Genomic DNA, 57,074 nt, shown 5'->3' on the forward strand with positions numbered 1-57,074 from the left:
AGAGGATGTCGACGCCGACCGCGTTGGTGAACGTCCGCATGGGGACGTTCAGGGAGGCGGCGGCGTTGGCGATCCGGGAGCCGTCCAGGTGCACCTTCATGCCGTGCGCGTGGGCGTGCTCGCAGATCGCGCGGATCTCCTCGGGCGTGTAGAGCGTGCCCAGCTCCGTGGACTGGGTGATCGAGACGACCTGCGGCATGGCGCGGTGCTCGTCCTCGAAGCCCCAGGCCTGCCGGTCTATCAGCTCGGGCGTGAGCTTGCCGTCCGGCGTGGGCACGGTGAGCAGCTTGAGGCCGCCCATGCGCTCGGGGGCGCCGCCCTCGTCCACGTTGATGTGCGCGCTCTCGGCGCAGATCACCGCGCCCCAGCGGTCGGTGACCGCCTGGAGCGCGACGACGTTCGCGCCGGTGCCGTTGAAGACCGGGAACGCCTCCGCAGTGGCCCCGAAGTGGCTGCGGATGATCCCCTGGAGGTTCTCGGTGTAGTCGTCCTCGCCGTACGCCACCTGATGGCCGCCGTTGGCCAGGGCCAGGGCGGCCATCACCTCCGGATGCGCCCCGGCGTAGTTGTCACTGGCGAAACCGCGGACCGTCGGGTCGTGATGGCGACGCGCGTCGGTCTTGGGGGGGTTCACGGCTTCTCGGTCAGCCACAGACGGTTTCCGTTCACTTCGGCGGCGGGCTCGCTCCAGACGCCCACGATGGCCTCGGCCAGGTCCTTGACGTCCGTGAAACCCGCGAACTTCGCGTTGGGGCGTTCGGCGCGCATCGCGTCGTGCACCAGCGCCTTCACGATCAGGATCGCAGCAGCCGCGCGCGGCCCCTCCTCGCCCCCCTCCTTGCGCAGGCCGTCGGCCATGGCCAGCGTCCAGGCCTCGGCGGCCGCCTTGGCGGCGGAGTACGCGGCGTTGCCCGCGGTGGGCTTCGACGCGCCGGCGGCGCTGATCAGCAGGTAGCGGCCGTTGCCGCTGCGCTGCAGGGCGTCGTGGAAGGCCAGGGAGGTGTGCTGCACGGTGCGGATGAGCAGCTTCTCCAGCAGGTCCCAGTCGGCGAGGTCGGTCTCGCCGAAGTTCGCGCTGCCGCGCCAGCCGCCGACCAGGTGGACCAGGCCGTCGACGCGGCCGTACTCCTTCTCGATGTGCTCGGCCCAGGCTCGGGTCGAGTCGAGGTCGAGCAGGTCCACCGTCTCGCCGGTGACCGTGGCGCCGCCGTTGGCGTAGCGGGCCGCGTCCACGGCCTCGGCGAGGCGGCCGGGGTCGTTGTCCGCGCCGACGACGGTCGCGCCCGCCTCGGCGAGCCGGATCAGGGCCGCGCGCCCCGCGGGACCACCCGCGCCGGCGACCGCGACGACCGCACCACTGAGAACCCCGTTCCCCATGTCGTTCCCCTCTTCAGCAGTGTTCTGGACGCGGTCGCTCATGCGGCGAGCCGCTCGGCGCTGTCCGCCGTGATGCCCTTGGTGGAGGCGATCACGTTCTTCAGCTTCTTGGACAGGGCCTCAAAGAACATGCTCAGCGGAAACTCGTCCGGAAGCACGTCGTCCACCAGCTTGCGCGGCGGCTGGGTCAGGTCCAGGGCGTCGGGGCCCTTGGCCCACTTGGAACCGGGGTGCGGGGCGAGGTAGGTGGAGACCAGCTCGTAGCCGGCGAACCAGTGCACGAGCTTCGGGCGGTCGATGCCGTCCCGGTACAGCTTCTCGATCTCGGCGCACAGCTGGTTGGTGACCTGCGGGGCGCGCTCCCAGTCGATGGAGAGCTTGTTGTCGGTCCAGCGGATGACGTCGTGCTTGTGCAGGTAGGCGAAGAGCAGCTGGCCGCCGAGGCCGTCGTAGTTGCGGTTGCGGTCGCCGGTGACCGGGAAGCGGAACATGCGGTCGAAGAGCACCGCGTACTGCACGTCACGGGCCTGCGGGACGCCGTCCGCCTGGAGCTTGACGGCCTCCTTGAAGGCGGTCAGGTCGCAGCGCAGCTCCTCCAGGCCGTACATCCAGAACGGCTGGCGCTGCTTGATCATGAACGGGTCGAACGGCAGGTCGCCGTGGCTGTGGGTGCGGTCGTGGACCATGTCCCAGAGCACGAAGGCCTCTTCGCAGCGCTTCTGGTCGTGGACCAGCGCGGCGATGTCCTCGGGCAGCTCCAGGCCCAGGATCTCGACGGCGGCGTCGGTGACCCGGCGGAAGCGGGCGGCCTCGCGGTCGCAGAAGATGCCACCCCAGGAGAATCGTTCCGGCGCCTCGCGCACGGCGATGGTCTCCGGGAAGAGGACGGCGGAGTTGGTGTCGTAACCGGCCGTGAAGTCCTCGAACGTGATGCCGCAGAACAGCGGGTTGTCGTAGCGGGTGCGCTCCAGCTCGGCCAGCCACTCCGGCCACACCATGCGCAGCACGACCGCCTCGAGGTTGCGGTCCGGGTTGCCGTTCTGCGTGTACATCGGGAAGACGACCAGGTGCTGCAGGCCGTCCGTGCGGCCCGCCGCGGGCTGGAAGGCCAGCAGGGAGTCGAGGAAGTCCGGCACCTCGAAGCCGCCTTCGGCCCAGCGGCGCAGATCCCGCACGAGGGCCTCGTGGTAGGCGGCGTCGTGCGGCAGCAGCGGGGAGAGCTGCTCGACGGCCTCGACGACACGGCGTACGGCCGCCTCGGCGTCCGCCCGCTCCGGGGCGCCCTCGGCCTCGAAATCGATCGATCCGTCCTTCGACTGCCATGGCCGGATCTGCTCCACGGCATTCTTGAGCGCCGGCCAGGCCGGGTGCTCAACCACCCTGGTCAGCGAAGGAACCTGCTCCTTCGTAGCCGCCTGCACAAGAATTTCCGTCATGTCCCATCCTCCACGGGAGAACCTCGCGTATGGACACCGTATGCATACCCGGTTCTGCCCAGCAAGAGGGGAATCCGAAAAAAATTCTGCGGAACCGCATGGTCACCGACATTTTTCCTGCGGTAAACCGTGACGGCGCTCACTTCCGCCGCACACAAGGACGTCACGCCGGGAGAAAACCCACCGATCGGATCCGGCCGGTCAATGCCGGGAGGACTCGCCCACGCCTGGGTGACGGCGGAGCGGGCAGGAGCCAGGTGCCGCGCGCGCCGCACCGCGTTCCCCCGCGCAGGTGCGGGTTCATCGCGGGACCTGGCCATTAGGCTGCGACCTTGCCGCGCGGACGACGACGCCCGTCGGGTCCGCGGGTGCCGAGCCGCCGTCGACGGAAGCGAGTTGAACCTTGAACTTCCTTACCATCGGTCACCGCGGGGTCATGGGTGTCGAGCCCGAGAACACCCTTCGTTCCTTCGTCGCCGCGCAGCAGGCCGGCCTCGACCTCATCGAACTCGATCTGCACCTGAGCAAGGACGGCGCGCTGGTCGTCATGCACGACGCGGAGGTGGACCGCACGACCGACGGCACCGGGCCGATCGCCGAGAAGACCCTCGCCGAACTGCGCGCCCTGGACGCGGGCCGCGGGGAGCGGGTGCCGGTGTTCGAGGAGGTCCTGGACGCGGTGAAGGCGCCCCTGCAGGCCGAGATCAAGGACGTCGCGGCCGCCAGGGCGCTGGCGGAGGTCATGCACCGGCGGGACCTGGTCTACCGGGTCGAGGTGATCTCGTTCCACGACGAGGCGATCGCCGAGATCGCCCGGCTGGTGCCGGGCGTGCGCACCGGGCTGGTCGCGAGCCGCTACGGCACGGACGTCGTGGAGCGCGCGACCAAGGTGGGCGCCACGACGCTCGTGCTCAACATTCGCCGGCTGACCCTGGAGATCGTCGAGCAGGCGCGCAAGGCCGGGCTCAGGGTCATCGGCTGGGTGGTCAACACGCAGGACGATCTGCGGCTGGTCCGCGCGCTTCAGTTGGACGGCGCGACGACCGACTACCCGGAGATCAAACGGACCGCCCGCTTCACGGCGTGAAGTCGGCCGCGTGGCGTGACGGTCGGCTCCACGGCCTGATCGTCAGCTGCACGGCCTGATCGTCAGCTGCATGGCGCGGTGTCAGGCGAGTTCCTTGACCAGCAGCTCGAACTGCAGGTCGTCGCGCTGCGGGATGCCGAAGCGCTCGTCGCCGTACGGGAACGGTGTCATCCTGCCCGTACGGCGATAGCCGCGGCGCTCGTACCAGGCGATCAGGTCGTCCCGGACCGAGATCACCGTCATGTGCATCTCGGTGACGCCCCAGGTCTCCCTGGCCTGCCGCTCCGCCTCCGCTATGACGATCTTGCCGAGGCCCGCGCCCTGGAGGGCCGGACTGACCGCGAACATGCCGAAGTAGGCGTGGCTGCCGCGGTGTTCGAGCTGGCAGCAGGCGACGATCCTGCCGTCCTGCTCGACGGTCAGCAGCCGGCTGTCGGGCGACTTGACGACCTCCAGCACGCCCTCGGGGTCGGTGCGCTGCCCCTCCAGGATGTCCGCCTCGGTGGTCCACCCGGCCCGGCTGGCGTCTCCCCGGTACGCGGACTCGACGAGCGCGACGAGGGCGTCGACGTCGGCGGCGGTGGCGTCTCGGAACGTCGGGCGGGCGGCGGTGCTGTCCATGGAGGCGGTCTCCGATCTCGGGCGCTGCTGAGCCAGGGTCGAGGGTAACTGTGTCAGACCCCGCGTCTGCGACAGGATCCGCCGGACAGGCCTTAGGCTCCGGACGCATGGTGCACGTTCTCGGCAGCCGGACACTGCTGCGCCCCACGGATCCGGAACGCTCTCGTGTCTTCTACGGGGAGCGGTTGGGCCTGGCCGTCTATCGCGAGTTCGGCACGGGCCCGGAGCGCGGGACCGTGTACTTCCTCGGCGGCGGTTTCCTGGAGGTCTCCGGGCGCTCCGAGACCCCGCCGTCGCCCGGGGTGCGGCTGTGGCTGCAGGTCGAGGACGTGGCCGCCGCGCACGAGGAGCTGCGGGCGAACGGCGTCGAGATCGCTCGGCCGCCGGTGAAGGAGCCGTGGGGCCTGGTCGAGATGTGGATCGCCGATCCGGACGGCATCCCGATCGTGCTGGTGGAGGTGCCGGCGGACCATCCGCTGCGCTACCGGCCCGGCGTCTGACACGCCTCCGGATGGCCGCTGTCAGTGGTGGGGGCTAGCGTGCGAAGAGGGATCCGCCCGCGCGCGGATGCCCGTTGCCGGCTCACCGCTACCCGCTCTGCCGTATCCGGAGGGAACCGTCATGAAGTTCGACAAGCCCGTGCTCGGTGGCCCCTGCTGGACCGAACTGGGGACCAGCGATCTGGAGGGGGCCAAGCGGTTCTACGCCGAGCTGTTCGGCTGGCGGCCCGAGACGGATCCCCGCCCGGAGGCGGGCGGTTACACCATGGCGCACCTGGGGGACGCCGCGGTCGCCGCGCTCACCCCGCTCTACCAGGACTCCCAACCGGTCGCCTGGAACGTGTCGTTCGCGGTGGCGGACGCCGACGAGGCGGCACGGCAGGTGGAGGAGGCCGGCGGGACCGTGGTCGTCGGCCCGATGGACGTCTTCGACGTGGGGCGCTTCGCGGTGGCCCTGGACCCGACCGGCGCCGCCTTCCAGCTGTGGCAGGCACGCTCCTTCCCCGGCGCGGGGCTGTTCAACGCGCCCGGCACGCTCGGCTGGGTGGAGCTCGCCACCCGTGACACCGACCGGGCCCGGGACTTCTACACCACGGTCTTCGGCTGGACCGTCAACGCCTCGCCCGAGTACACGCAGTGGGGCCTGGCCGGGGAGGACTTCGGCGGGATGTCCGACATGGCCGCCCGGTTCCCGCCCGAGGTGCCGCCGCACTGGATGCCGTACTTCGCGGTGGACGACGTGGCCACGACGGTGGAGGTCGCCGATCGGGCGGGCGGCAGCGTCGTCCTGGCACCCGTGTGGATCGGGGACGTCCGCCGTATCGCGGTGCTGCGGGACCCGCAGGGCGCCGTGTTCGGTGTGCACAACGCGAGCGAGGAGGGCTGACCTCACGCGTGCGAGGGCCGGGGGCCGACTTCGGGTGGGCGGGGGCGAGGAGGGCCGGGCGTCTCAGGTGCGCAGCGCGCCCATCCGGCCCTCCAGTCCGCTGAGCAGGCCGCCGAGCAGGGCGGCCAGTTCACTCTGGCTCTCGGGCGCGAGAGCGGACAGCACGGCCGTCTCGTAGGCGAGTTGCTCGGGGAGGATGCCGTCCACGAGGTCGCGGCCCGCGTCGGTGAGGCGCAGGTGGGCGACGCGGCGGTCGCGGGTGTCGCCACGCCGCTCGACCAGTCCGCGCTCGGTGAGGTGCTTGAGCCGCTTGGTGACGGCGGCCCCGGAGGAGAAGGTCTCCCGGGCCAGCTCCCCCGGAGTCAGCTCGTGGCCGGTACGGCGCAGCGCGCCGAGCAGGTCGAACTCCGGGCGGCTGAGCTCGGCCCGGCGCAGCGGGGCGTCCTCGGCCTGCTGGAGGAGGGCGGCGCAACGGTTGATCCGGCCGATGACCTCCATGGGCGCGGTGTCCAGCCCGGGGTGGACGGCCTGCCATTGCCGGACCACGGTGGCGACGGTGTCGCCCTGCGCGCCGGGCCGCCCGGCCGTCGGCCCCTCCTCGCCCTCCGCTTCGCCGCCGGCGGCGGGCTGCCCCGTCGTCTCCGCCCCGTGCTGCTCGGCCTCTTCGGCCGCATCGGAACCTTGGATCTCATCGACACCTTCGGTCCCCGGCCGCTCCCCTGTCGCATGGCCCCCGGCCCCGGCTCCCGGCCGCCCGTTCGTCGCCGTCATGGCCGTATGTCCTCCGTCGTCCTGCCCGCGTCCTGTGCCAGGGGTGCGAGGCCCTGGCGTCGTACCGTCGCCGCGAGCGTACGGTGTCCGGACTGTTCGGCGAGGACGACCCGCTCCGTGGGCAGGGCACGCTGCCACCACTCGCCGGACGCGGCGTCGGCCGTGACGCGCAGATCGACCAGCGCGGCGGCGAGGGCGCGGCGGGCGGCCTCCAGGGCGCGGGACGACGGACAGGGCGCGGCGAGGAGCCGTGCGGCGTGTTCGCGGGCACGCTCGACGGCGGTCAGCGCGTGCTCGATACGGTCGCCCGCGCGCCGGTTGGTGACGGCGACGGCGGCGACGAAGCCGACCAGTGCGCCGATCAGGGTGTCCGCGACCCGCTCGGTGATCAGCCGGCCGGGGTCCTGGGTGCGGGCGAACTCGGTGATGAGCAGAGCCATCGGCGTGACGCAGACGCTGCCGAGCCAGTAGTTGCGGCCGATCAGCGCCTCGGCGCCGAAGTTGAGGGCGACGCAGCACAGCACCAGGGCGGCAGGGTGGAGATGGGCGAACGGGGCGACCGCGGCGAAGACGAGGACGCCGAGGAGATTGCCGACGACGCGCTGGATGCTCCGGCTCCACGTCAGGGTGACGTTCGCCTGGTACAGGGAGGCCGCAGTGACGAGGGCCCAGTAGGGGCGGCCGACACCGAGGGCCAGGGAGGCGTAACCGGCGAGGGCGCAGCCGGTCGCGGTACGCACGGCGATGGGGGCGAGCGGGGCGAGCCGGTGGCGCAGCGGACGGCGCGGGAGCGCGAGTTCCGCGTCCACACCGAGCAGTTCGTCGGACGTGTCCTGCGGCGGGCCGGCCTCCGGGACGCGGCCGGTGCCACGCAGTGCGCGGGCCCAGCCGCGCAGCCGCTCGGGGTCGGTGTCGGCGGGTGCCGCGAGGGCCACCTCGGCGCGGACGAGGAGCCGTTCGAGGGCGCGTCGGGTGGGGTCGGGGCGGGTGCCCTCGGGGCGAGGCCGGTCAGGACGGGTGCCGTGCGGGCCGGTATTGCGGGGCTGGGCGCCGTAAGGGCGGATGCTGCCGGGCCGGGTGCTTCGGGGCCGGGTGCTGTGGGGTCGGGGCTCGGCGGCGAGCAGGGACTGCCACGCGGTGTGCACGGCGGCGGCCGTGGCGGCTCGGGCCCGGGCGTGGCCCTCGCCGGTGCCGCGCGTCTCCGCGTACGCGGCGGCCGCGTTCAGGGCCTGGGCGGTGGCGCGGCGCTCGGGGCCATGCGGACGCAGCAGTCCGGGCGCCATGCCGATCAGCCACGCCCAGGCGCCCGCCGCCAGGGCCAGGCCGATGTGGCCGGGCACCTGGTCCAGGGTCTGCGGCACGAACAGCGAGGCGGTGCTGATGAAGGCGAGCACCACGTGTCCGGGCGGCCCGATGCGGGTGGCGTCGCACACCGTCTTCTGCACGGCCGCCATGAGGGCGCCGACGGTGACCAGTACGACGGCGTCGGACGTGAGTGACGCCGTGAGCAGGGCTACGGCCAGGCCGCCGACCATGCCGAGCACCAGCCAGGCGAGGGCGCGGGCCCGGGCGGCGTAGGGCCGGTTGTGGGCGTAGAGCGCGCACAGGGACCCGGCCATCGTGTACATGGCCAGGTCGAGGTGGCCCAGGGCCAGCAGCGTGAGGTTGGGCGGGGCGACCGCGGCGAGCACGCTGAGCGCGGGCTTGAACCAGATGTCGGAGGGCCGGCCGAGGCGGAGCGTCCCGGCGAGGGGAAGCCGATGGGGGGTCGCACTGCTCATACCATCAATTTAGCAGGTGTTTTACTTATAAAGCACTTTCTTCGACACCGACACCTTCCCTGCTCACGGGCCGTGCTCCGGCGAATGCTCCCCGTGTACACCCTTGCGCTCGCGTGCGCGCCACGTGTTGCGGGCATCGCATCTCTCGACCGACCGTCGAACGGGAGGTGGTGCGCGTGCCGGGACCGGTTTCGGCGGCGTGGCTGCTGGTCGCGCTGTGCGCGGCGACCGGCGCCTACTGTCTGCTGCGGATGCGCAGCGGTGTCGAGGAGCAGCGCCGGGCCGCGGGTGGCGAGGCGCTCATGGGTTTCGGCATGGCCGTGATGGCCGTGCCCGCCACGGTGCTCGCGCCGCCGCGCTGGGCGTGGCCGGTGTACGCCGCCGTGTTCGCCGCCGCGGCGTTGCGTGCGCTGTGGGCGCTGTGGGCGGCGCGCGCCGGCGGCCATCATCTGCACCATCTGATCGGGACCGCGGCGATGGTCTACATGGCCCTCGTCATGGCCGCCTCCCCCGCCGGGCACCATCACGCGCACACCGGTGCCGGTGTGCCGCTGGTGACCGGGGCGCTGCTGCTGTACTTCACCGCCTATGTGCTGCTGTCCGGCGCCCGCCTGGTACCCGCCGCGGTCGCGACGGGCGGAGCGGGCGGAACGGGCGGCACAGCCGGCCCGGGGGCGTCGGGCTGGGGCGACCGTCCGGAACTGGCGCGGGCGTGCCGGCTGTCGATGGGGATCGGCATGGTCGCGATGCTGCTGACGATGTGACGACGAGGTGAGAAATGGTGGGCTCGCCCCCTGGGTCTTACCCGTGCACGGAACGAACCGGCCTGCCCCGCCCTGCCCTGTTACTGTCCCGGCGCATGACCGCAGTGTTGTTCGACTTCTCGGGAACCCTGTTCCGCATCGAGTCCGCCGAGTCCTGGCTGCGTGCCGCCCTCAAGGAGACCGGCTCATCCCTGTCCGAGCCCGAACTCGCATTGGCCGCGAGCGCCTTGGAGGCTGCCGGGGCGCTGCCGGGCGGAGCCGGGCCGGTCGAGATCCCGGAGGAACTCGCCGCGTTGTGGGCGGTACGGGACCAGAGCGCCGAGTCGCACCGGGCCGCCTTCACCGCGCTGTCCCGGCGCGTACCGCTGCCCGATCCGGATCTGCACGACGCGCTGTACGAGCGGCACATGTCCCCCTCCGCGTGGACCCCCTATCCGGACGCGGCCGAGGTGCTGCGGACGCTGCGCGAGCGCGGGATCGGGGTCGGCGTGGTCAGCAACATCGGCTGGGACCTGCGCCCGGTCTTCCGTGAGCACGGTCTCGACGCCTGCGTGGACGCGTACGTGCTGTCGTACGAGCACGGCGTGCAGAAGCCGGACCCGCGCCTCTTCTCCGCCGCCTGCGCCCAGTTGGGCGCCGATCCCCGCCAGGTGCTGATGGTCGGCGACAGCAGGCCGGCGGACGGCGGCGCGGCCGCCCTGGGCTGCCGTGTGCACTTCGTGGACCATCTGCCGGTGCCACAACGCCCGGACGCGCTGCTGCCGGTACTGGATCTGGTGGGCTGAGTCCTCGCGCGTGAGCCGAGCTGCCCCGACAGAGCGACCCATCTCCGCCGCCATCATCGTGGCCGAGGGCCGTGTGCCCATGGTTCGACGGGCGGTCGGCGAGGGTGAGTTGCTGTGGCAGTTCCGGGCCGGCGGCATCGGCCTGGCGTGAAGGCTGTCCGGCTGCTCGGCGAGCGCATCCACCCGAAGACCGGCCGCGCGGATGAGGAGTTGGACGCGGTCGCCTGGGTCACCCCCTCGGACAGCCCGGTCGTCCTGCCTTGTCAGCGGCGAGTCGGTTGCAGGCGCTCGATGCGGTCAAGGTCGCCGGCGAGAAGGCTCTGGTGGCTGATGGTGAAGTCTCCGTTGAGCAGGGTCTGCCCGTCACCGTAGTACCGGCCCACCACGGCGGTGGGAAGGAATGAGCGCAGGCTGTGGCGCATGTTCCTGGGGTAGTCGACGGGTTCACCCCACCCGGCAGGGGCTTGGTCAGTGGAGAGCAGGACCCAGTGGTCCACCGGCACGGCGGCGTCGAGGTCCGGGGGTGCTCCGGTGTGGCTGTCCAGGGCCGGCACGGTCAACTGGTCGGGGTCGAGGGGCGGGTACCACAGCAGCAGGGGCTTGGCGCGTTGCGCGTCGGCGTTGTCGAAGCAGCACACGGCGATGGTGTGGTCAGGAAAGTGGTCGGCGTAGAAGCGCAGGAGGTCCGGGTCGAGGTCCGGGCGGCGGTGCGGCGGTACTTGCCGCAACGCGGTGGGGACTGCGGTGGCGTCGGTGGCCAGGAGCATCGTGTAGACGTCATGGTCGAAGACCTGGACGGGCTGCGGTTCAGCGCTCATCCACGCGATGTCGTCGGCTCCGGCGGCGACGGGTTCGACAGCGGCGACCATGCGGCGCAGGACGTCGCCGGTGCGCCCAGCGGAGAGGAAGTGCCCGGGGGCGAGCTGCCTGGTGGGCAGGTGCAGCAGCATGGCATTCGGTCCGTCCGCCAGATTGACGGCGGTGTTCTGGTAGCCCAGGACGTGGATCAGGCCGTGCACCTGGTGGTGCTGCCTTCCGCAGTACACGATCGTGCCGGAGAACGCGGCCTCACCTGTCGAGATGCACATGGCGGCAAGGTACCGCTCAGCCGTCCGGGATGAGTTCGGTGGCGGCGATGCAGGCGTCGACCAGGTCGGGGCGGTACTGGATCTGCTTGAGCCTGCGCTTCACGGCCTGGGTGATTTGCCCGAGGTCGGCGGCGCCGCCCGGCGGGTGAGTGGGAGATGGTCGCTCGTTCGATGCTGGGGCGGGCGCTGCGGGTACCGATGCCTGACCTGCCGAGCGGTACCGCTGTAGTCGGTAGCTCACCCAAGGGCCTCGCCCGTGACGCACGAGGCCCTTGGTGCTGCGGGTTTGTGGTGCCCACCACAAACCCTCTGGTAGCGGTTGCCCAGCTTCCCCGCGCCCCGCAACCTGCCCTCAACTGGGCCTGGGAGCTGGGAGGTTGGTGTGATCGTTTGTCCGTCACCGAAGTGCGGATCACCGAACGTTGCGGATCTTCCGCACTACTGGCAGAGCCTGCCGTCGGAGTCACCGCTGAAGGCGAAGTACGCGCCGCCGGCCGCGGCCGACGCCAGCTACTGGGCAGCGCTGGTCGCTGTGGTGCTGGGGATCGCCGTGATGGTGTCCGGGAGCGTTCTGATCGGCTTGCTGGTGACTGCGGGCGGGGTCGGCTGGGGCGCGCTGGTATACCGCCGAGCGGCCGAGGCGGAGGCGCGGCTGGCGGACTGGAACAATTCCCGGGTGTGCTTGGCCTGCACGGGCACGTTCTGACGACATGGATGAAGGCCCCGACCGGTGCGGTCAGGGCCTTCGCTCCCAGTTGTGGAGAGGCGCCGCTCTCCGCGTAGCAGAAATGCGACCCGTGCGCCGCACGCTGCGGGCGATCACCGGCTGACAATGAGCGCAGGCGCCAATCCCCCACTGGCAACCGCTCGTCCACCCCAGCGAGGTGATCGATGGCGTATGCCGAGAAGCGCGGCCCGAACCGGTGGCGAGGCAGGGACAAGCTACCTGACGGCACTTGGGGCTCCGTCACACGTGACGACAACGGGCAGCCGTTCACGACGAAGAACGCCGCCAAGAACTATGGGGCCGGCTTCGAGACCGACGTGCGCCGCAAGACGTTCATCATCCCCAACGGGCAGCACCTGTAGGAACGAAGCCGTCCGTCTGAGACGATCCCCCGCGTCGCCCCAGACGGACGGCAGCCTGAAGAGGCTCCCGCGCACAGCGGTGCCTGCTGCGTTGAGTATAGTTGGCTGACAGCCAGTCAACGCAGGAGTTACAGGATGTCCCCGCGGAGCGCCTCGGTCAATGAAGAGTTGCGGCGACGTTCCCGGGAGCGGCTGCTGCAGGCGGCGCTCGAACTCGTCGGCGAGCACGGGTTCGAGGCCACGACGCTGGGCGACATCGCGGACCGCGCCGGTTCGGCACGCGGACTGGTGTCCTACTACTTCCCCGGCAAGCGCCAGTTGGTGCAGTCCGCCGTACACCGGCTGATGCACCGCACGCTCGAAGAGGCGCTGGAGCGGGAGCCGCACACCGAGGACGGACGGGAGCGGCTGGCCCGGGCCATCGACGCGATCCTGGGCCTCGCCCGCGACCGGCCGGTGCTCATGCGGCAGCACATGGCGGGGCTGCTCCAGGCCGAGGGCTTCGTGCAGTGCCCGGAACAGCGACGGCTGTCCGACCTGCTCGGCGACACCGTCGCCCGCTACGGCTCCCAGAACGTGACGACCGACTACCCGATGCTGCGGGCGGTGCTGATGGGGGCGGTGTACGCGGCGCTGGTGCCCGGAGTTCCGATGCCCGTTCCGGCGCTGCGGGCGGAGCTGTTCCAGCGGTACGGGCTCGACTGGGACATGGGCATGCCGCCGGACCACACGGGCGCCGAGGCGCAGCAGCAGCAAGAGCAGGAGCAGGATCTGTCGCGGTTCTTCGCGACCGGGGAACGGATCGAGTAGCCGCGCTTGCGGCCGACTCCCCGCCGACGACTGTCCGGCGTGCACGCAATGTCATCATACGATCACGCTCCATAAGGGTGGACACGCACCAGGGTCACCCGTCGGCATCTGCCGCAGCGGCACCACCAGTGCCATGCTGGATCCGTCAGGCACTCTCCAGCTGTCCCCGGCGTGAGGAGTACCGCTGTGCTGCGTGTCGCCGTCGTAGGCTCCGGGCCGAGCGGGTGCTACACCGCCCAGAGTCTGGTCCAGCGGGATCCCGACGTCCGCGTCGACGTCCTGGACCGGCTGCCCTGCCCGTACGGCCTGGTGCGCTACGGCGTGGCCCCGGACCACGAGAAGATCAAGTCCCTGCAGGGCAATCTGCGGACGGTCCTGGAGCACGACCGGGTGCGGTTCCTCGGCGGGGTCGCGGTCGGCGGGCCCGGCGGGATCCCCGTGAAGCGGCTGCGGGAGCTGTACCACGCGGTCGTCTACTGCGTGGGCGCCGCCACCGACCGGCAACTCGGCATCCCCGGCGAGCATCTGACGGGCAGTTGGTCGGCTACGGAGTTCGTGTCCTGGTACAGCGCGCATCCGGACGCGGTGACACAGGATTTCCTGCGCGGGGTGCGGTCCGCGGTGGTCATCGGCGTGGGCAATGTCGCCGTCGACGTCACGCGGATGCTGGTCCGCGACGCGGGCGAGCTGCGCCCGACGGACATGCCGCAGGGCGCCCTGGAGGTGCTGGCGGCCAGCGGGGTCACCGATGTCCACATGGTGGGCCGGCGCGGCCCCACGCAGGCGCGCTTCACCACCAAGGAACTGCGTGAGCTGGGCGGCCTGCCCGGAACCGAAGTCACCGTCGACGCCGAGGAGTTGGCGCTCGATCCGGGCTTCGCGGATCTCGCGGCACTGGCCGCGGTGCAGCGCCGCAACGCGGAGGTGCTGCGCGACTGGGCGGCAGCTCCGCCGCGGAACGCTGACCGCCGGATCCACCTGCGGTTCTTCCTGCGTCCCGTGGAGGTGCTGGAAGAGGACGGGCGGGTGGCCGCCGTGCGCTTCGAGCGGACGGCACCGGACGGGCACGGCGGCGTGACGGGCACCGGGCGGTTCGAGGACGTGCCGGCGCAGCTGGTGCTGCGCTCGGTGGGCTATCGCGGAGTGCCGCTGGAGGGGCTGCCGTTCGACGTGGCGAGCGGCACCGTGCCGCATCTGGAGGGCCGGGTCGTCCGCGACGGCGTGGCCTCCCCCGGCGAGTACGTCGCCGGGTGGATCAAGCGCGGCCCGACGGGTGTCATCGGCACCAACCGTCCGGACGCCAAGGAGACGGTCACCTCGCTGCTCGCGGACGCGCCCGCGCTCGTGTCCCAGCCGGTGCCGGAGGACCCGCTCCCGGCGCTGCGGGAGGTGGGGATCGAGCCGGTGCCGTGGCCGGGCTGGCTGTCGATCGAGCGCGCCGAGGCCGAACTGGGCGCGCGCCTGGGGCGCAACGTGGTCAAGCTGGCGGACTGGGACGCCCTGCTGGGAGCGGCGCGGTCGGTATAGCGCCACCGGCGCGGTGAGGTGGCGCGTGGTGCCGTAGATGGGGTGGCCCGTGGTGCCGTCGACGGGAATGGGACGGTCACGGCGAGCGGGCTGCGGACCTTCACCCGGGTCGGCTCCAGGGGGACAACCGCCTGACGGTGGTGGCCGTTTCGGTCGTCTGAGTCCCAGTCGGTTCGCCGAGTCGCGGTGAGCAGGTCGGAGCCTGCGCGGAGCAAGAGGTCGTACAGAAGCGTCCTTCAGGGTCGTACGGCCGGGAGCAGGCGGGCGACCGTGCGCTCCAGGCGGGGCAGCGTGCGCTGGCCGGCCAGGGCGAGGGCGATCGCCGCGGCCACGGCCGCCCAGGCGACGGGACCCAGCGGGGTGCAGCCGAGGAGGCGGCTGAGTCCCGGGGTCTGGATCACGGCGAAGAGGGCCACGGCGGAGCCCAGGGCCGTCATCCGGACCAGGGTGCTGTCGCGGCGGTCGAGGAGGGTCTGGACGAGCTGGGTGCCGACCACGCCGCACAGGGCCATGGTGCTGGAGCGGCGGGCCGTGCCGGGGGTGAAGCGCCCGATCAGCCATGCCGTGAGGGCCCCGAGCGCGGTGGTCAGGGCACGGTGCCGGATCTGCCGGATCAGAGGTGCCCCGAGGACGGCGCCGACGGCGTCCTCCGGCCGGGCCGTCTGCGCGGCGGCCCCGCTGCCGTGCTTCGGTGTCACCGCGACGGCCATCGCCGGGAAGAGGTCGGTGAAGAGGTTCACCAGCAGCATCTGGCGCGTGGACAGCGGGGCCGTTCCCGAGAGCAGGGTGCCGAGGATGCCGAAGCCGACCTCGCCCGCGTTGCCGCCGATGAGGATCGCGATGGCGTCGGCGACGCTGTGCCACAGGGAGCGGCCCTCGGCGATCGCGTCGATCAGGACGGTCAGGTCGTCGGCGGTGAGGACGATGTCGGCGGCGTTGCGCGCGGCCGCCGAGCCCCGGGCGTTGATGCCCACGCCGATGTCGGCGGCGCGGATCGCCGCGGCGTCGTTGGCGCCGTCGCCGATCATGCCGACCACTCGGCCCGCGTCCCTGAGCGCCTCGACGACCTGGAGTTTCTGCTCGGGCGCGACGCGGGCCACGACTCCGGCGTCGCACAGCATCCGGGCCCGGGCCTGCCGGTCCGCGGCGGCCAGTTGGTCGCCGGTGACCACCTGGGTGTCCTCGGGCCAGCCCAGCTCGCGCGCCACGGCCCGGGCGGTCTGCGGGTGGTCGCCGGTCAGCATGACCGGTCGTACGCCTTCCTTGTACAGCCCCTGCACCACGGCCAGGGAGGTCTCACGGGGCACGTCCGACAGGGCCAGCAGTCCGGTGAATTCGAGGTCGCGCAGTGGGGCTCCGAGGACGTCGGCCGCCTCCTCGTGGTCCGCGAGGGGCCGTGCGGCCACCGCGAGGACCCGCAGTCCGTCGCCGGCCAGCGTGAGTGCCGTGTCGGCGGCGTGCTCGGGAAGGTCGGCGCAGGCGGGCAGGACGGTCTCGGGCGCGCCCTTGACCACCAGGACGCGAGGGCCGCCCCGGTCCAGGACGCGAGGGCTGCTCCCGTCCAGGAGGCGGGGGCCGTCCCCGTCCAGGACGCGCGGGGCGCTCGCGTCCCAGCCGACGGCTGCCGCGTATCCGCGGGCGGCCTCGAACGGCAGGCCGGCCAACTGCGTCCAGGCCGGATCGGGCCCGGCCCCGTCGAGGACGGCCTCGTCGGTGGCGTGGGCATGGCGGCCGGAGCCCCCGTTCGCCCGCGGGCAGGCCCGCGCCGCGCAGCGCAGAACTCGCCCCGTGCCCGCCTCGCCCGGCACGCGGAGCGCGCCCTCGGCGTCGGACACCCGCACCAGACGCAGCCGGTTCTCGGTGAGCGTGCCGGTCTTGTCGAAGCAGAAGGTATCCATGCGACCCAGCGCCTCCAGCGCGCGGGGGGTACGGACCAGGACACCGTCGCGGCTCAGCCGGCGCGCGGCGGCCAGCTGCGCGACCGTGGCCACCAGCGGCAGGCCCTCCGGTACGGCGGCCACGGCGACGGCCACGCCTCCGCCGACCGCCTCGCGCACGGAGGTGCCGCGCAACAGCGCGAGGCCGGTGACGGCGGCGCCGCCCGCGAAGGTCAACGGCAGGGCCTTGCGGGTGAGTTCCCGCAGTCGGGCCTGGACTCCGGCGGACGGGGGCGTGCGGGCGGCGAGGTGGACGGCCCGGGCGGCCTCGGTACGGTCGCCGGTGTCGACCACGACGGCGTGGGCGCTGCCGGCCACCACGGTCGTGCCTTCGAAGACCATGCAGCGCCGGTCGGCGACCGCGGCGTGCGGGGTGGGGTCGGTGTGCTTCCGTACGGGCAGCGACTCCCCGGTCAGCGCGGACTCGTCGACCTCGAGGCCGTCCTGCCACAGCAGGCGGGCGTCCGCGGGTACGACGTCGTCCGTCTCGAGTTCGATCACGTCACCCGGGCGCAGCTTGCCCGCGTCCACGGTGCGGGTGCCGCCGGCGAGCGCCTCCACGGCGGGGGCCGCGAGGCGCGCCGTCCGCTGGTGCTCGGCGTGCAGCCCGGACAGGGCCCGCTCGGCGCGCAGCCGCTGGAAGCCGCCGACCAGCGCGTTCAGGTCGAGCGCGCCGATGACGAGCAGGGCGTCGACGACCGAGCCGAGGATCGCCGAGGCGGCGGAGCCGACGGCCAGCACCGGGGTGAGCGGGTCGTCCAGTTCGTCGCGCACGGCCCGGCTCAGCTGCCAGCTCCACCGGGCCGGGGCGAGGACGCGCAGCCGGGCGGCGCGTGCGGCGGCCCCACGCGCCCGGGCCGCCGCCTGGTCCAGGGCGGAGGGCCGGGCGTCCCAGGCGTGGTTCAGGCGCCGCAGGGCCTCGTCGGGGCTCAGTGCGTGCCAGTGCACGCGGGGGCACGGGTGCGGCGCGGGAGCCAGCGCCACGCCGAGGGCGGCGCGTGCCCCGGACAGCAGGGCGGTCGCCGCGGCGGCGTCGACCGGGGCGCGGCGCAGTCCGGGCAGCACGGAGCGGCGTCCCCGGCCGCGCTTGGACTCGCCGATGGCCACGAGCAGGCCGGAGAGCGCGGCACCGGAGCGGGCCAGGATCTGTCCGCGGCGGCCGACGGCGCGGGCGACGGGGATCGCGGTCAGCAGCCGCCACACGTCGGGCAGGCCGTGCACGGCGAGGACGTCCGCGCCCCAGACGACGGCCGCGTCCCCGTCGGTGAGCGCGATCGCGAGGTCGCCGGCGCGCAGCCCGGCGGGCACGTCCCGTTCGTCGGCCGACCGCATCCGGGCGACCGTGACGACTCCGCCCTCGTCGCCGCGCAGCCCGTACACGACGTCGTCCAGCGGCCGCCGGGCGTCGACGACCTGGTCGGCGAGGCGGGTGAAGTCCTCGAGCGCGGGGTCGTCGATCAGTACGACCTTCAGGCGGGCCCGGCGCGCCGCGTCCACCACGGCCTCGGTCCACGGGTCGGCCTGCCCGTCCCGCGTGCACAGCGCGCTCGGGTGCAGGACGACGGTGCCGGCCAGCTCCAGCTGTCCGAGGCGCTCCGGGTCGCGGACCAGCACGCCGGTGCGGGCCAGTGCGATGCCGAGCAGGGCGTGGAAGGCGGCGGGGGCGTACCGGGCCGCCTTGGGCGAGCCCGCCAGCAGCGCCTCCGCCGCTTCGGCCGTGTCCCGCTTGACCAGGAGGGTGGCCGCCGCGCCGAGCACGCTGCCGGTGCAGGCGTGGACGGCGTACTCCTGGGCCGGGGTCGGCCGTAGCGGCGGGCGCGGGGAGCCGTCGGCGGCGACGCTGACGCGCCCGGGGGCGCACAGCTGGTCGTGGACCGCGTCGAAGGCGGCCGCGCGCAGCACCGTCTCGGCCAGTTGGCAGGCGCGCAGCGCGCCGTCGAGCACCAGCGAGGTGGGGGTCTGACCGGCGCCGTGGACGGCCGCGTTCGCGCAGGCCAGGGCGAGATCCATGCGGGAGGCGCCCAGCTTGGCGCGCAACCGGGCACGGAAGCGCGGATTCTCCCGCAGCAGCGTCACGACGGCCGTCACCATGTGGGGCGCGGGCGGCAGGCGCAGCAGCCAGGCGGTGAGCGCGACGCCGACGCCGGTCACGTCGGCCGCGAGCGCGGCGGCGGCGGCACGCACCCCGGCCGGGTCGGCGGGATGCACGGTCTCCTCGGGGTCACCGGCGGCGACGACCAGCCCCTGCCGCGCGGCGAGTTCGGCCGCATGGTCCGTGATCCGGTCGGTGACGCCGCCCTCCGCCACGGTCACCACCAGCCGGGCGAGCCCCTGGTCCCAGTACGCGAGGACGACGTCCGGCCGCTCGGCCAGCGCCTCGGCGACGCGGCACGCCAGGTGCCCGAAGCCGCTGGCCGGCCGTCCTGGCACCGGGTCGGCGGGCCCCACCGGTAGCAGGTCGGCGGGCCCCACCGGTAGCGGGTCGACAGGCCCTCCCGGCACTGAGTCCGCGGGCCCTCCCGGAACCAGGTCGGCGGGCCCCACCGGTAGCGGGTCGGCGGGCCCTCCCGGCACTGAGTCCGCGGGCCCTCCCGGAACCAGGTCAGGGAGCCCTACCGGTAGCGGGTCGGCGGGCCCTCCCGGCACTGGGTCGGCGGGCCGCAGCGGGAGGTGGAGGCGCGCGCCGGACCGCCAGTGGGCCGGGGCGCCGGGCAGCGCGGCACGGACGACCCGTGCCACCCGCACCACCGCGTCCGCGCCGCGCACGCCCGCCCGCGCGGTGCCGGCCGTCGCTCCGGCGGCCGCCCCGACCGCGGGCGCGGCGACCCGGGCGAGCAGCCAGGGATCCACGGGCAACAGCCGAACGGCGGCCGACGGCACCGTCAGCAGATGGAACACCGGGGCGCCCTCAGACGCCGGTGCGGGCGAGCCGCGCCGTCGGGCCGAGTCGGCGGGCGGAACGCCGCGCAGGCGCTGACGTACGGCTGCGCAGGACCGAGGCGGGGCCGCCCAAGGGCGGCATGGGGGCCGACGACGACTTCTGCTCAGCCATGACTCTCCTCGGTCGAGGTCGCCTTACCCGGCCCACCGCGTGCGCGCGACCGCCGTGGTCATCCCCTTCCCCAGGGAAAGCCACGGCCCCCGCCCCCGCCACTCGACCCACCCGGGCGGCGCAGCGCACACCGCTCGGCCGCGGTCGTCCCGGCAGCGGTCGTTGGTCGTCTCGGTTGCGGGCGTCACGGCAGGGGCGTTGCCCGGCCGCGGTGCCGGAGCGCAGGAACCGGCGGGCAGCGTGCGTCCCCGTCCACACGTCAGCGGCAGCCTGGGCTCCCTGCCCTGAGCGCCACGTGGGCTCCGCGCTCCGCACGGACCTCCGTCAGTCCCCGATCCCCCGAAGCCCCACCGATTCGGCCAGCTCTCGCTGGTAGTCGGCGTAAGCCGTCCGCAGTGCCTCGCCCGGCCAGTCGGGGGGCAGGAGGGCGGGCGGGAGCACGGGGTCGGTGAGCAGGTGGCGTACGGCCGCGGCGAAGGCAGTGAGGCGGTCGGCCGGGTGGCGGGAGACGGCCGCACGGGTGAGCAGGGTCCGGGCGGTGGCCGCCCAGGCGTCCAGCGGCCACAGGCGGGCGACCAGGTCGTGCGGGGAGCCGTCGGGGCGGGCGGTGTACGACTGGGCCACGCGGTACAGCTCGTCCGGCAGGGGCCGGGCGAGGTTCGCCGGGCGCAGCCACACGCCCTCGCGGAGTTCGGCCAGGCGCAGGGCGGTCAACCGGGTGCGCAGATCGGCGCGTTCGGCGGGGGTGCGGCCCGTCGCCGTGATCACCACCATCTCCCAGCCGCCGTCCCACGCGCGCGTGCGGGGGTGAACGACCTCGTCCTGGCGGCGCTGGCGGGCCAGCAGCCGGTCGCTGAGGCCGTACACGGCATCCGTGCGCCGGAGGTCCCCGGCGGCCACCATCCGGCTCAGGGCGGCCCGCAGCGTGGAGCCGCCCACGCCGAAGGGCTCGACCAGCCGGACCAGGTCCTTGACCGGCAGCTGCGGCGGATGCGCGCCGAGCAGCAGGCTCAGCACGACCGACCGCGCGGACAGCGACCGCAGCCCGGCTCCGGCCTCGTAGGGCTCACCCAAGTCTCCGGACTCGTGGGGCCCATCCGGGTCGCCGGGACGGCAAGGCTCGCCGGGCTCGGCCGAAAGGTTCATGCGCATGGGCACGTACTGTACGTCCGCCTTCTTGTTGCATCATTGCTACGACCGCAGGATGGGTGCAACATGACCGTATGGTCTCGATACCCGCGCAGTCGCCGCAGCCGCAGTACGCCACCCACGACGTCACCAACCAGGCCCCGCCCCTGGCCCCCTACGACGCCTCCGACGACCGGGCCCTGCTGGAGGGGCTGCGCCGGGAGGGCGCCGAGTGGGCCGAGGAGGACGTCCGGCGGCTGGGGATCCGGGCCGGCGGGGCGGAGGCCCAGGAGTGGGGTGACCTGGCCAACCGGCACGAGCCGGAGCTGCGCACCCATGACCGCTACGGCCACCGGGTGGACGAGGTCGCGTTCCACCCCAGCTGGCACGAGCTGATGCGGACCGCGGTCGCCGAGGGCCTGGCCGGCGCCCCCTGGGCGGACGAACGGCCGGGCGCGCATGTGGCCCGTACCGCGGGCGGGCTGGTGTGGGGGCACACGGAGGCCGGGCACGGCTGTCCGACGTCGATGACGTACGCCGCCGTACCCGCCCTGCGCGCCCAGCCGGATCTCGCCAAGGTCTACGAACCGCTGCTCACCAGCCGGGAGTACGACCCCGTCCTGCGCGTGCCGACCGAGAAGCCGGGTCTGCTGGCCGGGATGGGCATGACCGAGAAGCAGGGCGGCTCGGACGTCCGCACGAACACCACGGTGGCCACGCCGACCGGCGAGCCCGGCGTGTACACGCTGCGCGGGCACAAGTGGTTCACGTCGGCGCCCATGTGCGACGTCTTCCTGGTGCTGGCCCAGGCGCCGGGCGGGCTGTCCTGCTTCCTGGTGCCGCGGATCCTGCCGGACGGCAGCCGCAACACCTTCCGCATCCAGCGGCTGAAGGACAAGCTCGGCAACCGGTCCAACGCGTCCTCCGAGCCGGAGTTCGACCGGACCGTGGCGTGGCTGGTCGGTCCCGAGGGGCGGGGAGTGAAGACGATCATCGAGATGGTCAACTGCACCCGGCTGGACTGCGTGATGTCCTCGGCGACCCTGATGCGCAAGACGCTCGTCGAGGCGGGTCATCACGCGCGCCACCGCAGCGCGTTCGGCGCCCGGCTGTTCGACCAGCCGCTCATGCGCAACGTCCTGGCCGACCTGGCGCTGGAGTCGGAGGCGGCGACGACGCTCACGCTGCGGCTGGCCGGGGCGGCGGACCGGGCGGTGCGCGGGGACGCCGGGGAGCGGGCCTTCCGGCGCATCGCCACCGCCGTCGGCAAGTACTGGGTCACCAAGCGGGGCCCGGCGTTCACGGCGGAGGCCCTGGAGTGCCTGGGCGGCAACGGGTACGTCGAGGAGTCCGGGATGCCCCGCCACTACCGGGAGGCCCCGCTGCTGTCGATCTGGGAGGGCTCGGGGAACGTCAACGCGCTCGACGTGCTGCGCGCGCTCGGTCGTGAATCGGACACCACGGAGGCCCTGTTCGCCGAACTGGCCCTCGCGCGCGGGGCGGACGCACGGCTGGACACCACCGTGGCCTCCCTGAAGAGCGAGTTGGCCGAAGCGGATCAGGTGGGCGCCCGCCGGCTGGTCGAGCGGATGGCGCTCGCCCTGCAGGCCTCGCTGCTGGTCCGGCACGCCCCGCACCCGGTCGCGGACGCCTTCTGCGCGACCCGGCTGGGCGGCGACTGGGGGCACGCGTTCGGCACCCTGCCCCCGGGGACCGACCTGGACGCGATCCTGGAGCGGGCCCTGCCCGGCCGGAACTGATCCCTCCCGGGCCGGCGCCCTCCCGCCGGCCCGCCGGTCCGCCGGTCCGCTTGCCTCCCCTTGCCCGCTGGCCGGTGTCAGCCGACGGATCGCACACAGTCAGCACACGGTTCCGCGCCGTTGTCGGTGCCGTGGTGCAGACTCGCGATCAGGTGGCACTCGCCTGGGGAGGACAACGTGTTCACGGGGATCGACGAGGTCGACTGGGCCTCGCTGCGGCACGCGTACGGCAGCGCGGAGGACGTGCCCGGCTGGTTGCGCGGACTGGCCTCCGCGGACGCCGCCGAGCGGGGGACCGCGCTCGACGGCATGTACGGCGCGGTGCACCACGAGGGGAACGTGTACGACTCGACGCTGGCCTGTGTTCCCTTCCTGTTCGCGCTCGCGGCCCGCGAGGAGGTGCCGGACCGGGCCGGCATCGTGGACCTTCTGGTCAGCATCGGATCGCAGAGCGGGGACGCACGCGCGCGTGAGGCGGTACGCGCGGACGCCGAGGTGTTCGCCGTCCTCACCGACGACCCGGACCCGAGGGTGCGCCGCGCGGCGGCCGGGGCCGTGGTGCGGTTCCTCGACGGTCGGGCGCGCGTGCTGGACCTGTTGCGGCGACGGGTGGCGGTCGAGCGGGACGACCGCGTCCTGCGCGCGCTCACGGCGGCCCTCGGCCAGTTCGTACGGGGGTGTCCGGAGCACGCCGCGGCCGCGCTGGACCTCCTGGTCGCCCAGAGCGCCCCGCCCCACGATCCCGCGCTGCGCCTGGCCGCGCTGGGTCAGCTCGCGCTCTGCGCCCCGGCCCGGCTGCCCGCCGACCTGGTGCCGACGGCCGTACGACTGCTGCGGGAGCGGTCCGCGCACCGCACCCGCGTCACGGACCGCTGCGGACACCGCGGATCCGACACCCTCGTGGCGCGCCTGCGGCGGCTGCGGCCCTCGGACGAGGAGGGTGCGTCGCTGCTGCGCACGCTGCACACCGCGCTCGGCGACCGGGTCGGCGACCGCTCCGCCCTGCTCACCGGGCAGTTGACCAGCCCGGACCCGGTGGACCGGTGCAACGCCGTGTGGATGGCGGGGGCCCTGTTCCGTGGCCGGCGTGGCGACCATGCCGCGACGGTGGGGCTGATCGGCGGCCAACTGGGCACGGAACAGGACCGGTTACGGGACGCGGCGGTCTCGGTCCTGTCGGAGCTGTTCGACCTGGCCGCGCCCGCCGCTGACGACCTGCACGCCCTGGTCCTGGGCCGCCCCGACCTGTGGACGCACCGCTGGGAACGCGGTGCGCCGACGCTGGGCGGCCCGCTCAAAGCCCTTGCCAGGAGCGGGGATCCACGGGCGGTGCCGGTTCTGGCCCAGGTCCTGGCGGGCCCGGTCGTGCCGGCCGGCCTGGGAGACGAAACGGCGCACCTGGGCCCGGCCGCGGCACCCCTCGCCCCCGCGTTACGGCACCGGCTCGGCCGGATCCCGTTGGACTCCCCTGCCGTCAGCCGGCTCGCCGGCCCCCTGCTGTCCGCGCTCCGGGCCATCGGTGACCGGGAAGCGATACCGGAAGCGCTGCGGCTGCTGTCCGGTGCACCGGACGGCCTGGGCGCCCGGGACGCGCTCGCCGGTCAGGTGATCGAGACGCTGGACGCGCTCGGGGGCGCCGCTCACATGGTCCCGCTGCTCCGGGAGTTGCTGCGCACCCGGCACGCGGTCGTGGCGGCGGGCGCGTTGTGGTCGGCGGAGCGGGAGGCCGCCGCCGTCCTGCCGGTCCTGCGCCGGGAGTTGCTTCGAGGCGAGCCGGACGATCGTCGCCTGGCCGCCGCACAGCTGGGCAGGCTGGGGCCCGCCGCCCGCGCCGCCCTGCCGGATCTGCGGAGGTCGGCGGGATCGGGACCGGCCGAGGAGCGGGCGTCGGCCGCGTGCGCGCTGTGGCACATCGGCCACGACCCGGACCCCGTGCTCCCCGTGTTCCGGTCCGCCTGGACCGAGGACCCCCGCACCCGCGGCCCGATCGCCCGCTGCCTCGCCGACATGGGCCCGGCCGCCGCACCCCTACGGGACCTGATCCGAACGGAACTGGCCACGGTGCGCAGGCACACCGCGGGCGAGGGCGGGCACGGCGGCAGCCGCGCCATACCCGAGGACGAGGCGCTGCTCAAGGCGTGCAGGGCCCTGCTGTCGGGGTCACGCTGAGCGCCGGACACAGACGGCGGCCACCGCGCACGCCTGTCCACCCGGAGATCGAGCCGCTGGTCAAGGCGCGGGGGCGCGCGGCCGGGGTCGGGCCGACCACGAAACCCCAGCACCACACAGGCCCCTGGCGACGATCAGGCGCCGATCAGAGTGTGCGGGAACGTGCTGACGGCGTCGCCGGACCACGAAACCCGGCCGCCCCGCAGGCCACCCCTCCCTGGGGACCAGGCTCCGCTCAGGGCGTGCCCGTACGCGCTGTCGGGGGCAGGCCGGGCTGGCCACGGAACTCGAAGCCACGCGGACCGCGCTCAGCCGGTCGTGCGGCCCCACTGTGGGCCGAGGCGGGCCCATTCCGCGTCCCAGCGGTCCAGGCGGCGGCGTTCCAGGCGTCCGCGCAGGACGAGTCCGCCGACGAAGGGAACGGCCCCCGCGCTGACGCCGACCAGGGCGCCGATCAAGGTGGCGCGGAAGGTGGCCTCGGAGGCGGTGGTGGGGCGGGTGACGAGGTGGCCCTGCGGGTCGGTCCAGATGGTGACCGGGGTGCCGGCCTTGCTGCCCGGGGCGACGCGGGCCTCGGCGGTGTGGGCCGAGCCGTCGGGCGCGGTCCAGCGGACCTTGGCCCAGACCCGCTCGCCGTCCGTGGACTCGTCGGAGGTCTCGGCGTCTGACGTGCCGGGGGCGTCGGTGACGACGCGGGCGACGGCGGGATGCCAGGTGGCGCGTTCCCGGGCCAGTCCGTGCTCCACCGACCGGGCCGCCGCGAGGCCGGCCACCACGCCCGCCAGGACGGTCAGCAGCCAGGCGCCGAGCATGACCCAGGCCTCCACCACGTCGGCCCGGCGCCTGAGCGGATTGCGCCGCCAGCGCCACAGCCACACCTTCGGACCACGGAACGCCTTCAAAGGCATCCTCCTCACGAGCGCACCGACCGGCCGGACCCCCCTCCCATACGGGCCGGTCCGCCCAGTTGCTCACGCCGAGCCTCCCCCGACGGTCGCACGAGAGGCCCCTCTCGCGCAGGCGCATCCGGGAACGGGCCCCGCCGATCTCCGCGACAGGCCGAGGGCACCGCTGTGACCTGCGACGACGCCGACTCTCTGGGGCACTGTCAGTGGCGGGGTGCACACTGGCCGACAACTGACGAACTACCTGGACGACGACGTCCCGGAGGTGATCGGCATGACCGAGGTTCTGCTCGCCGTGGGTACCCGCAAGGGCCTGTTCATCGGGCGGCGGCGGGGTGGCACCTGGGAGTTCGACGACAGTCCCTACTTCAACGCCCAGGCCGTCTACTCGGTCGCCATCGACACCCGCGGCGACAGTCCGCGGCTGCTCGTGGGCGGTGACAGCGCGCACTGGGGCCCGTCGGTCTTCCACTCCGACGACCTGGGCCGCACCTGGACCGAGCCGGCCCGGCCCGCCGTCAAGTTCCCCCAGGACACCGGCGCTTCGCTGGAGCGGGTCTGGCAGCTGCACCCGGCCGCCGCCGAGCCGGACGTGGTGTACGCGGGCACGGAACCGGCCGCGCTGTACCGCTCGGAGGACCGCGGGGAGAGCTTCGAGCTGGTGCGCCCGCTGTGGGAGCACCCCACCCGCTCCCAGTGGGTTCCGGGCGGCGGCGGTGAGGGCCTGCACACGGTGCTCACCGACGCGCGCGACCCGCGGGCGGTGACCGTGGCCGTCTCCACCGCCGGGGTGTTCCGCACCACGGACGGCGGGGCGAGCTGGACCCCGTCCAACTCGGGTGTGTCCGCGGTGTTCCTGCCGGATCCGAACCCCGAGTTCGGCCAGTGCGTGCACAAGGTCACCCGGGACGCGGAGAACCCGGACCGGCTGTACCTGCAGAACCACTGGGGCGTGTACCGCAGCGACGACGCGGGCGCGCACTGGACCGACATCGGCGCGGGACTTCCGTCCACGTTCGGCTTCGCGGTGGCCGCCCATCCGCACCGGGGCGACACGGCGTACGTCTTCCCGATCAACGCGGACAGCGACCGGGTGCCCGCCGAGCACCGCTGCCGGGTCTTCCGCACGGCGGACGCGGGCAAGAACTGGGAGCCCTTGTCCCAGGGGCTGCCGACGGAGGACCACTACGGCACGGTGCTGCGCGACGCGCTCTGTACCGACGACGCGGATCCGGCCGGGGTCTACTTCGGCAATCGCAACGGCGAGGTGTTCGCCTCGGCCGACGACGGTGACAGCTGGCAGCAGCTGGCCGCGCACCTGCCGGACGTGCTGTGCGTGCGGGCGGCGGTGATCGCCTGAGGTCGGCGGGGGCACGCGAGGGCGCGAGGGGAGGTGGTGCCCGGGCTCGCGGTCGGGCTCGGCCGCGGTCCGGTCATCCCCGGTCGCAGTGCGGTCGTCGCGCGGCCGCCGCTTGATCGTCGACCGGTGCCCGGCAGTAGGGTGACGCCCGTGGCACCACGACCCTTGCATGAAATCGTCGAACCGGGCTGGGCGAAGGCCCTGGAACCCGTCGCCGGACGGATCGCCGCGATGGGCGACTTCCTGCGCGCGGAGATCGCCGCGGGACGCACCTACCTCCCGGCGGGACAGAACGTTCTGCGCGCCTTCCAGCAACCCTTCGACGAGGTACGCGTCCTGATCGTCGGTCAGGATCCCTATCCGACCCCGGGACACGCGGTCGGCCTGTCGTTCTCGGTCGCGCCCGAGGTGCGCCCGCTGCCGCCGAGCCTGATCAACATCTACCAGGAGCTGAACGCCGACCTGGGGCTCCCCCAGCCCTCGAACGGCGACCTCACGCCGTGGACCCGGCAGGGCGTGCTGCTGCTCAACAGGGCGCTGACGACGGCTCCGCGCCGTCCGGGCGCGCACCGGGACAAGGGCTGGGAGGAGGTCACCGAGCAGGCGATCCGGGCCCTCGCGGCGCGCGGCAAGCCGCTGGTGTCCATTCTGTGGGGCCGGGAGGCCCGCAATCTGCGTCCGCTGCTGGGCCGGCTGCCGGCGGTGGAGTCCGCCCACCCGTCGCCCAGATCGGCGGACTACGGGTTCTTCGGCTCGCGTCCGTTCAGCCGCGCCAACGACCTGCTGATCCAGCAGGGCGGACAGCCGGTGGACTGGCGCCTGCCGTGACCGTCGCCGGGTATCTGGCCGTGGACTCCGGGGGCTCCGGCCTCCGGGTCGCCGTCGGTGTCCCGGGACGGCCGCCGTCCGCCCAGGGGGAGTCGAAGGAGCCGGTGCGCACCGGCGAGCGGGGCATCGATCCCGGCCATCTGATGGAGCAACTCGCCCCTCTGGCCCGTAGGTTGACGGCCGAGGCCGGGGTGGACCGACTGGGTGCGGCCGTCGTCGGCGCCGCCGGGTTCGCCTCCCTGGGCGAGGGCCTGCGTGCCGAGCTTCCCGGCGCGCTCGCCCGTGAGCTGGGCGCACCGAGCGTGGCCCTCGCCGCCGACGCCGTGACGGCCTACGTCGGCGCGCTCGGACCGCGTCCGGGCGCCGTGGTCGCCGCGGGTACCGGCCTCATCGCGATCGGCACCGATCTGACCGGCTGGCGGCGGGCGGACGGCTGGGGCCATCTGCTCGGCGACTGCGGCGGCGGGGCCTGGATCGGGCGGGCCGGTCTGGAGGCCGCGCTGCGCGCCCACGACGGGCGGGACGGCGGCTCCGCCACGCTGCTGGTCCGCGCCGAGGAGCGGTTCGGGCCCGTCCGGGGCCTGCCCGGCCTGCTCTACCCGCGCACCGACCGCCCCGCCCTGCTCGCGTCCTTCGCGCCCGAGGTGGCCGCCTCGGCCGCGCACGACGCGGTCGCGGCCGGGATCGTGCGTGCGGCGGCCCGGAACATCGCGGAGTCCGCCGTGGCGGTGTGCCCGGAGTCCGGAGAGCCCGAAGTGTCCCTCACCGGAGGTCTCTTCAAGATGGGCGACCCGCTCCTCGTACCCCTGCGTGAAGAGTTGGCGCGGCGGCTGCCGCACGCGCGGCAGGTGCCTGCGGAGGGCGACCCGTTGCACGGCTGCGTACGGATCGCGACGGACCTGCTGACCGGGCGGCTCACTCTGCCGGGTGAACCGACCATGCTGCACGTGGTCACCGCAAAAGGGGGTTGAAGCGGACTGGGACTCATGTGTCCGGCATGTGCCCGGAACATGTGCCATTCGTGCGCAACTCATCAGACAAAACCGGACGGATACCGCTCACCTGCACCCTCCCCGAACAGAGGAGCCCAGGAAGCCAGTAACATGCGGCGCCATGAGCTCCCCCACTGGGCCCGCGTCCGGCCTGCCAGTACGAATGCCGCGACCCCGCCAGCCCGGACGGCACCGCCGACCGGAACCGCTGGTGGCTCCCGAGGACGCCCCCGCGTTCGTCCTCGCGGTGCCGGGCACGCCCAGCGCCGCCACCCGCGGCCTCGCCGAGGAGGTCGTGAGCATCGCCCGCTCCGAGCTGCCCGGCCTGGACGCCCGGATCGGCTACCTGGACGGGGACGACACCGAGTTCCCGGCCCTCAGCTCCGTGCTGGCGCACACCGCCGAGGAACGCACCGCCCGCTACGAGCAGGCCCTCGCCGCCGGTGCCGAGGTCAAGGAGCCGGACGGCCCGGTGGCCGTGGTCGTCCCGCTGCTGGCCGGCCCGGACAGCGCCATGCTGCGCCAGATCCGCCAGTCCGTGATGGACAGCCGGGTCGCCGCCGAGCTGACCGACGTCCTCGGCCCGCACCCGCTGCTCGCCGAGGCGCTGCACGTGCGCCTGTCCGAGGCGGGTCTGGCCCGCGCCGACCGCGCCCGTCTGTTCACCGTGGCCACCGCCGCGGACGGCATCGTCCTCGCGTCCGTGGGGGGCGAGGAGGCCGTGCAGGCGGCCGGGATCACCGGCATGCTGCTCGCCGCGCGCCTCGCGGTGCCGGTGATGGCGGCGGCCCTGGACCAGGAGGGTTCGATCGCCTCCGTCGCCGAGCAGCTGCGTTCCTCGGGCTCGCAGCAGCTGGCCCTGGCGCCGTACCTGATCGGCCCGGAGATCGACGCCACGCTGCTGGCGGCGGCCGCCGAGGAGGCGGGCTGCTCCATGGCCGAGCCGCTCGGCGCCTACCCGGCGATCGGCAAGCTCGCGCTCGCCAAGTACACGAGCGCGCTGGGCATCGCCCCGCAGCAGCCGCAGGGCGCGCCGGTCCGCTGACCCGGCGCGGCACGGCGCAGCACAGCGATTCGTACGGCGAAGGGCCCGCTCCAGGAGACGGAGCGGGCCCTTCGCCGTCTGAAGGCAGTGGGGCGGCCCGGGCTCAGTCGAAGACCACGCAGGAGGCCGCCGCGACCTTCACGGAGCCGTCGTAGCGGGGCAGTCCCGTCGCCCGGTCGATCGCGAACCAGGTCACGTCGCCGGAGCGTTCGTTGGCCGCGTACAGGAAGCCGCCGTGCTCGGCCAGGGCGCGTGGCCAGTGGCCGCCGCACGGCACCGTGCCGGTCAGGCGGAGCCCGTCGCCCTCCACGACGAACACGGACAGCACGTCCTCGCCGCGGGTGGCGGTCCACACGAAGCGGCCGTCGGGCGACACGACGATGCCCGAGGGGTACGCGTCGCCCGCCGGGGCGCCCCGCAGCACCGGGACCTCGGTGAGCGGCTTCAGGGAGCCGCCGGCGGCGTCCCAGCGGCAGACGGTGACGGTCGGGGTGAGTTCGTTGACTACGTAGGCGTACTCGCCGTCCGGGTGGAAGGCCAGGTGGCGGGGGCCGGAGCCGGGGCGCAGGGCGACCTCGCGGTGCACGGTGGGGGCGCCGCCGCCGTTCAGGGTGCACACCCGGACCGAGTCCGTGCCGAGGTCCACACTGACGGCCCAACGGCCGCCGGGGTCGGCCTGCACCTGGTGGGCGTGCGGTCCGCGCTGGCGCCGGTCGTGCGGGCCGGAGCCGGTGTGGCGGAGCACTCCGGAGGGCGCGGCGGCGAGGGTCCCGTCCGGGCGCACCGGCACGGCGGTGACGCTTCCGGAGCCGTAGTTGGCGGTCAGCACGTGCCCGGCGTAGAGGCCGAGGTGGGTGGGTCCGCTGCCGTCGACGGGGACGGGCGGTCCGGCGGGCTCCAGTTTCTCGCCGCGCACGCGGTAGGCGGCCACGGCGCCCTCGGCCGTCTCGCTGACCGCGTAGAGCATGGTCCCGTCCGGCGACAAGGCGAGGTAGGACGGGTCGGGCACGGTGCCGAGGCTGCCGGTGAGGACCAGCGCGCCGGTGTCCGGGCGGACCTCCGCGGCCACCAGCCCGGGTCCCCCCGCCGCCGTGAACGAGCCGATGAACGCCCTGTGCCGCCTGCCGCCTTCTGCCACCGCTGTCCCCTCTCGCGCCGAGCCAGTGCCGACGGTAGCAGTCGATCACCTTCGGTCTAGACCAAATGGGGGACGGGAGGGTGTTCCACCGCGGACCGCCGGCGGCCCTCAGGCGCCGACCAGTGGTGAGCCCGTGGGGGTTCGCAGGGGTTCCGCCAGGTCGGCCAGGGCGCGTTCCAGGCCGTGGAGGTGGGCCAGGGCGGGCTCGGCGGGGGCGTCGGCGGGTCGGTGGACGGGGTCGGAGCCGCCCTCGGTGAGGGCCTCCACCGCGGCCTCCACCCGCCAGCAGGCGGCGGCCAGCCGGGCGTCGTGGGAGGCCTCGGGGTCGGCGGCGACGGCGACCAGGCCGCGGATCTCGCGGGCGCAGTCGTCGAGCAGGTCGAGGACCCGGCGGGCGCGCCGCTTGCGGCCGAGCATCGGGTTGAGCGGGTGCACCAGCGGCGCGACCGAGAGCCGGACCCGGCCGAGCAGCCGCTCCAGCTCGGCCACCCGCGGCGCGGGGTCGGCGGTGGGCGAGCCGGCGAGGCGTGCGGCGGCCTCGGCGGTGCAGGCGTGCACGCAGCGCAGGGCGCGCTGGATCCAGGCGTCGGTGGTGGCGTGAGTGGTGACGGGCAGCACGAACAGCACGGCGAGGACGGCTCCGAGGGCGCCGACGGCGGTCTCGGTGAGGCGCAGGGCCAGCAGGCCGGGGCTGAGGACGCCGAGGAGGCCGTAGAGCGACTCGGCGAGCAGGGTCACCCAGAGCATCATCCAGGTGTAGGAGACGGCGGCCGTGTAGAAGATGCCGAAGACGGCGACCGCGACGAGGACGGCGGTGGGGACGGGCGCCCCGTGCACCGGCACGGCGATCAGGAAGCCCAGGACGATGCCGATGACGGTGCCGAGGACGCGCCGGAAGCCGCGCACCAGCGTCTCGCCGCGCGAGGCGGTGTTCACGAAGACCCACCAGGTGGCGCCCACGGCCCAGTACCAGCGCTGCCCGGACACCAGCTGGCCCACGACCAGCGCGAATCCGGCGCCGGCGACCGCCTGCACCGCCTGCCGGGTCGTCACGCGGGCCAGCCCGGTGCCGGCGGGCGGGGCGGGGACGGCGGCCGGGGGCAGCCGGCGCTCGTAGCACCACAGGCCGAAGCGCACCGCCGCCGCGCTGAGCACGGACAGCAGGACGGCGGCGTACAGCTCCGGCAGCCGGCCGGGCGTCGCGTGCAGGAACTGGGCCACGAAGAAGGTCATGAAGGCGAACACGCCGAGGCTGTGCCCGCGCGGGCCCCAGCGGCGGGCGTAGACGCCGGCCCCGACCACGGCGAGGAACGTCAGGTCCCGGGCCACCGGGTGGGTGTGCAGCTCGGCCGCCACGGCGAGCACGGGCACGCCGACGACGGGCAGCAGCGCGGTGGTGACCGCCTGCCCGCGCACGGTGGCGTCGGCGACGGTGAACAGGGCGAGCAGCGCGGCGAGGCCGCCGGCGACGGCGCCGACGAGGGAGTGCCCCGCGAGCCCGCACGCGACGACCGCCAGACCGATGCCGAGCACGGCCCGCGCGGCGAAGCGCAGCCGCGCCCGCCCCGGGTCCGGCGCCACGAACACCCTCTTCAGCACTGCTGTCCGCCCCCTTGTGGAAGTCCGCACGAAAAAGGCGCCGCGGGGGTCCGCAGCGCCATCGACGTCTCCATGAGAGCATCACGAGGCCGACTGGCTCAACTGCCACCCGGATCGCTGGGCCATTGGACCAGCACGGGAAGGGATCAACAGTCCACCGGCGGGCCAACGGACCAGGTGGCGGGGCATGTGCGCATCGCGTGGCGCTGGGCCATTGGTACAGTCGGCGTTGATCAACTGGTACGAGGAGGCCGGAGCGCCATGGCCGTGGACGAACTCGACACCCGCATTCTGCGACTGCTGCTGGAGCAGCCGCGCACGAGCGTGCGCGAGTACGCCCGCATCCTCGGTGTCGCCCGCGGCACGCTCCAGGCCCGCCTGGACCGCATGGAGCGGGACGGTGTCATCACCGGTACGGCCCCCTCGCTCTCCCCCGCCGCGCTCGGCCATCCGGTGCTGGCGTTCGTGCACATCGAGGTCACGCAGGGCCATCTGGACGACGTCGGGGACGCGCTGGCCGCCGTACCGGAGATCGTCGAGGCCTTCTCGATCACGGGGGGCGGGGATCTGCTGGCCCGGGTGGTGGGGCGGGACAACGCCCATCTGGAGGACGTCATCCAGAAGCTGATCAGCCTGCCGGGCGTGGTGCGCACCCGGACGGAGGTGGCGCTGCGCGAGCGGGTGCCGCACCGGATGCTGCCGCTGGTGGAGTCGATCGGCCGGGCGGCCCGCGCCTGACGTGACGTCGCGCTCCGGCGCGGGGGCTTCCCCGCGCGGATCACGACATGCGCGTAGGACGCCTGCTGCATAGCGTGATTGCATGACTACAGTCGAGACGCGTCAGGCCACTGCCGACCCGCGTCGCTGGAAGGCCCTCGCCGTCTGTCTGACGGGCGGGTTCATGACGCTCCTCGACAGCTCGATCGTGAACGTGGCGCTGCCCTCGGTGGAACGCGGGCTGGGCGCCGACGCGGCCGACGTGTCGTGGGTGGTCTCGGGCTACGCCCTCACCTTCGGGCTCGCCCTCGTCCCGGCGGGCCGGCTCGGTGACGTGCGCGGACGGCGTACGGCGTTCCTGTTCGGGCTCGCCCTGTTCACGCTGACCTCGGCCGCGTGCGGGCTGGCGCCCGGTTCCGGCTGGCTGGTGCTGTACCGGCTGATGCAGGGCGTGGCCTCGGGCATCGTCGCCTCACAGACGACCGGGCTGATCCAGCAGATGTTCCAGGGCGCCGAGCGGGCCCGGGCATTCGGGATGCTGGGCAGCGTCGTCGGCGTCTCCACGGCGGTCGGTCCGCCGGCCGGCGGACTGCTGATCGAGGCGTTCGGGGTCGAGGACGGCTGGCGCTGGGTGTTCTACGTGAACCTGCCCATCGGCGTGGCCGCCTTCTGCGCGGCGCTGCGGCTGCTGCCCCGCACCCCCGGGTCGGCGGTCCGGCGGGAGGGTGCCGACCTGCCCGGCGTCCTGCTGCTCGGTGCGGGCGTGCTCGCGCTGATGCTGCCGCTGGTGCAGGAGCAGCAGTGGACCGGACGGGAGAAGTGGGCGCTGCTGCCCCTGGCGGCGCTGCTGCTGATGGCGTTCTGGGCGTGGGAGCGGCGGCAGGGGCGGCGCGGGAAGGCCCCGCTGCTCGATCTGACGCTCTTCTCCCTGCGGTCCTTCTCGCTGGGCGTGCTGCTGAACCTGGTGTACTTCGCGGGCTTCACCACGGTGTTCTTCGTCTACACGCTGTACCTGCAGAACGGCCTGGGCTACGGCGCGCTCGCGGCGGGACTCTCCTCGCTGCCGTTCGCCGTCGGCTCGTCGGTCGGGGCGGCCCTGGGCGGCCGGCTGGTCGTGCGCCACGGGCGCAGGGTGGTGATCGCCGGTCTGGTCGGGGTGGCGGTGGGGCTGCTCGGAGTCGTCGTGGCCGTGCAGGCGGTGCCGGGGCGGGGTGGCGCCGTCGCCGCGCTGCTGCCGCTGCTCGTCGCCGGCGTCGGCTCCGGCGTGACGATCTCCCCCAACACGGCCCTGACCCTCACCCGGGTGCCCGTGCGCCGGGCCGGGGCGGCCGGGGGCGTGATGGTCACGGCCCAGCGCATCGGCTCGGCGGCCGGCATCGCCGCCGTGGGCGCGGTGTACTTCGCCCATCTGGCCAACCACGGCAGCCCCACCACGGCCCTCCAGCTCGGTCTGCTCACGGCCGTGGGCATCATCCTGATCGCCCTCGTCCTGGCCGTCGCCGATCTGCGCGAGGGGCTGGCGCAGCCGGAGCCGACGGAGGTCGGGGGGCCGGTCCGGGCGGGCGCCGCGGACGGGGCGGCGGGCCCGGTGCGCGAGTCGTAGAGCGGTCGCTCGGCCGACCGATCCCCCTGACGGCCCCGAGCACGACCGCCGACTCGTACGACGGTCTCGCGGCCTACGACCTGCGGCGCGGCTTCCCCCGCTTGGCCGGCTTCGCGCCACCCGTGCCCGAGCGGCCGCGCGCGGCGCGAGACGTGGGCTTCGCGCCGCCCGACCGCGCACCCGAGGACTGCGCGGACTTCGCGGCCGTCGGCTTCTGGCGGGACCCGCTCTGCTTGCGCTTGTCGTCGGCCTGGGCGTCCGGCCGCGTGCGGCCCCGGCTGCTGTTCACCGTGCGGCCCCGCACGATGCCGATGAAGTCCTCCACCAGGTCGGTGGTGGCCTCCTCCGGCCAGGACAGGGCGACGCTGGACTCGGGCGCGTCGGTGACGGGGCGGTAGGTGAGGTCCTTGCGGTGGTACAGGCGGGCCAGGGACTGCGGGACGATCAGCAGGCCGACGTTCGCCGCCACCAGTTCGATGGCGTCCGGGGTCGTGGCGGGGCGCTCGAAGGCGGGCTCGCCGGGCGGGCTGTCCCAGTCGAAGACGTCGTCCAGGGGGTGGAAGAGGACCTCGTCCTCTAGGTCGGCGAGGGTCACCTCGTCCGCCGCCGTGATCAGGTGGTCCTTCGGGACGACGACCACCGTGGTCTCGGTGTAGAGCGGGATCGCGCTGAAGAACGTACGGTCGACCGGCAGCCGTACGAGCCCGGCGTCGGCCTCCCCCGCGCGCAGCACGTCCGGCGCCTCGCCGGCCGGCACCTGGACGAGGGTGAGCGGGATGTCGGGCAGGCGTTCGTTCCAGATCCGCGCCCACTTGGCGGGCGTCACTCCGGGAACGTACGCGAGCCGGAACGACGGTGATTCCTCCGAGCCTGTCACCAGGCCAGGTTACCGGCCGTGGTCGGAGCCCTCGTACGCGGCCGATACCCTTGACCTCATGAGTTCGCAGCAGAGCAGCCAGACGATGAAGCCCGCCACGGCGGCGAAGAAGCTGGGTGTGTACCTCCCCGCCACGCCCGCCGCCTTCCAGGAGGGTGTCGTCTCGCGTGCCGAGCTGAACGAGCTGCAGGCGAACCCGCCCGAGTGGCTGCGCGAGCTGCGCGCGAACGGCCCGCACCCGCGTCCGGTGGTCGCAGCGAAGCTCGGGGTGTCCATCGCGGGCCTGGCCCGTGGCGGGGTCACCGAGCCGCTGACCACCGAGCAGATCGAGGCGCTCAAGGAGGAGCGGCCCGAGTGGCTGGAGAAGGAGCGTGCCACCCAGGCCGAGGTCCGCAAGGAGTCCGTGCGGATCAAGAACCTGAAGAAGGAGCGGCAGGAGAAGGGCGCCGCGCGCGGCTGACGCGCCCCGTCTCCCGCCTCTCCCAGGGGTCGCCCCCGATCCTCCTGGTCTCCCCCGGTCCTCCGGTTCAGCTGTCCGACGGCACCTTCAGCCGGTCCCAGCTCGTGCGGCCCGGGATGCCGTCGGCGTCCTTGCCCTTGAAGCCCAGCTTGTGCTGCCAGGCGGCGTAGGACTTGCGGTCGGCCTCGGTCCACTCCGGGCTCGGCCCCTCCTCGTAGTGCCCGCAGCCCTCGGCGACCAGCCGGCGGCCCATCGCGGTGATGACGGGCGAGCGCTGCCCGATGTGGAAGAAGCCGCTGCCCGGGAACGGGGCGTACTTCGGCTTGGGTGCGGGCTTCGGGTCCGGCTTCCCGGGGCCCGTGCCCCCGCCCTTCCCGGCGAGCCGGTCGGCGATGCGCTTCCGCATGCCGTCCATGGTGAAGCCGCGCGGGTCCTGCTTGCCGGGCTGCCATTCCTTGTGCCCGATGACGGAGCGCTCCGACCAGCCGTGGTGCCGGCAGATCGCGGCGGAGACCTTCTCGATGGCCTCCTTCTGCGCCTCGGGCCAGGGGTCCTTGCCGTCGCCGAGGTTGATGCACTCGAAGCCGTAGAAGTGCCGGTTGCCGTCGACGTCGGCCTGGTTGTCGTGCGGCAGCGTCGTCTCGTTGATCACCGCCCGCAGGACGTCGCTGTCGCCGAGGCCGGCGTGGTTGGCGCGGCCGTTGCCGACGAGGTGGACGTGGCCCTGCTTGTCGATGACGCCGTGGCAGAGGGGGCCGGGCAGGTCGGAGCGGCCGTTGTAGCAGAGGTTCACGGAGTTCTCGGTGCCCGAGGTGACGGTGTGGTGGATCATCACGCCGTTCACCGGGCCCCAGGGGCCCTTGGTGTTGCGGTTGTGGTGGCGCCAGTCGCGGACCTCGTGGACGGTCAGGCCCTCGGCGCGCAGGGCCGCCAGCAGTTGCGACGCGGTCATCGGCTGAGCCATCACTCGTCTCCTTCCGCGGCGGCCTCCGCCGCCGCTGTGGTCTGCGAGCGGCCGCCGGAGGGGCCGGCCTCGGCCGCCACCTCCTCGCGTGCGGCCAGCGCCTCGGCGTCGAGGGCCGTCCGGTCGGCTGCCGGGATGTCCGCGCCGAGCGGGCCGAAGGCGAGCCGCAGGTCCACGGTGCTGCCCTCGCCCTTGACCAGGGCCAGCGGCGCGAAGTGCCGGTCGATGCCGGCCGGTGCCTGGAGCAGCGGGCGGCGGGCCGCGTCCGTGGGCCACTCGACGCGGCCGGTGGCGGTGCGGGCGGGGATCAGCCAGTGGTCGCCGGTGCGGTAGCCGCCGTTCTTGGCGAAGTACACCTCGACGCCGTCCTCCAGCGGCAGCCACTCCCCCTCGGTGAGCGGGATCGCGCCGCCCTTCAGGGCGGTGGTACGGCCCTTGCGCCGGGGTGCCTCGTGGTGGTCCCAGCGGCGCAGGAACGGGTGCAGGTGCGGCAGCCGGCCGACCCGCGGGTCCGGCTCGGCGGACAGGCGGACGCGGCGGCCCGGCAGGTCCAGTTCCTCCACCCGCAGCAGCGGCAGGGGTTCGAGACGGGAGGCGTAGGCGGTGTCGGTGAACTCGACGAGGTCACCGACGTCGAGGTCGAGCTTGTCGTCGAGGCCGAGGGTCGCCAGCCGCACCCAGGTGCCGTCGAGTTCGTCGACCGGGAAGACCACGGAGCCGTTCTCCCGGGACCACTTGAAGGTGGCGTCCTTCGCCTCGCCGCCGGCGTGGATCTCCACCCGGTACAGCTGGTTCTCCGGGCCCCGGTAGCGGGCGTCGGGCCGCACCAGGCAGGGGTCCTCGTCGGCGTGCTCGGGCCGCTCGCTGCGGGCGGCGAGCCGGGCGGAGGGCGCCGCCTGGGCCGTCGCCCACTTCTCGAACGCCCGCCGGACCGTCTGCACGGAGGGCTCGGACTCCTCGACGTCCAGCGCGGACAGGGTCAGCGGCAGGACCTGCCAGACGACCTTGGCGCGGGCGGCGGTGTCGGGCAGCGCGGCGCCGAGGGCGACCTCGCGCAGCGCGGGGTCCTCGGCCGCGGAGACGGCCCGCTCCCACACCTTGAGGTAGACGACGAAGGGTGACTGGGCGGGTGAGGGCAGCCGGTCGCCGGGGCGTTCGGGGTCGCGGAAGCCGTCGGGCTGGTTCCAGTAGTCCCAGTAGGTGTCCGTCTCGACGGGCTGCTGCTCCTCGGCTTCGTCGTCCGGCACCGGAGTGCCCGGCCGGGGGCGGTCCGCGTCGCACAGGATGCCGTCGACGTAGTAGCGGCCGCCGTCGATGTGCAGGGTGTCGATGTCGTGCTTGCCGCCCACGTACGTGATGTGGAAGCCGGTGGCGCCGCTCGGGCCGCCGTGCGGTCCGATCAGGTCGGCGGCGAGGGTGCGGGCCTGGTGGAGCTGGATCGCGGCCTGCTCGTTGAGGTCCGCGTCGAGTTGGACGCGGCCCTGCTGGGCGATGACCGCGGAGTAGTGCCGCTCCGGGCGGAAGGTGGAGCGTGAGAGATCAGCGTGCATGAAGGGGGTCCCCCTGGTTCGGAAATCTGCGGGTGGGTCGTGCGGCTGGACCGCTCACGTCACGAAGAAGATCCCGGCGTCCGCGCCGGCCGGGGTGTACTCGGCGAGCCGCGCCCTGAGGCCGTCCTCCCGCTGCGGCCGGTACAGGTCGTGGAAGGCGCCGAGTTCGGCACCGTCGTCGGCGCCGCGCCGGATCTCCTCGGCGCAGCGGTCGGCCAACTGGCCGTACCAGGGCGTCCCGTAGCGCTCGGAGGTGAACAACGGCCGGACCCGCCCGGCCTGTTCGGGTCCGACGAGGTCGGGCTGGCAGCGGTGGCGGCGCGGGGTGCGTGAGCCGGGCGGGACGGAGCAGTACCGCAGGCAGCCGATGCCGCGCCGGGCCACGTGGAGCCTGCCGGTGAAGACGGAGTTCTCGGCGATCTCGACCGCGTGTGTGTGGACTTCGCCGATGACCGTCGTGCGGTGCAGGTGCAGGACGGCGTGGGCGTGCCGGCAGTCGGGGGCGGAGAGGGCCTCGCGGTCGTCGCCGGTGGCGTCCAGGACGCTGTCGCGCAGATGGATGTCGAGGGGGTCCTCGCTCACTTCGTCGCCGATGACCTCGATGGTGCCGAGGATGCTGTGCTCGATCTGGACGCAGGCGGTGGTGCGGTCCAGGACGATGCTGGGCTCGTCGGGCGAGTGCGGCTCGCACTCGGGCTCCAGCGACCAGCCGGGCACGAGCGTGGAGTGCCGGACGACGACCGCACCCATCGGGCCGGTGACGTTGATGCCGCGTCCGGCGACGAGCAGTCCGTCGAGGACGACCCGGGGCCGCTCGTGCGGGGCGCAGTCGTCCTGCACCGCACGGATGTTGAGGGCGTCCGGGCGATTGCTGTACCAGTCCAGCAGCCGGATCACCGGCCGGGTGCCCTCGGCGGCGCGCAGTTCGAGGCGGTCGCCGGGGTCGAGGTCGAAGTCCAGCTGCTCCTGGTAGGCGCCGCTGTGGGTGATCTCGATGATGCCGGTGCGCCCAGGGCCCCGCTCGTCCTGCCAGGCGCGGTAGGCGTCCATGATCCGCCGGTACGGCTGGCCGGGGCCGACCCGGTAGAAGTCCGCGTCCGGGCGGGGTTCGCGGTCGGGGCGTTCGTACTCGCCGCCGCCCATGTCGGCGCCGAACGCGTGGTGGTAGTCCACCCACACACCCTGCCGGGGCGCCTGGCGGGAGCCGAACGCGATCCGGCCCAGCTCCGGGTCGACGGCGACCTGCCCGCGCTTCGGCCGGTAGCGCCAGTCGGACAGGTCGGCGACGACGATGTCGGCGGGCGGCACGGGCCGGTCCTCGCCGTCGCGCCGGATGACGAGGCTCTTGCCGGGCCCGTAGTAGTCGGCGAGCCGGTCGTGCAGCAGACGGCGGGTGATGAACGCCGGGACGTTGTCGACGGCCGCGATGTGCGCGGGCGAGGGCTCCGGGACCGGCTTGGTGGCCAGCGGGGTGTCGTTGCCCAGGATGGAGAAGGTGTAGAGGTTGCGGGCACGGTCGATGCAGTAGGCCGGGGAGGAGGTCAGCGCGTACGGCTTCAGCCGCCAGACGAACAGGCCGACCCCGGACGGCGTCCAACCACCTTGCCTCCTGGCCGAGTCGGCGCGGCGTACGTCGACGGTCCGGGCCGTCTCCTCGAAGGGGCCGCCGGCGACGGAGAGCGCCGAGCCGTCCCGCAGGTCGAGCAGGCGGCCGCGGTCTCCGCGCCGGCCGCCGGTGCCGTACAGCTTCACGGGCTGGGTGTGGGCCACGTGCCGGGACAGTTCGACGGCGCGCGCGGGCCACTGCGCGACCTGCTCGGAGAGTTCCTCCAGCAGGTGGAGCGTGCCCTTGCGGCGGCGGTGGGCGACCGTCGCGGCCACGTCGGCGCGCGGGGCGATGGCCTCCGCGAGCGCCTCCCGGCCGCCGCCGTGCAGGCCGGTGGTGAGGACCCGCTCGTAGCCGGGCAGGGTGCGGTAGCCGACCAGGTCGCCGAGGTACGGCAGCACCCAGGGCGCCGCGGTCTCCACGAACAGGTCCTCGTAGCCTTGCTGGACGCCGTCGCGGACCCGGTCCAGCTGCTCGGCGATCACCGCGAGCAGCGCGCGCAGCGGTTCGCCCTCCTCGGCGTCGCGCAGCCGGTGGCGGCGGGGCAGCAGCTCGGCGAGCCCGTCGGGTTCCCGGGGCAGCACCGGGGCCGGAGTCTCCAGCTGGACGTCCGTCGGCTTCGCGGCCATCACTTGACCTCCGTGAGAATCAGGGTGTCCGCGGCGCGCGCCGACAGCAGGGTGAGCTGGGCCGGGCGGATGCCGCGGAAGACGAACACCGTGCGGCCCCTGGCCAGGCGCCGGGTGTCGGTGATGTCGGGGTTGAGGCGCAGGAGTTCGGCGAGCGGGAGGCCGTGGCGGGCGCAGACGGACGACAGGGTCTCGCCGTGCGCGTCGCGGACCGTGTGGGTCCGCTCCTCGTACGCCGCGGGGTGCGCGGGGACGGACGCCCGCGGCGTGCCCGGCGCGGTGAGCAGTCCGGTGAGCTGCTCCGGGGTGGCGGAGGCGGGGACGCCGGTGAAGACGTCGACGTCCACGTAGTCGACGCCGGGCACGGACTGCGCGGTGGCGAGGACCTCGGAGAGGCGGGCGGGCTGCCCCAGCTCGCGTCCCTCGTAACCGAGTCGGCGCAGCAGCGCCTGGCGCAGCCGGGGTTCGACGAACTCCCAGGCGTGGTCGGGGGCCACCTTCACCTTCGCGGCGATCAGCAGCAGGACGAGTTCGCGGACGTCCACGCGGACCGGCAGGTTCGGGTCGCCGTATTCGGTCAGCGCGGCGCTCAGGGGCCGGAGGTTGTCCTCGGCGAGCGGCACGTCGTCGGTGCCGGCGACCGTCACGTGCAGCACGCGCCGCTGGCCGTCGAAGAGTTCGCGGGCGGCGGCCCGGCCGATGCCGGCGCGGGAGCGGGCGAAGTCCTCGTAGTCGGCCTCGGAGACCAGCCGGTCCAGGGCGGAGACGGCGAGCGGGATCGTGCGGCGGGTGAGGCCGGGTCCGTCGGCGTCGGCGCCGCCGGTCGCCGGGCGCGGGTTGGTGACCGCGGTGACGCCGAGGGGGCGGGTGAGGGGCTGGGTGATCCGGTCGGCGGGTACGTCGGCGGCCTTGCCGGTGCCGAAGCGGTAGCGGGCGCGGACGTTCTCGTGGCCGCTGGGCAGCCGGGCGCCGTGGACGCCGTCGCCGAACGTCACGGTCGTACGGCCGTCCGAGGCGGTGCCGGTGATGTACGCCCGCTCGGTCGGGCCGCGCCCGGCGAGGCTGTCGACCTCGTGCCACAGGACGCCGTCCACGCGGATCTCCAGCACCGGTGTCGCGCCGAGGGGGTTGTCGGCGGCGAGCCAGGTCAGCGGGGACTGCCAGAGCGCGAAGGTCTGGTTGACGCGGTCGGAGTCGCCGCTGCCGATGGCCTCCTCGCGGCTCTCGCCGTGGGTGGCCTCGACGACATTGCCGAGGATCCGGACGCTCGCCCGGCGGTAGCGGTGGACGAGGTCGGCGGTGAGGGTGAGCCGGGTGTGGACGTGGTCGTCGGGGAGTCGGGGGTCGACGGCCGGGTCGGCGGCGGCGAGCGTGACCACCTCGGTGGCGGTGACCCCGGCCGCGCCCGGGACGTCGGTGCGCTCGCCGGTCACGATGAGGGTGCGCCCGGGCCGCAACCCGTCGTACAGCTCGGCGAGTTCGATCTCGTTGCCGTGGACGTCCTCGCCGAGCGGCTCGTCGGCCGGGCGCAGCGGTTCGCCTGCCGCGTGCACGGTGGTGTCGCGGATGTGGGAGAGCAGCACGTCGAACTCGTCCAGCCAGGGGTCGGCGAGGGTGAGTTCGGTGCCGCGCCCGGTGATGCCGTAGTTCGAGTACGCCGCCGTACGGGCCGCCACGACCTGGGTGGTGACGAAGGAGAGCTTGGCGTCGCCGGGTACGGAGGAGGTCCCCTTCGCGGGCCGCTGGACGGCGACCCAGCTGCCGACGGTGATGCCGTCGTGCACGCTGTCCAGTTGCAGGATACGGCGGTTGACGGGCTCCGGCTTGGCGGCGATGACGATCTCGACGTTGGGTTCGGTGCTGCCCACCGTGTACCGGACGCTCACCTCGTACTCGCCGTGGGTGAACTGTTCGGTGGCGCCGGGCCGCAGGGAGATCTCGTGGGGGGTGCCGTTGTGGATGCCGATGTGCACCTGGCCGTCGTCGTCCGGGCGGGACACGAACAGGCGGCGTTCGGGCAGGCCGGCGTGGAGACGGGCGGTGACGCCGGGTTCCTCGGCGGCGGTGGCCGGACGTCGGTTGAGCCAGTTCAGCTCGCGGTCTTGGGGGGAGCGGGTGGACAGGTCGACCTGGCCCGGGCCCAGGGTGAAGGTGAGCTGTTGCGTGACGGGCAGGTTCTCGGCGCGCTGGTCGCTGCTGGCGCCCTCCACGTACTGGAACTCCGCCCGGACCGGGACCTTGCCGGCCGGGTCGTACACCACGCGCATGCTCGCCAGCACCGCGCCCGTCAGCGGCCAGTCGGCGGTGCGGATGACCCGGCCGTTCGCGTCCTGGACGGGCTTGAGCGGGGCGGTGGCGCCGAAGGGGGCCGCGGTGACGCGCATCGCGAGCAGCTCGCGCAGCAGCTGCGGGCCGCCGGGGGCGGTGGCCGTGCGCCAGGCCGGGTAGAGGCCGCCGAGGCCGGGGTTGAGGGCGGAGAGGAGGCGGGCGGTGTCGCCGCCGGGTCGCCGGGTGCGGGGGCCTGCCGGGGGCGTGGGGGTGGCGGTGCGCAGGGCGGGGAGGACGGCGCTCAGGGCCTGAAGGGCGGCTTGGCGGGGGTCGGGAGCAGGGTGTGCCCGCGCGCCCACGTCGGCGGGCGCCTGGGCGTCCGCCTGCTTGGCGGTGGCGTGCTCCGCCGGCTGGGCCGGGGCCAACTCGAGTGCCCGCTCGGCCAGTTCCGCGAGCACCGCCTCCAGTTGCTCGAACCAGGAGGCCACGTCCTCGTACGGTTCGGCCAGCACCTGGGCCTCGCGGAGGCGGGCGACGGGCTCGCCGAGGCGGGCCGCGAGGCGCTCCGGCGTCCTGATGCCGTCCAGGTCCGTGCGCAGCGGGGCGAGGACCTGGTCCTCGAAGTCCTCGATCAGCCGGCTGACCGGTCGCGGATTGGGCACCTGGGGTGTGGGCGGCTCGTCGCCGGGTTCGCCCGGGGCGGCCGGCGCCGCCGTCCAGCGGCGTACCTCGTCCACCAGCTCCTTGAGGGTGGGCGGGGCCGACTTCGGCAGCGAGATCGCGGTGATCTCGTCCTCCCGGTCGATCCGGACGCCTGCCACGGGCAGCAACTTCCGTAGTCCACCGGCCTGTTCACCGAAGACGAAGAGGAGCTGGTCGCCGGTCTGGAGGGAGTTCGCCGTGCCCTCCACGAACAGGGCGGAGCGGCGGTCGAGGTCCTCGGGAGTGAGGAGGGAGGGGCGGCGGCGCCGTACCTTCAGCTCGTTCCAGTCCCAGCGGGCGGTGAGGTCCCGGGCGGTCTCGAAGGTGAGGGACTGCTCGTCGGCGGAGGCGGGCACGCTGTGGCTGCGGGCTCCGCGCGGGATGAGGACGGGCAGGGCCTCGGCGCGCGGGTCGCGTTCGAGGGTGTACGCCAGGTGGGTGCCGGCCGCGACGCCGGGGCGCGGCCGGTGTCCCACGAGCCGGCCGAGCAGCACCAGCGAGCGGTGCTCGTTGGCGGTGCGGATGTAGGCCTCGTCGGCGATCCGCTCGGAGTGGAAGGTGAGCAGGTCGCCGAGGACGGCGGTGGCGTCCAGCAGGCCGACGGCCGGATCGTCCGGGGTGCGGACGGTCAGCCCGGCGAGGGCCGGGTAGGCGGGCGAGGCGAGCCGGTCGAGCAGGGCGGCGAGGAAGGAGCCGTACTCGCCGACGCGGTAGTCGAGGGCGGTGCGGCCGGGCGGGTTGTGGACCGGGGGCGGGGCGAGGCGCTCGTCGTGGCCGCCGCACGCGCCGCCGCAGGAGCAGGGCGGAGTCGACGGAGTCTCCGGAGCTGGCGGGGTCTGCGGGGTCGGCGGAGTCGGCGCGGTCATCGGGCACCTCCGAGGGATATCTCGAGCCGCCCGTTCTCCGGCCGGTCCGGGTCGTTGTCGCAGGTGGCGATCTCCAGCGGGCCGAGCCGCAGCACGCCGTCCTCCCTCTCTCCTCGGTCCTGTTCGAACAGTCGCCGCAGCCGCGTGACCTCGACGCTCTCCACCCCGGGGACGGCCGCCGCGGCGGCCACCAGCCGGCTGAGCCGGACCGGTTCGCCGAAGCTCAGGGCGTCCGGGTGGAAGAAGCCGAGCCGTCCGCCCGGCAGTCGGCCGTTGCCCAGCACGCGGTACAGCTCGGCCAGGATCTGCCCGTGCTGGTGGCCGGGCCTGGCGCAGACGGTGAGCGCGATGTCGAGCGGCACGAGCCGGGCGGGTCCGACGACCAGCTCGTGCCCGATGCGCCGGTAGGCCTCCAGGGCCTGCGCCGCCGAGGCGAGCAGCGCGTCCGACGGGGTGCCGCTGCCGTACGCGTCGATCGCGACGTGCGCCTCCTGGGCACTGCCGGTCCAGCGGATCTCGGCGGCGGCCCGCTGCACTCCGGGCAGCGCGGAGGCGAGGGCCGCGTAGTCCTCGGCGGTGACCGCGCGCAGCCGGGTGCGGCGCAGGTCGAGCGGGGCCGACTGTCGCACCTGCTCCAGCGGTTCGGGCTCGGTGCCGCCGGTGGCGGGCAGCGGGTTGCGGACCGTGGCGGCCGGTACCGGCTCGTCCGGTTCGCCCTGCTCCCCCATCGTGACGACGAGGTGGTTGATGGCCTCGGCGCCGACGTTGCCCGCGGTGCCGCCGCCGAGCCGGTAGCGCACCGCGAGGCGGCTGCCGGGCGTCGGCCGGGCGCCGTGGCGTCCGTCGCCGAAGCGCAGGGCGAGGCGTTCGTCGTCCTCCAACTCGCCGACGAAGTGCGGGTCGCGAGCGGCGCTGTCGAGCAGGTCGCGGCGCGGCTCCCAGCTCCGGTCGCCGTCGTGGAGACGTACGGCGGGCAGGGCGCGGCGCGGGTCCTGGGCGAGAGCGGCGGCCGCCGGACCGCGCAGGACGGGTTCCTCGGGGTGGAGTCCGGCCGCGTACGCGGGGCCCCAACTGTGCGCGATCTCCCAGGCGATGTGCCCGTCGAGGACCGAGCCGGCGCGGGCCCGCGCGGTGAGGATCTTCACCCGGCGCAGCTTGGCGTCGAGCAACTCGTCGCTGCGGTGCAGAAGTTCACGCAGGGCGCGGACCGGGTGGAGGCGGAGCTCCAGCCGCTCCAGCACCTTCAGGCCGTAGATCACGGCGAGTTCGGCGGTCTCCTCCTCGCCGAGCCCGTCCCGGTCGCGGGCGCTGCGCCACAGTTCCACGAGCCGCTGCCGGACCCGCTCCGGGATGGCGGCGATCCGCTCGGCCTGCCCGGCGGCGACCGCGGCCGGGTCGGGGAACGGCACGGCCTGGGTGACCGGCGCCCGGCCGAGGACGGGGCGGAAGCGGGGCCGGATGCCGGGGTAGACGGACTGCGCGAGCAGGGTGCGCAGGGCGGCGGCCTGCGCGTACACCGTGCCGGGCACCACTTGCTCATGCCGCTGCCCGGCCCGTTCCAGCCCGAGCCCGACGCGTATGGTGGCCACCTCCCCCACGACCTCGAACAGCTCACGGATGTCGTCGGGCGTGAGCGCCTGTCCGCTCTCCGCCTTGTCCGTCAGGGAGTTGATGAGCCGTGCGGGTGCGTTGCCGTCCCTGCGGTCGCCGCAGCCGAAGTCCGGAGGGTCGCAGGGGGTCACGACGGCCGGTACGGGCGGCACGGTGACCCTCTCGTGGAGTCCGGAGCGGCCGTGGTCGACGAGGACGGTGTTGCCGCGGGCGAGGGTGACGTCCTCGACCGGCAGGCAGTCGCGGCCGCCGCGGGTGGCCAGGCAGAGCGGGAAGCGCAGGGCGTCCTCGGCGGCCCAGGTGACCTCCAGGACGGGCTGGTCCTCGATGCGGTCCAGGCCGGGGGTGACGGAGGTCAGGCGTACGGCCTGGCGGTGCGCGGGGTCGGCGTCGCCGGGGGTGCCGGTGCGCGGGCCCTTGACCTCCTCCAGGACGAGGACGTCGCCCGGGCTGAGGTTCAGCCGGCGTTCGCGGCAGGTCTCCGGGTCCGCCCACTCGTCGCACAGGGTGGCCGCGGTGGCTCCCTTGGGCAGGACACACACCTCGCCGCCCCAGGTCCACAGGCGGATCGCGTTGTGCGCGACGCGCAGCCGCAGCGGGTCGGCGGCGACGACCGGTTCGAAGACCTCCACGGAGCCGCGCTCGTCCAGGTCGCCGAGGTCGTTCTCGTCGATGACGGTGCCGGGCTCGGGGCGGTCGTGCGGGTCGAGGGAGCGGACGTCGACGGAGGCGAAGCGGAACGTGCCCGGGGCCAGGGTGTGGTCGGCGGCGGTCTCGACGGTGACGTAGGCACGCGCGTTGCAGCCGTCGTGCATCGCGTAGTCGATGAGCCGGACGTGCCGGCGTACCGAGACCCGGCGGCGGGCGGTGTCGAGGTAGGCCTCGGTGGCGACCGCGTCCTGCTGGTAGCTGATCTGGTCCCCGGTGTACGCGAGCAGTTCCACCAGCGTGATGCCGAGATCGGCGGGGTTGCGCTCCACCCAGTCGGGGGTGGTCAGCGCGAGCCGGTCGAGCAGCAGCTTGCGGATGGTGTCGTAGTCGCGGGCCGTGTAGTCGACGACGGGCGCGGCCGGGAAGTCGGGCGTGTCCTCGCCGTCGTCCACGCAGTCGAAGGGCGTCGGGCAGTCGGGCCGGAAGGCGAAGGACGCGCTGAAGTAGCGCTGGTCGAAGCCGCGGTAGGGCTCGGTGCCGGGCCTGCCGTACGGGTCGGCCTCCACCAGCGAAAGCCGGTAGCGGGAGGTGTCGCCGGCCCGGTCGAGGGTGACGTGGAGCCGGTCGTCCAGCTCCGGGTCCTCCTCGCGTTCGACGCTGACGTCAACGGCCGTGATGCCGGTGACGCGCCGGCCGCCGTCGATGCGGACGTTCTCCGGGCCGAGGCCGTGCGGGGCCTTGCCGAGGAAGGTGACGGTGAGCTGCAGCCCGTCGTCGCTGACCTCGACGGCGTCGACGCCGCCCAGCTGGGCGGCGCGCACCTTGGCTCGCCGGGTGGTACCCGTGCTCATGCCGCCCTCCCCTCGAAGACGTCCTCGCGGACGGCGCCGGTGGCGCGCACGAGGTAGGAGAGATGGACGCGTACGACGTCGTCGCCGCTCTCGATGTCGAGGGACACGACCTCGACCAGGTCGCCGAGCCAGCGCTGGAGCGCGGCCTGCACGGAGAGTTCGAGGGTGCTGACCAGTTCGGGCGTGTTCGGGGCGAAGACCAGGTCGAGCAGTCCGCAGCCGAAGTCGGGGCGCATCACGCGCTCACCGGGGCTGGTGAACAGCAGCTGCTCGATCAGGTCGTGGACGTGCTCGGCGGGGCGGGCGTGCGCGGTGCGCCCGCGGCGGTCGGCGTGGAAGGGGAACGCGATGTCGGTGCGGGCTCGCCCGCTGGTCGGCCTCATCGGACGGTGACCTTTCGCTGCGCGGCCTGGACGAGGGGCGGCCCCTGCGGGACGAGGGCCGCGCTGAAGCACTGGGCGGCGGAGGTGTCGAGCAGCACCGGCGCGCCGTCGGCCGTGACGCCGGTGTCGGCGGCGGTCCAGCGGGCCGAGACGCACGGCGAGGGCACACCGGCGACGGTGTGCGGGCAGCCGGTGACGACGTACGTCTGGGCGGCCGTGGCGACGGCGGCGCCCGCGATCCGCAGGCCACCGGACGGTGTCGCGGCGGGCGCGACGCGGCCGCCGTGCGGACATCCGATGACGGCGCCCGCGTCCAACAGACTTCCGGACACGTTCTTCTTCCCCCCGTGTCTATCGCTTGGAGAGGACGCTCAACTGGCCCTCGTTGATGGTCACTTCACGACCGCGCAGCACGATCTCGGCGCCGGCGCCGGTGGCGATGACCACGGCTTCCTTGGTGATGCGGATGTAGGCGCCACCCTGTGCCTGCAGGAGGATCCCCTGTTCGGCGCCGGCGGTGTCGTTGAGCACGATCTTGTGGGCCCCCGGGGTCTGCACGACGACCGGCTTGGCCGCCGCGTTCGCCTGGAGTTCGCGGCGCGCGTCGGGCGGCAGCTCACCGGCGTCGCCGTACCAGCAGCCGGTCCACACCGGGAAGCTGGGGTCCCCCTGCTCGAACTCCACCCACACGCCCGCGCCGGGCGGCGGCACCACGAACTGGCCCGACTCCGGTCCGGTGAACGGCAGACAGGGCAGCGCCCACGTGGACGGCTCGTCGCCGAGGACGTCCGGTACCTCGGCCGTGATCCGGCCGATGCGCAACGGGTCGTCGTTGCTGACCACCCGGCCGCGGAACTTGCCGAGGTAGCGATTGCTGGGTGCCGCCATGGTGAGGGTGCTCCTGGTCGATGGTCATGGGTCTTACGGCTGTGCTACGGCCGGACGTGGTCGCTGCGTGCTTCCAGGCCCTCCCGGGTGAGGGTGAAGTTCTGCTGGAAGGAGCCCGGGCGGAGGTTGTGGGTGACGGACTTGACGTAGTAGTCGCCGTCGTAGGCCCGTCCCGCGCCGCGCACGCCGACGAGCCGGCGCGGCTGGAGCATGAACCCGTGGCGGTTGACGTCCAGGGAGCCCGAGCCGGAAACGACGTCGGCGGAGACCGCGGCCCTGGCGAGCAGTTCGGCCTCGGCCTGTCCGCGCTGCTGCTTGGCGGTGCCCGCGAGGGTCCTGCGCTTCAGCGCCGGGGTCGGGCGCCTGCCCAGGGGCGGGCGCAGGGGGCTGATCGGCGGCTGGGGCAGCAGGGTGGCCTGCCGGGTGCCGGGGTCCTGCCAGCGCGCCTGCGGCTCTTCGCGGGCCGTGCCGTCGTAGGCGAAGGTCAGCTGGTCGACGGTGGACTGGGAGTCCATGTTGACGTTGAGTGCGTGCTGCCGCAGGCCGAGCCGGACCTCGGGACCCCAACGGGCCGAAGACTGACCTGGGTTGGGCCCGGGCTCCAGATAGAAGGTGTATCCATTGGCGCGGGCCAGCTCGGTGACGTACTGGAGGTCCGTGCCCGTCTGGTAGTGCACGCGGAGGTCCTGGTGTGGGGGCTGGGCCACCTTCTCGGTGTAGACGTCGGGCCGGATGCCGTAGTCGGAGTACCGGCGCAGGATCGCCAGGACCCGCTCGGAGGGGGGCAGGTTGGGGTAGCGGGCGGTGCGCTCCTCCAGGTCCATGAGCAGCGTCAGGTCCTCGCCGGTGACGGTGAGGGTGGAGTGGCCGGGGATGTTGCTGGCGCCGACCTCCTGGCGCACGATCAGCCCGTCGAACAGCACCTCGGGGGTGCCGCGCACGCTGACGGTGACGATGACGCGGGTCTTCGGGTCGAAGTACCCCTCCGGGAGTAACCGCGTGCTGATCAGCCCGTTCTTGGTGAGGTCGAAGGCGATCTGGAAGCCGCTGCGCTCCCCCGCCGTGGCGGTGATCTGGGCCGACAGCAGTGCCTCGGCGACCTCGGCGGGGACCGGGCGGGCCAGGGTGGGTCCCATGAGGAGTTGGACGTGGACGGGGCCCTGCCCCACGGGCTGTTCAGACACGCCGCTCTCCGCGGGCGAATCCGCCGGCGAGCGGAATGCCGATCACCCGCCCCGTCTCGTCCGTCAGCTCCCGGGGGTCGAGGACCGGGTTGGCGTCGGCGATCCGCCACCACTGACCCGGGTCGCCGAAGAAGCGCTGCCCGAGCAGATCGGGCCGCTCGCCGGCGCCGACGACGTGCGCTTCCGTCTCCTCGTCGAGCGGGGGCAGCAACCGCCGCTTGGTGTACCGCACTTCGGTCCCGTCGTCCTTCCGGTGCACCCCGATCTCGGCGTCGTGGTACCGGCTGGTGCGCGGGTAGGGATGGGCCCCGGGTATGGAGTCCAGGGCGCTCTCGTACGGCTCGATGTCTGCCATGTGGTTTCTCTCCTCATCCCCTGCCGGTCACGAGGTCGGCTCCGCCGAGCCCGAGCGCGCCCAGGCCCCCGCCGCGCGCCGCGGCCGCGAGCCGTTCCTTCTGCGCGAGGTGCGCCATGTAGAGGTCGGCTCCGCGATGCCCGGCGGGCAGGTCGCTCACGGTGAGGATCTTCATCCCGACGCTGAGCGAGGCCCGGATCGGATTGAGGTTCACGTCGAAGGCGGACTCGTTGACGGAGAGTTCGGTGAGCCGGACGGGCATGACCCGCTTGCTTCCCCAGGTGAACAGGGTCAACGGCATCTCGATCGGGCTGATCTCGATGGCGCCCTTCCGCGACAGCCGGGTCGCCGCGCGGAGCTGCGCGGTGGTCGGCTGCACGAGCATCTCCAGGGTGGCGAGCTGCGGGTGGATCCCGTCGGGCGCGGCGATCTCCAGCTGGTCGGTGGCGTCGATCTCGGCGGTGAACTTCCACGTCTCCTGCGCGGGGCCCTTGAGCCGCAACGCCTCGTTGCGGTCCCCGCTGCCGGCTCCACCCCCACCCGCGTCCCCACCGTCCCCGGCGGACTGCGGCGCGATGCTGCGCTCCAGGGTGTCCGGGTTGAACTGCAGCACGATGACGCGCTGGGGCGTGCCGCGGTCGGGGTCGACGACGACGATGCCGGAGCGAATGGGTTTGGGGATGTCGGCGTAGCGGGTCACGAGCGACTCTCCTGCCCCTTCAGATGGTCCACGACGATGGACCACCAGCTGTCGGGCACTTCCAGAGCCGGTGGGTCCTGCTCGGCCAGACGGGACCGGAGCTCCTCAACAAGTTCCAGTCGCTCCGCCTCCGCTGCTGCGTCGATCTTCTTGAGATAGACACCGCACTGCTGGAGGAACGCGACAAAATCATGGATGGTGCTGTTGATGGTCTCCATCTGCATGTCGCCCTCGGTGAGGGCAAACATCCCCACGAGTCCTTCGTGGACGTCGAGGAAATAGCGGACATCCTTGTCGCCGGGCGACCCACCGATGACCAGGATTTTCGCATCCCGCCCCGAAGCATCGAATTCATGGACAGAAAAGTTCACCGGCTCACCCACCACCCGAGTGGTAAAGATGGGCGACAACTCCTTGGGCAGGCCGACCTCGGAAAGAACGCGCGCCACCCCCGACTGGAGGCCGATTGCGCGAAGTTGTTCGTAGTTCACCGAGGTGACATTCTGCTCGCCGAATGTCCGGACGAGGTCGAGGTGCGAAACCATCTAAAACCACCATTCAGGTTCTATGGTGACGAGGGTCCCTTCGGCTTCGAACGTCTTGTTCACCTTGGGCCCCATCTTCCTGTTCGTGTCACTGTCGAGCATCTTCAGGTTCTTGTAGGAGTCTAGCCCATCGAGGAAGAGATCGATTTCGTGATCAGGATCCATACTCAGGACTATTCGCTTCACTCTGTTCTGAAGATCCTTGTCGTGACTTGACCGCTCGAGAGCGAGCACCCTGACCGCCTGCCCATAGCCCTTGGTGAGCTCCTTTATTCGCCTTGCATCCTCCATTCGCTGCCGCTTCTCAGGGGTGTCCATTTCAATGAGATTATCCTCCTCGTACTCACCCGTGATCGTCCTTACCAGCTTGCTTTCCTGTTCAGCCTTCTTCAGCATCAACACCTTGCGCGTATAGCCGATCTTGTCGAAGTCCTGCTTCCATGTGACCTTGGCTTTCCCGGGTTCAGGGGTTTCTCGCTTGGCCGTGAATCGGTGGGTGGATTCCTGGAACTTCGAAACACGACTGGCTTTGGCCAGGCCATCAGAAATCTGCTTGTTGGTCCCCAGAGTGACGTCTTCGCCTGCCTCTTTCTTCTTGAGCGCTTCCCGGGCGTCCCGCTCTGCTTCCCGGATGACCTGCCGGGCATCCCGATCGGGATCGTTTTCCAGGTCATCCGAGAGATCCGTGATAATGCGCTTCACCTTTGCCACCAGCGCGTCCAGTCCGCTGTCATCGAGTAGGACGAGCCAGGGTGACCCTCCGGTGAAGCCGAGAGCTTCTTCCAGCTCTTGCTGTTTCTTTTCGCCGAGCTTGTTCAGGTGGGCCTCGATCGCGATACGAGCCTGTTCCTGGGTCGTCACCTTGCCCGTCGGATTGAGCGTGGCTGTCGTCGTGAAAGGGCGGGCCCCTTCGGTGGAGAGATCGGTGAGCCGATACCAGGCTCGTAGACCGACAAGAATGCCCTTGAGGACCGACTTGTTCACACCACGCTTGAGCAGACCCTCCAGCTTGGGGCGAATTCTGCGGATTATCGCTTGAAGGCGGTCCTCCTTCGACTCCTTGGAGTTCTCGTCCCTCTTGCGCTGGTCCTTCTTGTCCTTCTTCTCCTTCTCCGGATCCTTGTCCTTCGGCCGCCGGTCCTCACGCCTGTCGCGCTTAGGCCTTTTCGGGCCCTTCGACTCGTGCTTGTCCTTCGGCCGCCTGCCGTCCTCGTCCTTCTTCTTCGGCTTGCCGGGCTTGTCGCCGTCCTTGTCCCTGTCCTTGGTCCTGTCCCTGTGCCTGTCCTGATCGGCGTCGGACTTGCGCTTGGCCGGGGTGTCCTTGTCATGGGACTTGGGCTTGCTCGGGTCGTGATCCTTCGGTCCGTCGGGGGACTTGCCGTCGGTGTCCTTGGGTTTGCCGGCGCTGTCCTTGTCGTCCCTGGGTTTGCCGGGGGTCTTGCCGTCGGGGGTCCTCGGCTTGGTCCCCGCGTCGGGCTCTTCCTTCGGTTTCGGCCGGGGCTCCGCCTTCGGCTTCGGCTTCGCGGCCGGCGTCGGCCTGGTGTCGGGCTTGTCGTCCCCGTCCTTCGGCCTGCCGTTCTTGTCCTTGCCGGTCGGTGACTTGGGCTTCGCGGGAGTCTTGGCGTCGGCCTGCGTCCCGGGCTTTCCGGGGGCACCGTCCTTGTCCTGGTGCGGCTTCTGCGTCGTAGCAGGGCCCGACTTCTTCGCGGGCTCGGCCTGGGGCCTGTCGGCTCCGCTCTTGTCGTCCGCGCCGTCGGAGGCCGTCTTCTTTCCGCCGCCCGGCTTGTCACCCTTGCGCTTGCCCAGCTTCGCCGCCACGCCCTTCAGGCGGCGGCCCACCTTGGCGACGTATTTGCCGATGCCGTTGAGCAGGGCCTGGTACAGGACCTCCAGGAGGGCAACGACGCCGGCCGCGACCGCTTTGGCGAAGAGGATGCCGGCGCCGCCCATGCGGACTGCCTTGAGCCAGGCGAGGACCGCGCCCAGGGAGCGGAGGATGGCGCTCAGGGCGCCCCAGGCCGTGCGGATGGCGTCGATGACGGCCATGACCCAGCCGGCGCCGGGGATCAGCTTCGCGACGACCTTGGTGATCACCAACTCACCGATGATGAGCGGGAGTTGCGGAACCACCGCGTCCCACGCCTCCTTGACGATCTTGTCGAGCGAGAAGCCGCCCTTGATGAGCTTCTCGATGATCGCCTTGGGGACGCCGATGATCTCCTCGATCTTCTCCTGGAACCAGGCCTTGACGGCCGACGAGACCTCGCGGAAGAGGTGGTTCTTCGCGCCGTCCACCGCCGAGTTCTTCGCGCCGCTCAGCCAGCCGCCCGGGTCGGAGAGGAAGTCGACCGCGATCATCATCCAGGCACCCAGGGCGCTCAGGAGTTTCGACGCGAACTCCAGAACGGCCTTCACCGCGTCGACGATCGCCTTGACCGCCGCCAGCAGCGCCTTCTTCAGGACGTCCAGGATGCTGCTGAGGAGCTTGCCGATGGCGTTCAGCAGATCCGTGACGGCCTGCTTGAGCACCTGGGCGAGCCGGTTCACGAGGGCGATCGCCGCCGCGATCAGGTTCGTAATGAACTTACGGATCCTCGCCGCGAGTTCGATCACCGCCCGCACCATCGACAGCGCGAACTCGATCAGGTCCTTGATGAGGTTCTTGATCGCCTCGACGATGTTCTTGCGGGCGTCGTTGATCCAGCGCTCGACCGTGTCCTTGAAGTTCTTGATGAAGCCGATGACGGCGTCGCGCGCCGCCCGGATGACCCGGACGATCGCGTTCTTGATCTCGAGGACCTTCTGCTTGATCCAGTCGAAGGCCTTGCTGACCCAGTTGCCCGAGTCCTGGACGGCACCGTCGCGCTGCTTGTTCGCGTCGCGTTCGGCCTTGTCGCTCTCGTCCTGGATCTTCTTGTCGCTGCCCTCCTTCTCCTTGTCGACGTTGTCGTCGGTCTTCTTCTCCTCGTCCGCGACATCCTTACGGACCTTGTCGTGCCGCTCGGTCTTCTTGTCGCCGAGGGTCTTGAGCTCCTCGTCCTGCTCCTTGCGCCAGCCCTCGCGCTGGGCGGTGACCTCGCCCAGCGCCTTCTCGCGCTCGCCGGCCTGCGTCCTGGTGTTCGCCGCGATCTCGGCGTCGACCTTCTGCTTGTGCTCGGCCTGCGAGGAACGGAAGTCGCGGTCCTTGGCCTGCCGGCCCTCGGACATGCTCTTCTGGCCGTCGCTGAACGCCGCCTGGAACTGCGGGCCCTGCTCGTGCTCCGCGACCTCGGAGGCCGCCTCCGGCGGTACGGCGCCGGTGGCCCCGCCGCCCTCGACCGCCGCGCCCTCGCCGCCCCGCGCGCCCGGCACCTGCGCGGTCAGCTCCTCCTTGGGGGCGTCGGGGTAGACCTGGTCCTCGCCCATCCCCCGGCCGGAGTCGTCACGGGCGGTCCCGAGGGTCTCCTGGCCCTTGGCCTCGACATGGCCGTCCTGCTCACCGGCCGTCCGCTCCGCCGCGCCCGTCATCTGGACACCCGGCGCGTTGCCCGCCTGGGCCTGCTTGAGCGCCTCGTCCTTCGTCGGCAGCCCCGCGAACTTCGCGGCCAGCGCCTGTGGATCCACCACCGGCTTGTCGGCACCGAAGAGGCTCGCGACCCCGTTCACGATCTTGCCGCCGATGAAGCCCAGGGCCATCTTGAAGGTGTCCCAGCCGCCCGGCTCCTCGGCCTTTTCCGCCTCGATCTGCCCCTCGGGCTCCTTGGCGCCCTTGACCTCGGCGTTCTCCTGCTCCGGGGCCTGGGCCTCCGCGGGCTTGTCCTGCGAGTACTGCGCCGGGGCGTCCGTCTTCGGCCTGCCCTCCAGCGTCCGCGGCGCGCCCGCCGGGCGCTGCATCGAGGGAGGCGCCGACGCCAGTGCTTTGTGCTCGTCGCCGACGGAACGGTCCACCGCGCCGCCGACGCCGCCCATGGCCTGAAGTGCCTTGTGCGGCTTGAGTTTCGAGGCCGTCGCCAGGCCCGCCTCCGGGGAGACCCCGGAGAGGTTCGGCACCGGGCCGGAGTCCTTCTTGCCCTTGGCGCGAGAGGGAGCGCCGGTCCCGCCGCCACCCCCGGTACCGCCACCGCCGCGCGGGGTGCCGGTCGTCGCTGTGCTCGGCGACGGTCCGGGCTGCGGCGCGGCCTCTGGCTCGGCTGCGGGCTCCGGGGCCGCTTTCGCCGACGTGGGTTCCGTCTTCGCGGCAGCGGGCGTGGCCTTGGGCGTCGGCGCCGGTGTCGGTGCCGGTGCCTCCGTGCGAGCCTGCGGTGCGGTACGGGACTCATGGGCGGGCGCCTCACCCGCCCCGGGCGCGCCTGCGCCACCGGATGTTCCGGCGGGCCCGGACGTCCCGGAGGACTCGGACGTTCCCGAGGCAGTACTCGGAGCAGTGGCCCCGCCTCCGGCTGTGTTACCGGTGCCCGCGCCGCTCCCGCCCGATTCCCTCGCCCCGGCGTCCGCCTGCGCCGACTGGCCACCGGTCGCCTTCTGGGACTCCTTCTCCTGGCCACCGGCGCCCCTGTCGCCCGCGGCGGCGGTGCCCTTCTCCTCCTTGGCGGCCGACTCCCTGGCCTCGCCGCCGCCCTCGGACTTGCCCTCGGCCCTGCCCGGCGCCTCCTGCACCGTCGTCTGCGCGGCGACGGGACCCGCCTTGGGGTCGTCGCCGTTCTTGGGATCCCGGGTGGCCGGTGCGGGCGGCGCCGCGGCGGCCTGCTCCAGCGCGAGACCGCCCGGTCCGGCCCCGTCGTCCGGCCCGCCCTCGGTCTCCTCCGCCGACGGCCCCGGCTCCATGTCGGGCTCGGCCGCGTCCTCCTCGGGTTCGGCCGTCGCGTCCTCGGCGTCCTCCGCCTCGCGCTCGGCCTGCACCTGCTCCGCCCTGGTCGGCGGTGGGGCGGGGAAGGACGGCGCTGACCGGGCCGTGGACGCGGCCGGGTCGAGCTGGTCCGCGGTCGGTACGGCGGACACGTCGAGGTCCTGCTGCGGGACGAAGTCGTCCGGCTGGAGCTTGACGTCCCAGGCGCTCGGCTCTTCTCCCCCGACCTCGACCTCCGACTCGCTGCCGGAGCCGAAGGGGTCTTCGTCGGCCTGCTCCTCCGGACCGTCGAGGTCTTGGGTGCGCCGGCCGTCGAGGGTGCTGAAGGCGCCCGGGAGCCGGGCGTCCTTGCCGGATGCGGCCGCCGAGCCGGCGGGCTGCTGCTGCCCCCGCCGGTCCTGCTG

General features: G+C 73.2%; 46 protein-coding genes and 1 pseudogene (2 of these 47 cut by a window edge). 19 read left to right on the forward strand and 28 right to left on the reverse strand.

Annotated features, from left to right (window positions below; genetic code table 11):
- The 3 genes in view from ABZ865_RS24520 to ABZ865_RS24530 are tightly spaced (at most 38 nt apart) and all read right to left on the reverse strand, a layout consistent with a single transcriptional unit that may run on beyond the window.
- Positions 1 to 634: the 5' portion of a low specificity L-threonine aldolase gene (locus ABZ865_RS24520; RefSeq protein WP_361234099.1), read on the reverse strand. The gene continues 437 nt to the left of window position 1, outside the view; only the first 634 of its 1,071 coding nucleotides appear in the window; its start codon is at positions 632 to 634; its stop codon lies beyond the left edge, outside the window.
- A complete protein-coding gene (locus ABZ865_RS24525; RefSeq protein WP_361234102.1) occupies positions 631 to 1,377 on the reverse strand; it encodes an SDR family oxidoreductase in 747 nt (248 codons plus the stop codon). The genes ABZ865_RS24520 and ABZ865_RS24525 overlap by 4 nt, the downstream gene beginning before the upstream one ends.
- 38 nt (positions 1,378 to 1,415) lie before the next feature.
- Positions 1,416 to 2,813, reverse strand: a complete 1,398-nt coding sequence (locus tag ABZ865_RS24530; RefSeq protein ID WP_361234105.1) for a DUF6421 family protein — start codon at positions 2,811 to 2,813, stop codon at positions 1,416 to 1,418.
- 403 nt (positions 2,814 to 3,216) lie between these two features.
- On the opposite strand from ABZ865_RS24530, the gene ABZ865_RS24535 reads away from it, so the two are divergent.
- On the forward strand, positions 3,217 to 3,900 hold the full coding sequence (locus tag ABZ865_RS24535) for a glycerophosphodiester phosphodiesterase family protein (RefSeq protein ID WP_361234108.1): 684 nt from the start codon (positions 3,217 to 3,219) through the stop codon (positions 3,898 to 3,900).
- Between the two features lie 81 nt (positions 3,901 to 3,981).
- Here ABZ865_RS24535 and ABZ865_RS24540 read toward each other — a convergent pair whose 3' ends face one another.
- Positions 3,982 to 4,521, reverse strand: a complete 540-nt coding sequence (locus ABZ865_RS24540) for a GNAT family N-acetyltransferase (protein ID WP_361234111.1) — start codon at positions 4,519 to 4,521, stop codon at positions 3,982 to 3,984.
- A 107-nt stretch (positions 4,522 to 4,628) separates the two neighbouring features.
- Between ABZ865_RS24540 and ABZ865_RS24545 the strand changes: the two genes are divergently transcribed.
- Both ABZ865_RS24545 and ABZ865_RS24550 read left to right on the forward strand, forming a co-directional pair.
- The gene (locus ABZ865_RS24545) at positions 4,629 to 5,021 is read left to right on the forward strand and encodes a VOC family protein (RefSeq protein ID WP_361234113.1); all 393 of its coding nucleotides are present in this window, start codon (positions 4,629 to 4,631) and stop codon (positions 5,019 to 5,021) included.
- Positions 5,022 to 5,142: 121 nt separating this feature from the next.
- On the forward strand, positions 5,143 to 5,907 hold the full coding sequence (locus ABZ865_RS24550) for a VOC family protein (RefSeq protein ID WP_361234116.1): 765 nt from the start codon (positions 5,143 to 5,145) through the stop codon (positions 5,905 to 5,907).
- Between the two features lie 63 nt (positions 5,908 to 5,970).
- Here the strand turns inward: ABZ865_RS24550 and ABZ865_RS24555 are convergent, their stop codons facing one another.
- On the reverse strand, positions 5,971 to 6,453 hold the full coding sequence (locus ABZ865_RS24555; RefSeq protein WP_361234583.1) for a MarR family transcriptional regulator: 483 nt from the start codon (positions 6,451 to 6,453) through the stop codon (positions 5,971 to 5,973).
- A gap of 221 nt (positions 6,454 to 6,674) precedes the next feature.
- Positions 6,675 to 8,459 (reverse strand): FUSC family protein, encoded by a 1,785-nt coding sequence (locus ABZ865_RS24560; RefSeq protein ID WP_361234118.1) that lies wholly within the window; start codon positions 8,457 to 8,459, stop codon positions 6,675 to 6,677.
- Between the two features lie 176 nt (positions 8,460 to 8,635).
- On the opposite strand from ABZ865_RS24560, the gene ABZ865_RS24565 reads away from it, so the two are divergent.
- The 3 genes and pseudogenes from ABZ865_RS24565 (at position 8,636) to ABZ865_RS24575 (ending at position 10,380) form a co-directional block, all read left to right on the forward strand.
- On the forward strand, positions 8,636 to 9,223 hold the full coding sequence (locus ABZ865_RS24565; RefSeq protein WP_361234121.1) for a DUF5134 domain-containing protein: 588 nt from the start codon (positions 8,636 to 8,638) through the stop codon (positions 9,221 to 9,223).
- A gap of 95 nt (positions 9,224 to 9,318) precedes the next feature.
- On the forward strand, positions 9,319 to 10,008 hold the full coding sequence (locus tag ABZ865_RS24570) for an HAD-IA family hydrolase (protein ID WP_361234124.1): 690 nt from the start codon (positions 9,319 to 9,321) through the stop codon (positions 10,006 to 10,008).
- A 10-nt stretch (positions 10,009 to 10,018) separates the two neighbouring features.
- Positions 10,019 to 10,380 (forward strand): annotated as a pseudogene (locus ABZ865_RS24575) (hypothetical protein).
- Here the strand turns inward: ABZ865_RS24575 and ABZ865_RS24580 are convergent.
- On the reverse strand, positions 10,272 to 11,096 hold the full coding sequence (locus tag ABZ865_RS24580; RefSeq protein WP_361234127.1) for a hypothetical protein: 825 nt from the start codon (positions 11,094 to 11,096) through the stop codon (positions 10,272 to 10,274). The pseudogene ABZ865_RS24575 and the gene ABZ865_RS24580 overlap by 109 nt on opposite strands.
- Positions 11,097 to 11,112: 16 nt before the next feature.
- Positions 11,113 to 11,337 (reverse strand): hypothetical protein, encoded by a 225-nt coding sequence (locus ABZ865_RS24585; RefSeq protein WP_361234130.1) that lies wholly within the window; start codon positions 11,335 to 11,337, stop codon positions 11,113 to 11,115.
- A 141-nt stretch (positions 11,338 to 11,478) separates the two neighbouring features.
- Here ABZ865_RS24585 and ABZ865_RS24590 point away from each other — a divergent pair, with 141 nt between their 5' ends.
- From ABZ865_RS24590 to ABZ865_RS24605, 4 genes are all read left to right on the forward strand, one after another.
- Positions 11,479 to 11,802, forward strand: a complete 324-nt coding sequence (locus ABZ865_RS24590) for a hypothetical protein (RefSeq protein ID WP_361234133.1) — start codon at positions 11,479 to 11,481, stop codon at positions 11,800 to 11,802.
- Positions 11,803 to 11,987: 185 nt separating this feature from the next.
- Entirely contained in the window at positions 11,988 to 12,185 is a 198-nt protein-coding gene (locus ABZ865_RS24595) for a hypothetical protein (protein ID WP_361234136.1), read from the forward strand.
- Between the two features lie 135 nt (positions 12,186 to 12,320).
- Positions 12,321 to 12,995 carry a helix-turn-helix domain-containing protein gene (locus tag ABZ865_RS24600; protein WP_361234139.1) on the forward strand — a complete coding sequence of 225 codons (675 nt, stop codon included), beginning with the start codon at positions 12,321 to 12,323 and terminating at the stop codon, positions 12,993 to 12,995.
- A gap of 186 nt (positions 12,996 to 13,181) precedes the next feature.
- Entirely contained in the window at positions 13,182 to 14,522 is a 1,341-nt protein-coding gene (locus ABZ865_RS24605; RefSeq protein WP_361234142.1) for an FAD-dependent oxidoreductase, read from the forward strand.
- A gap of 236 nt (positions 14,523 to 14,758) precedes the next feature.
- Here the strand turns inward: ABZ865_RS24605 and ABZ865_RS24610 are convergent, their stop codons facing one another.
- The 3 genes from ABZ865_RS24610 to ABZ865_RS24620 all read right to left on the reverse strand — a co-directional run bounded on the left by ABZ865_RS24610 (position 14,759) and on the right by ABZ865_RS24620 (position 20,663).
- Positions 14,759 to 19,357, reverse strand: coding sequence for an HAD-IC family P-type ATPase (locus tag ABZ865_RS24610; protein WP_361234145.1), 4,599 nt, complete (start codon positions 19,355 to 19,357; stop codon positions 14,759 to 14,761).
- A 10-nt stretch (positions 19,358 to 19,367) separates the two neighbouring features.
- Positions 19,368 to 19,511, reverse strand: a complete 144-nt coding sequence (locus tag ABZ865_RS24615; protein ID WP_361234148.1) for a hypothetical protein — start codon at positions 19,509 to 19,511, stop codon at positions 19,368 to 19,370.
- A gap of 324 nt (positions 19,512 to 19,835) precedes the next feature.
- On the reverse strand, positions 19,836 to 20,663 hold the full coding sequence (locus ABZ865_RS24620) for a PaaX family transcriptional regulator C-terminal domain-containing protein (RefSeq protein WP_361234151.1): 828 nt from the start codon (positions 20,661 to 20,663) through the stop codon (positions 19,836 to 19,838).
- Positions 20,664 to 20,734: 71 nt separating this feature from the next.
- Here ABZ865_RS24620 and ABZ865_RS24625 point away from each other — a divergent pair, with 71 nt between their 5' ends.
- Together ABZ865_RS24625 and ABZ865_RS24630 are read left to right on the forward strand one after the other, a co-directional pair.
- Positions 20,735 to 22,399, forward strand: a complete 1,665-nt coding sequence (locus ABZ865_RS24625; protein ID WP_361234154.1) for a DNA alkylation response protein — start codon at positions 20,735 to 20,737, stop codon at positions 22,397 to 22,399.
- 177 nt (positions 22,400 to 22,576) lie between these two features.
- Positions 22,577 to 24,568, forward strand: coding sequence for a HEAT repeat domain-containing protein (locus tag ABZ865_RS24630; RefSeq protein WP_361234157.1), 1,992 nt, complete (start codon positions 22,577 to 22,579; stop codon positions 24,566 to 24,568).
- Between the two features lie 308 nt (positions 24,569 to 24,876).
- Here ABZ865_RS24630 and ABZ865_RS24635 read toward each other — a convergent pair whose 3' ends face one another.
- Positions 24,877 to 25,476, reverse strand: coding sequence for a hypothetical protein (locus ABZ865_RS24635; RefSeq protein WP_361234159.1), 600 nt, complete (start codon positions 25,474 to 25,476; stop codon positions 24,877 to 24,879).
- Between the two features lie 271 nt (positions 25,477 to 25,747).
- On the opposite strand from ABZ865_RS24635, the gene ABZ865_RS24640 reads away from it, so the two are divergent.
- The 4 genes from ABZ865_RS24640 (at position 25,748) to ABZ865_RS24655 (ending at position 29,698) form a co-directional block, all read left to right on the forward strand.
- Positions 25,748 to 26,833, forward strand: coding sequence for a sialidase family protein (locus tag ABZ865_RS24640; RefSeq protein WP_361234586.1), 1,086 nt, complete (start codon positions 25,748 to 25,750; stop codon positions 26,831 to 26,833).
- A 150-nt stretch (positions 26,834 to 26,983) separates the two neighbouring features.
- Positions 26,984 to 27,661, forward strand: a complete 678-nt coding sequence (locus tag ABZ865_RS24645; RefSeq protein ID WP_361234162.1) for a uracil-DNA glycosylase — start codon at positions 26,984 to 26,986, stop codon at positions 27,659 to 27,661.
- Entirely contained in the window at positions 27,658 to 28,632 is a 975-nt protein-coding gene (locus tag ABZ865_RS24650; protein ID WP_361234164.1) for a BadF/BadG/BcrA/BcrD ATPase family protein, read from the forward strand. Before ABZ865_RS24645 ends, ABZ865_RS24650 begins: the two co-directional genes overlap by 4 nt.
- A gap of 142 nt (positions 28,633 to 28,774) precedes the next feature.
- Positions 28,775 to 29,698 carry a hypothetical protein gene (locus ABZ865_RS24655; protein WP_361234167.1) on the forward strand — a complete coding sequence of 308 codons (924 nt, stop codon included), beginning with the start codon at positions 28,775 to 28,777 and terminating at the stop codon, positions 29,696 to 29,698.
- A gap of 103 nt (positions 29,699 to 29,801) precedes the next feature.
- On the opposite strand, the gene ABZ865_RS24660 is transcribed toward ABZ865_RS24655, so the two are convergent.
- Together ABZ865_RS24660 and ABZ865_RS24665 are read right to left on the reverse strand one after the other, a co-directional pair.
- Complete coding sequence (locus ABZ865_RS24660; RefSeq protein WP_361234170.1) at positions 29,802 to 30,836, reverse strand: lactonase family protein; 1,035 nt, start codon at positions 30,834 to 30,836, stop codon at positions 29,802 to 29,804.
- Between the two features lie 108 nt (positions 30,837 to 30,944).
- Entirely contained in the window at positions 30,945 to 32,435 is a 1,491-nt protein-coding gene (locus ABZ865_RS24665) for an FUSC family protein (protein WP_361234173.1), read from the reverse strand.
- A 261-nt stretch (positions 32,436 to 32,696) separates the two neighbouring features.
- Here ABZ865_RS24665 and ABZ865_RS24670 point away from each other — a divergent pair, with 261 nt between their 5' ends.
- Positions 32,697 to 33,173: an Lrp/AsnC family transcriptional regulator gene (locus ABZ865_RS24670; protein ID WP_361234176.1), complete on the forward strand. Its 477-nt coding sequence runs from the start codon at positions 32,697 to 32,699 to the stop codon at positions 33,171 to 33,173.
- 82 nt (positions 33,174 to 33,255) lie between these two features.
- The gene (locus ABZ865_RS24675) at positions 33,256 to 34,755 is read left to right on the forward strand and encodes an MFS transporter (protein ID WP_361234178.1); all 1,500 of its coding nucleotides are present in this window, start codon (positions 33,256 to 33,258) and stop codon (positions 34,753 to 34,755) included.
- Between the two features lie 73 nt (positions 34,756 to 34,828).
- Here ABZ865_RS24675 and ABZ865_RS24680 read toward each other — a convergent pair whose 3' ends face one another.
- Complete coding sequence (locus ABZ865_RS24680) at positions 34,829 to 35,632, reverse strand: LysR family substrate-binding domain-containing protein (RefSeq protein ID WP_361234181.1); 804 nt, start codon at positions 35,630 to 35,632, stop codon at positions 34,829 to 34,831.
- A gap of 58 nt (positions 35,633 to 35,690) precedes the next feature.
- Here ABZ865_RS24680 and ABZ865_RS24685 point away from each other — a divergent pair, with 58 nt between their 5' ends.
- A complete protein-coding gene (locus ABZ865_RS24685; protein ID WP_361234184.1) occupies positions 35,691 to 36,092 on the forward strand; it encodes a DUF5997 family protein in 402 nt (133 codons plus the stop codon).
- A 67-nt stretch (positions 36,093 to 36,159) separates the two neighbouring features.
- Here the strand turns inward: ABZ865_RS24685 and ABZ865_RS24690 are convergent, their stop codons facing one another.
- The 13 genes in view from ABZ865_RS24690 to ABZ865_RS24750 are tightly spaced (at most 54 nt apart) and all read right to left on the reverse strand, a layout consistent with a single transcriptional unit that may run on beyond the window.
- A complete protein-coding gene (locus tag ABZ865_RS24690) occupies positions 36,160 to 37,056 on the reverse strand; it encodes a peptidoglycan-binding protein (protein ID WP_361234187.1) in 897 nt (298 codons plus the stop codon).
- Positions 37,056 to 38,606: a DUF6519 domain-containing protein gene (locus ABZ865_RS24695; protein ID WP_361234190.1), complete on the reverse strand. Its 1,551-nt coding sequence runs from the start codon at positions 38,604 to 38,606 to the stop codon at positions 37,056 to 37,058. The genes ABZ865_RS24690 and ABZ865_RS24695 overlap by 1 nt, the downstream gene beginning before the upstream one ends.
- Before the next feature lie 54 nt (positions 38,607 to 38,660).
- On the reverse strand, positions 38,661 to 40,841 hold the full coding sequence (locus ABZ865_RS24700) for a hypothetical protein (RefSeq protein WP_361234193.1): 2,181 nt from the start codon (positions 40,839 to 40,841) through the stop codon (positions 38,661 to 38,663).
- Positions 40,841 to 44,677: a putative baseplate assembly protein gene (locus ABZ865_RS24705; RefSeq protein ID WP_361234196.1), complete on the reverse strand. Its 3,837-nt coding sequence runs from the start codon at positions 44,675 to 44,677 to the stop codon at positions 40,841 to 40,843. Before ABZ865_RS24705 ends, ABZ865_RS24700 begins: the two co-directional genes overlap by 1 nt.
- Positions 44,674 to 47,790: a putative baseplate assembly protein gene (locus tag ABZ865_RS24710; RefSeq protein WP_361234200.1), complete on the reverse strand. Its 3,117-nt coding sequence runs from the start codon at positions 47,788 to 47,790 to the stop codon at positions 44,674 to 44,676. Before ABZ865_RS24710 ends, ABZ865_RS24705 begins: the two co-directional genes overlap by 4 nt.
- On the reverse strand, positions 47,787 to 48,173 hold the full coding sequence (locus tag ABZ865_RS24715) for a GPW/gp25 family protein (protein WP_100824790.1): 387 nt from the start codon (positions 48,171 to 48,173) through the stop codon (positions 47,787 to 47,789). Before ABZ865_RS24715 ends, ABZ865_RS24710 begins: the two co-directional genes overlap by 4 nt.
- Positions 48,170 to 48,505: a hypothetical protein gene (locus tag ABZ865_RS24720; protein ID WP_361234204.1), complete on the reverse strand. Its 336-nt coding sequence runs from the start codon at positions 48,503 to 48,505 to the stop codon at positions 48,170 to 48,172. Before ABZ865_RS24720 ends, ABZ865_RS24715 begins: the two co-directional genes overlap by 4 nt.
- Before the next feature lie 19 nt (positions 48,506 to 48,524).
- The gene (locus ABZ865_RS24725) at positions 48,525 to 49,061 is read right to left on the reverse strand and encodes a phage baseplate assembly protein V (RefSeq protein WP_361234208.1); all 537 of its coding nucleotides are present in this window, start codon (positions 49,059 to 49,061) and stop codon (positions 48,525 to 48,527) included.
- 44 nt (positions 49,062 to 49,105) lie between these two features.
- Entirely contained in the window at positions 49,106 to 50,245 is a 1,140-nt protein-coding gene (locus tag ABZ865_RS24730; RefSeq protein ID WP_361234211.1) for a hypothetical protein, read from the reverse strand.
- Positions 50,238 to 50,600, reverse strand: coding sequence for a hypothetical protein (locus tag ABZ865_RS24735; RefSeq protein ID WP_361234214.1), 363 nt, complete (start codon positions 50,598 to 50,600; stop codon positions 50,238 to 50,240). The genes ABZ865_RS24730 and ABZ865_RS24735 overlap by 8 nt, the downstream gene beginning before the upstream one ends.
- A gap of 13 nt (positions 50,601 to 50,613) precedes the next feature.
- Positions 50,614 to 51,300 (reverse strand): hypothetical protein, encoded by a 687-nt coding sequence (locus ABZ865_RS24740; protein ID WP_361234216.1) that lies wholly within the window; start codon positions 51,298 to 51,300, stop codon positions 50,614 to 50,616.
- Positions 51,297 to 51,845: an SUKH-4 family immunity protein gene (locus ABZ865_RS24745; protein WP_361234219.1), complete on the reverse strand. Its 549-nt coding sequence runs from the start codon at positions 51,843 to 51,845 to the stop codon at positions 51,297 to 51,299. Before ABZ865_RS24745 ends, ABZ865_RS24740 begins: the two co-directional genes overlap by 4 nt.
- On the reverse strand, positions 51,846 to 57,074 hold the 3' portion of the coding sequence (locus ABZ865_RS24750) for a DUF4157 domain-containing protein (protein ID WP_361234222.1). 1,386 nt of this gene lie beyond the right edge of the window; only the last 5,229 of its 6,615 coding nucleotides appear in the window; the start codon falls outside the window, past its right edge; the stop codon is at positions 51,846 to 51,848.

Source organism: Streptomyces sp. NPDC047085 (genome assembly GCF_040643735.1).
GTDB lineage: Bacteria > Actinomycetota > Actinomycetes > Streptomycetales > Streptomycetaceae > Streptomyces.

What these genes read in the sequence shown, in the direction of transcription:
- ABZ865_RS24525 (WP_361234102.1), bottom strand. Translation starts at nt 1,377, where the DNA reads ATGGGGAACGGGGTTCTCAGTGGTGCGGTCGTCGCGGTCGCCGGCGCG.
- ABZ865_RS24530 (WP_361234105.1), bottom strand. Translation starts at nt 2,813, where the DNA reads ATGACGGAAATTCTTGTGCAGGCGGCTACGAAGGAGCAGGTTCCTTCG.
- ABZ865_RS24540 (WP_361234111.1), bottom strand. Translation starts at nt 4,521, where the DNA reads ATGGACAGCACCGCCGCCCGCCCGACGTTCCGAGACGCCACCGCCGCC.
- ABZ865_RS24545 (WP_361234113.1), top strand. Translation starts at nt 4,629, where the DNA reads ATGGTGCACGTTCTCGGCAGCCGGACACTGCTGCGCCCCACGGATCCG.
- ABZ865_RS24550 (WP_361234116.1), top strand. Translation starts at nt 5,143, where the DNA reads ATGAAGTTCGACAAGCCCGTGCTCGGTGGCCCCTGCTGGACCGAACTG.
- ABZ865_RS24560 (WP_361234118.1), bottom strand. Translation starts at nt 8,459, where the DNA reads ATGAGCAGTGCGACCCCCCATCGGCTTCCCCTCGCCGGGACGCTCCGC.
- ABZ865_RS24570 (WP_361234124.1), top strand. Translation starts at nt 9,319, where the DNA reads ATGACCGCAGTGTTGTTCGACTTCTCGGGAACCCTGTTCCGCATCGAG.
- ABZ865_RS24580 (WP_361234127.1), bottom strand. Translation starts at nt 11,096, where the DNA reads ATGTGCATCTCGACAGGTGAGGCCGCGTTCTCCGGCACGATCGTGTAC.
- ABZ865_RS24595 (WP_361234136.1), top strand. Translation starts at nt 11,988, where the DNA reads ATGGCGTATGCCGAGAAGCGCGGCCCGAACCGGTGGCGAGGCAGGGAC.
- ABZ865_RS24600 (WP_361234139.1), top strand. Translation starts at nt 12,321, where the DNA reads ATGTCCCCGCGGAGCGCCTCGGTCAATGAAGAGTTGCGGCGACGTTCC.
- ABZ865_RS24615 (WP_361234148.1), bottom strand. Translation starts at nt 19,511, where the DNA reads ATGGCTGAGCAGAAGTCGTCGTCGGCCCCCATGCCGCCCTTGGGCGGC.
- ABZ865_RS24620 (WP_361234151.1), bottom strand. Translation starts at nt 20,663, where the DNA reads ATGCGCATGAACCTTTCGGCCGAGCCCGGCGAGCCTTGCCGTCCCGGC.
- ABZ865_RS24625 (WP_361234154.1), top strand. Translation starts at nt 20,735, where the DNA reads ATGGTCTCGATACCCGCGCAGTCGCCGCAGCCGCAGTACGCCACCCAC.
- ABZ865_RS24635 (WP_361234159.1), bottom strand. Translation starts at nt 25,476, where the DNA reads ATGCCTTTGAAGGCGTTCCGTGGTCCGAAGGTGTGGCTGTGGCGCTGG.
- ABZ865_RS24640 (WP_361234586.1), top strand. Translation starts at nt 25,748, where the DNA reads ATGACCGAGGTTCTGCTCGCCGTGGGTACCCGCAAGGGCCTGTTCATC.
- ABZ865_RS24655 (WP_361234167.1), top strand. Translation starts at nt 28,775, where the DNA reads ATGAGCTCCCCCACTGGGCCCGCGTCCGGCCTGCCAGTACGAATGCCG.
- ABZ865_RS24670 (WP_361234176.1), top strand. Translation starts at nt 32,697, where the DNA reads ATGGCCGTGGACGAACTCGACACCCGCATTCTGCGACTGCTGCTGGAG.
- ABZ865_RS24675 (WP_361234178.1), top strand. Translation starts at nt 33,256, where the DNA reads ATGACTACAGTCGAGACGCGTCAGGCCACTGCCGACCCGCGTCGCTGG.
- ABZ865_RS24685 (WP_361234184.1), top strand. Translation starts at nt 35,691, where the DNA reads ATGAGTTCGCAGCAGAGCAGCCAGACGATGAAGCCCGCCACGGCGGCG.
- ABZ865_RS24690 (WP_361234187.1), bottom strand. Translation starts at nt 37,056, where the DNA reads ATGGCTCAGCCGATGACCGCGTCGCAACTGCTGGCGGCCCTGCGCGCC.
- ABZ865_RS24695 (WP_361234190.1), bottom strand. Translation starts at nt 38,606, where the DNA reads ATGCACGCTGATCTCTCACGCTCCACCTTCCGCCCGGAGCGGCACTAC.
- ABZ865_RS24700 (WP_361234193.1), bottom strand. Translation starts at nt 40,841, where the DNA reads ATGGCCGCGAAGCCGACGGACGTCCAGCTGGAGACTCCGGCCCCGGTG.
- ABZ865_RS24705 (WP_361234196.1), bottom strand. Translation starts at nt 44,677, where the DNA reads ATGACCGCGCCGACTCCGCCGACCCCGCAGACCCCGCCAGCTCCGGAG.
- ABZ865_RS24710 (WP_361234200.1), bottom strand. Translation starts at nt 47,790, where the DNA reads ATGAGCACGGGTACCACCCGGCGAGCCAAGGTGCGCGCCGCCCAGCTG.
- ABZ865_RS24715 (WP_100824790.1), bottom strand. Translation starts at nt 48,173, where the DNA reads ATGAGGCCGACCAGCGGGCGAGCCCGCACCGACATCGCGTTCCCCTTC.
- ABZ865_RS24725 (WP_361234208.1), bottom strand. Translation starts at nt 49,061, where the DNA reads ATGGCGGCACCCAGCAATCGCTACCTCGGCAAGTTCCGCGGCCGGGTG.
- ABZ865_RS24735 (WP_361234214.1), bottom strand. Translation starts at nt 50,600, where the DNA reads ATGGCAGACATCGAGCCGTACGAGAGCGCCCTGGACTCCATACCCGGG.
- ABZ865_RS24745 (WP_361234219.1), bottom strand. Translation starts at nt 51,845, where the DNA reads ATGGTTTCGCACCTCGACCTCGTCCGGACATTCGGCGAGCAGAATGTC.